Origin of the sequence: Streptomyces sp. NPDC088766 (assembly GCF_044750845.1) — a bacterium.
Classification (GTDB): domain Bacteria; phylum Actinomycetota; class Actinomycetes; order Streptomycetales; family Streptomycetaceae; genus Streptomyces.
The window spans coordinates 57672-113795 of the sequence record NZ_JBIVKQ010000025.1; the positions used below are offsets into that span (position 1 = coordinate 57672).

Consider the following 56124-nt stretch of genomic DNA (forward strand, 5'->3'; position numbering starts at 1 on the left):
CACGGCCGGGGCCTGGCCCTCGTCGATGCCCTCGCGCCCTGCTGGGGAACAGACCTGCTGCCGTGGGGCAAGCGCGTGTGGGCCGAACTAGAGGACGCCCAAACACAGTCGGCGCCGCCTGCCAGCAACATCCCCATATACACGACCGGTTGGGCGCAGGCCTTCTACGTCCTGGCAGTCGCCGCGGTCGGCCTCGCCATCGTCGCGGCCACCGTCGCGCAGCACTGACGCAGAAGACGCCGCTCGACTCGCCCCCCAGGACACCCGTTGACGTGCGGAGGTGGCACGCCGACGGTCCTACGTCTCCAGCCGTCTGCCACCCCGACGGGCGGCCGGTGCCCGCTCCCACGAATCGAACTGCCCATGAGGAGAAGTTCGTGACCACTGGCGTCTATGCCATCTCTGCTCAGCGAAGTCGCCCCCGCCCCACCGTGGCCGAGGTGTTCGTCCACTCCGCGGCCCAGATTCACGAAGCCGCGGCCGGTATCTGGCCGGGTGAGCCGGTCGTGCTGGAGGAGCACGTTCCCAGCGTCACCGGATATGTGCACCGCGCCCGCGTCGGCGACCGGACCCTGTACGCGAAGACGTCGCTCCTGGGTGTCTCTCTCGTCTCGCTGCTGCGCGGTACGTGCGGCTCTTGGCGCGCTGTGCGCCAGGCGCAACAGGACTACGTGCAGCGGTCGGAGGGCCTCCTCGTGCGGGAGGCCGCGCAACTGCGGATCCTGGCTGACCTGGACGGCCCCCGAGTGTGCACGGTCGCAGGCATGCGGGCCGGCGTCATCTTCACCGAGGCCGTACCCGGCGCGACCCTGGCGGAACTTCTCCTGAAACGGCCCGGTGACGCTGGCGCGCTGCTGGGACGGACCCTTGCCGAGCTGCGGCCGCTGCACCGGCCGGGCGCTGCACGCCGCCTGGACCGGGCCGGGGTCATCGACGAGCGCAGCATCGACGGCACGTTCTGCCGCAAGTTCGAAGGGCTGGCCGGCTTCGTGTACGTCGACCAGCTCGGCGCGGAGCGATGCCCTGCCCGGTGCGGTGAAGTCGCGGACCTGGTGCAGGGCAGCGTGCGGCGGTTGCTCGCGCTCCGGACGAAGTTGCCCTCGGCCGTGGGCGCGAGCCTGGTGTACGGCGATCTCAAGCCTGAGCACGTCCTGTTCCCCGATGGCCCCGACGGGCGGCCGGTGTTCCTAGACCCGGGCCTGTTGCGGGCGAGCCCGATGGTCGACATGGCGAAGTTGCTGAGCCGTACGGTCCTGCTCCTCGTCGCGCGCCGCCCGGATCCGGCGACCGTGCGGCTCGTCGTGGACGGGCTCGGCATTGTCGCCCTCTCCCGTGTGGGGCACCTGTCGGTGCGGGAGCGGCGGGAGTGGCTGCGGAACCTGCTGACGCTGTGGCTGATGGACACGCTGAACATCGTCACGACCTACCTGTCCGCCCCGGCCGCGCTGCCGCTGCCCAGTATCGGTCTGGCCCTCGTCGAGCGGGCCGCGACGGTGTGTTCCCTCGTCGACGAGGTGAGTTCCGATCTCCTCGATCCTCTCCTTCGCAAGGGCCGGGGCGAGCGCACCCTCGCCCGGATCGTCGAGGCGGTCGTATGACGGCCCGGGTGCCGGCCGTCGGCATCATCGGCGCCGGGGCCGTCGGCCAGGCCGTCGGTGGGGCACTGGTGGCCGCCGGGCTGTGTGACCGGCTCCTCGTCACGGCACGCGCCGCCGGGCAGGCCGCGGCCCTGGCCGACGACCTCGATGACATGCGCACCGCGCTGGGGTCCCCGGTACGGCCGTGCCCGGCCGAGGCGGCCGAGCTGCGGGAGACCGCCGCCGTGGTGATCGCGGTCCGGGCCCGGTTCGCGAACACCCTCAGCGCGGACGTGCGGATGGGCGGGGCACAGGCGAACGCCCCCGTGATCCGAGCCCTTGCCGCTGATCTGGCGGGCTACCGGGGGACGGTGCTGATGGTGACCAACCCGGTCGACGTGATGACGCGCCTGTTCGCAGAGAAATCCGGCTGCCCAAGGGTGTTCGGCATCGGGTCGGGCCTGGACAGCGCCCGCTACCGGCTCGCCCTGGCCCGGCTGCTGGACGTGCCGACGTCGGCGGTGTCCGGGCACGTCATCGGCGAGCACGGGGACGCGGCCGTCGTCTGCGCCTCGTCGACCACCGTCCACGGGCATCCCGTCCCCGTCCCTCTCCAGCAGGTCCGCGACGAGCTGACCGCGCGGCCCGGCCGGATCAACGCCGGCATCGGCCGTACGCGGTGCGGCCCCGCCGGCGTGGTCGCGTCCACGCTGCGTCTGGCCTGCGGCGTCGAGGACGGGACGACCGAGCTGTCCGTCCGCCACAAAGACGTCTGGCTCGGGATCCCGGTCCACTTCACGCAGGGTCGGTTCCTGCCGTTCGTGCCTGCGCTGGATGCTGCCGAAGCCCGGCAGCTGAAGGCCGCCCGTTCCAAGCTCCGCGCCGCCTACGCGGCCGTGCGCGGTGTCCCACCGCAACCGCTTCTGTCTGGGAGGACTCACTCATGACCGCTCACGCCGTACGCCTGGAGAGTGCCGGCGCGGCCGTTACCGTCGTCTCCGCCGATCAGGCCGTCACCGACTGGTCTGCCCGCTACTTCGGACCGTGGTGGAAGGCGGCCGAGGCACCTGCACAGGACGTCTGCGCGGGGCCCCTGGTCCTGGCTGAGGTCGATGCGGACCGGTACGCCGAGGAGGCGCTGGCGGTGACGCAGGCGCCGCACACGAGCGTGGTGTACGCCAAGGCGCAGACGCTCCGCGCGGAGGACAGCGCGGCGGGCGTGATCCGCGCGGTGTCCCCGGAGCAGGCGCTCGCCTACCGGTCCGAGCCCGGGACCGGAAGTTTGATGATCTTCGGGTGCGAAACCGAGCCGGTCGCCACGGCGACGGCGCGCCTGGCCCGCGAGGTGATGCGGGGGATCCTGCTGCGTGACGGCTGGGCGGTGCTGCACGCCTCCGCGGTCGTCAAGGAAGGCCGCACGATCCTGACGTTCGGCCAGAAGGGCGCGGGCAAGACGACGACCGTCCTGGCCCTCGCTGCCCGGCACGGGTGCGGCCTGCTGGCCAACGACCGCGTGTTCGTCCGCCCCAACGGGCGCGGCGGCGTCGACGTCTTGCCCTGGCCGTCGGCTGCCGCGCTCGGTCTCGGCCTCCTCGACGGGCTCGGCTGGTTCGACCTCGTCCGCGAGCGCCTGCACGCCGGGGAGACGCTCCACCCGACGCAGGACATCCGGGTTACGGAGGCGATCCTCGCCAACCGCCACGAGCCGCTGTGGGAGGGCGGCAAGGAGCTGAAGGCGCAGGTGTTCCCGGACCAGTTCCCCGCCTGGTTCGGGCTGCCCCTGGCAACCGAGGGAGAGGCCGCGGCGCTGGTGTTCCCGCGCATCGAGGCGGGCGCCGTCCCGGCCGAGGAGGACGCGAGCCGGGCCTTGAGCGACGGCGACTTCATGAGCGGACAGACCGAGGACCGTTACCCGGACATTTTCGGCCTCGCCGGGATTGACGGGGGCGGCAGCGAGGAGGCCCGCCGCGAGGTGGCTCACCGGCTGGCGGAGCTGCCGCACCACTCGGTGGTCCTCGCCCACGACGTCACCGCGAACGCGGACTTCCTCGCGAAGCTCACCGGCTGCGCGTGACCGGCTGAACCGGCGTCGCCCAGGGCCGCGGCCTGGCGCCATCGTCGTAGGCGCGAGCCGCGCCGCCCCACAGTCCGCTCCGGCCTGATGCCCAGGTCTGCCTCGGCCGGAGCGTCCGACGCCCGCCCGCTTCCTGCATGGCTGCTCATCACACGGCGCCGGGGAGCGGGCGGGTCCATCCGAGGGCCCCAGACGCCCGATCTGGGGCCCTCGTCCATTCCGTCCCACCCCGGAGGTTGCTGTGTCCCCTCGTCCACTCGTCAAGCCCGACCATGCCACCTCGTGCTACTTCCGCACGTCCGTCGACCACCCGTACCGCAAGGCCCTGATCCAGATCTGCGAGCCGTGCAACGAATCGTGCAAGCACTGCTTCGTGTCGGCGACGAAACGTGGCGAGAACATGGACTGGGGCGCCGTCCGGGACCGCCTGATCCCGCAGCTCCTCGAGGCCCGCGTCAACCGCGTGACGCTCACCGGCGGTGAGCCGTTCATGCACCCCGACCTCCTTCCGATCGCCGACGACTTCTGCGAGGCCGGCATGACCGTCGGGATCTGCACGAACGCCACGATGGTGACGGACGAGCAGATCGCCACCCTCGCCGAACTCGGCGTGCACATGAACGTCAGCCTGGACGGGTTCTCGGCCGACAGCCACGGGGTGTTCCGTGGCCGCCCCGAGGGGTTCGCCGAGACCGTCGAGACGGTGAAGCGGTTCGCGACGGCCGGCATTCTGCAGGGCCTGCTGTGCACCCCGAACAACCTCGCCCAGGACGAGGAGTACGCGCAGCTCTGCGCCTTCGCCAAGGAGCAGGGCGCGAAGTACGTGCTCCTCAACCCGCTCGGCGAGATGGGGCGTGGTGCGGCCCGGAGCGCGCAGAAGCTGCGGCGGCCGGACGAGCACATGCGGCACATCCACGGCTTGACGATGCCGTTCGCCGACGACGACCTGGACATCGTTCACATCCGTTTCCCGAACGAGGACAAGCCGCTGGCGAACTGTGAGGCGGGGACGATCATCTACGTGTTCACCAAGGGCGAGGTCACCGTCTGCCCCTATCTGGTGTTCGCCGCCCGGACGAAGATCAGCCAGCACCCCGACACCGACTTCATCGTCGGCAACGTGTGGGAGCACGACGACATCGCGGCACGTCTCGACGCGTACCGGTTCCACGCGCGGTGGACTGTCGGCGACAACCCGACGTGCGGCGGCTGTTCCATGAACGAGGGGTGCGGCAAGGGCTGTCCGGCCGCGGTCGTCGCGGCGGGGCAGCGGATCGGTGCCGTCGACACCGAGATGTGCCCGGTCGTTCCCCGGCAGTCCTGGGTGCTGAACGTGGTGGATGCGTCGTGAGCGGCCGGTTCATCACCCTCGACGGGCCCGGAGGGGTGGGGAAGTCGACCGTCGTCGCGGCCGTCGTCGAGCAGCTGCGCGCTGAGGGCCTGGCGGTGCACGCGACCCGTGAGCCGAGTGACAGCACGCTGGGGCAGCTCGCCCGGAACGGGACGGACGAGTACCGGGGGATGAGCATGGCGTGCCTGATCGCCGCCGACCGGTACCGGCACGTCGAGGAGGAGATCCGGCCGGCGCTCGCCCGGGGCGAGGTCGTGGTCTGCGACCGCTACATCGCCTCCTCGCTGGTGCTTCAGGTCATGGACGGCGTCCCGCGCGATGTGGTGTGGGAGCTGAACCGGCACGCCGACATGCCGGACCTCGCGGTGATCGTCAACGCGCGCGCGGACGTCATCACCCAGCGCCTGGAGGCGCGCGGCACGCACTCCCGGTACGAGCGGGAACCCGGCGGCACCCAGCGAGAATGCGCGTCCTACTACGAGGCCGCTAGGTTCCTCATGACCACCGGCGTCCGCGTGCTGCAGCTGGACGCGTCGACCGCCGACGCCGAGGACGTCGCCCGCGCGGTCGTGGCGGCGGTCACCGAACCGTGGACGAGGGGCGCCTGATGACCACCCTGGACGTGCTGACGTTCAACCTGAACAATCCGGGGCGCCCGCGTGCGGCACGGCAGCTCGAGTATCTGGCTGCCCGGCCCGAGTCTGTGTTCGTCCTCACCGAGACCGCCGACAGCGTCGGGTGTGATTTCCTGGCGCGCCGCTTCGAGGCGGCCGGCTACAGCGTGACGTTTCCCCTGCCCGGCCGGGGCGAGCGCGGCGTCATGGTCGTCTCCCGCCTGGCCACGCGACCTGGGCCGGCCTCCACCGGCTACCTGCCGCACCGGTGCGTGTCCGTGACCGTCGACACCGGTGAAGGGCCGCTCGACGTCATCGGGCTCTACGTGCCCTCGCGCGACGCCACGGAGGCGAAGAAGACCCGCAAGCGGCGGTTCCTGGAGGACTGTCGGCAGACCATCCCCGCGGGCGATGCCGTCCGGCGGCTGGTGATCGGGGACTTCAACATCCTGGAGCCCAACCACGTCCCGCGGTACCGGGTCTTCGAGCCTTTCGAGTACGCCTTCTACACGTGGCTCGGCCAGGTCGGCTACCACGACGCGTTCCGGGGCGTGCACCGCCAGGCGCTGGAGTACTCGTGGGTGGGGCGGACCGGTGACGGCTACCGCTACGACCACGCCCACGTGTCCACCGGCCTGGCGGCCGCGCTGCGCGGCTGCTCGTACGTCCACGACGTGCGCACCGCCGAGGACCGGCTGACCGACCACTCAGCGCTCACCGTGTCCCTCTCGCTGGGCCCGGCCGCCCCACTGGACATCACCCCCGCGGAGCTGGCCGATGACGCGGCGCCAGCTCTCCTGTTCTGACCGAAGACGAGACAGAGGAACGACGATGACCGACATGTGGGCGCAGGTGCAGCGGCTGCGGGGCTGGCTGGACGCGGAGGCGCCCCCGGCGGCGGCCGGCGACGTTCGCCTGCTGCGCATCCTGAAGATCAGCGAGGAACTGGGGGAGGTCGCCGAGGCGTTCCACGGCGCGACCGGCGCCAACCCCAGGAAGGGGGCCTCGCATACGTGGCAGGACGTGAACAAGGAACTCGCCGACGTGATCGTGACCGCGATGGTGGCGCTGGCCACGACTGCGGACAATCCCGGCAAGGTCTTGGACGAGCGACTCGATCACCTCGTCGACCGGGTCCTCGGGGACTGACAAGCGGGAGTTTTATAACAGAAAAGGCTATCTGTCTTGCCGGGACTAGCTAGTCTCGGCAGTCGACAATCCACCTCGATTGGTCATGGCACCGATCGGCGCATGGGAACGTGCGCCCGCGATCGGTTGCTCTGGGCATCTACGGGCGGAACCGGCCACGCTCGGGATGTCCGGGTCGTAAGGCTCCACCGTTCCCGTCCGTGAGGGAGCGGTGGAGCGGCTCCTCGGTCCTTACTCCGCAAAGTCAGGCGAGGAGCCGCAGGTGGGCCCGACAGGGTTGCTGTCGGGCCCACTGCTGATTCGGAACTGACAGGGTGTGAGGATTGGTGTTCCCAGGGGTGTTCCCACGGGAACACAACCCCGGGGCCAGGCGAACTGAGACGGGCGGAGCCGGGCTGAGGTGGGACCGAAAGTGCAGGCCGGGGAAACGCCGCAGGTCAGCGGGGGTCCCCGCAACGGTTCAAGTCCGGTTCCGGGCACCACCCCAGCCACCTTGAGTGACCGGTGGGAACGCTGAGTTCTCGGGTGCCGTCGTCCGCGGACGAGGTCAAGGGCTGCCGACGGGGGCCTGGTTGAGTGAAATCCGTCGCTTGCATCGGTACCGGGGCGGCCGGGCTTGCGGTGGCCCCACGACTCGTCGGCGCACGATCGGCGTGGACGGCGTGCGGTCATACGCCTCTCCTGGGACCTGATCGAGCCCGTGATGCCGGTGCCGTACGTGCCCACTCCCGGTCCCGTCCACCCCGATGACCCGTTGCACGATCTCTTCGAGGCCGTCGTCCGGAACGCGGGCACCGGCCGGTTCCTTCCCCATGACGAAGATCGACGATGGTTCGACGTCAAGACGGAGCGTGTCCTCGCCGAGGAGATCGGGCACGACCGGTACCTGACGCCGATGCCCACGCTCACCGAGCACGGCGCAGGCACCGCCGAGGTGCACGTGTACGGCTCTGCCCCGGACGGTCTGTCCACCGGTGCCGAACCGGCGCGGAAGCTCGCCCCCGCACGCGGCGCGCGCAAGGCCCGGGTCGTCTGGTTCCCCGGCCCCGGCAGGCCCGGGGCGTGTGTCCGTCGCGGGGACGTGTGACCTTCGCGTACAGGGAGGGTGCTGCCACCGTTGACACGCGGGGCGCACGCGCGCACACTCACGTCCGGCAATGGTGAAGAAAACTTCACCACGCGAACATGGTGTCGTGGTGTACACGAGGCGCCAGGCACAGGACCCCCGTGGCAACGACGCCCGTCCGAAGGGAACCCCCGATGCGCACCACCGTCGGCATCATCGGCGCCGGCCCCGCCGGCCTCCTCCTCGCCCGGCTGCTGCACAACGCCGGGATCGACTCCGTCGTCCTGGAGGGCCGCGACCGGGCCTACGTCGAGCAGCGCCAGCGCGCCGGGATCCTGGAACAGGGCACGGTGGACGTCCTGCGCGCGGCCGGGGCCGCGGAGCGCCTCGACCGCGAGGGGCTGCGCCACGACGGGATCGAGCTGCGGTACGACCGCAAGCGCCATCGCGTCGACTTCCCCGCCCTCACCGGCGGCCGGTCCGTCACGGTCTACGCCCAGACCGAGGTGTGCAAGGACCTCATCGCCCTCCAGCTCAGGCAGGGCGGCCCGCTGCTGTTCGAGGCGGAGGCGCTCGCCGTCGAGGGGGCCGACAGCGGCCACCCGCGCGTGCGGTTCCGGCGCGACGGGCACGAGGACGTCCTGGAGTGCGACTACGTCGTCGGATGCGACGGCTTCTGGGGGGTCTCCCGCGCGGCCGTACCCGCCGGACCGACCCGTGTCTTCGAGCGCACGTACCCCTTCGGCTGGCTCGGCGTCCTCGCCGACGTGCCGCCCTCGCACGACGAACTGGTCTACGCCCGCCACGACCGCGGCTTCGCCCTGCTGTCCATGCGCTCCCCGTCCGTGTCCCGTCTCTACCTCCAGGTGCCCGAGGGCACGGACGCCGAGGCCTGGAGCGACGAGGAGATCTGGGCCGAGCTGGAGCGCCGCTTCGAGACGGACGACGACTGGAGGCTGGAGCGCGGCCCGATCACCCAGAAGTCGGTCACCCCCATGCGGTCCTACGTCCACGAGCCCATGCGGCACGGCCGCCTCTTCCTCGCCGGCGACGCGGCCCACATCGTGCCGCCCACCGGCGCCAAGGGCCTGAACCTGGCCGTCGGCGACGTCGTCACCTTCGCCCGCGCCCTCGTCCACGAGCGGGAGACGGGGTCGGTGCAGCTGCTGGAGGCCTACTCGCAGACCTGCCTGCGCCGCGTCTGGCAGGCCGAGCGGTTCTCGTACGACATGACGACCCTCCTGCACCGCACCCCCGGCGCCACCCCCTTCGAGGAGCGCCTCCAGCTCGCCCGTCTGGACCGCATCGCCTCCTCCCGGGCCGCCGAGACCGACCTGGCGGAGGCCTACACCGGGTTCCCGTTCGAGTGACGCGAGGGGCGAGAGTGACCTGCGGGGTGTGAAGGGTGCGAGTGACGTGCGGGGCGCGAGGGGCGGACACGGGAGCGCGGAGGATGTAGGGGCGGCGTCAGCGGGTTGTCACCGGTCGGTTCCGGACCGGTACCGGGTCGGTCAGGAATGAGCCCCTCCACCGCGGGGAATCAGAGATCGACATAGCGTGTTGCCCAAGACGGCAAGGGAAAGATCCTCCCCAAGCAGTAGGGTCAATCCTTTGCCTACCTATTACTCTTGAGCCCAAGGCCGCGCTGTGTGGCCATGGAGGAGTGAAATGAGGAGCAGAAACCCGGTCTTCTCGCGACGGGGGTTCAGCCGCGACAACGGCTACGCGGGCTTCAACGCCGCGCCGCAGGCCGGGGGTCCCGCTGTCGGCACGCAGCAGGGCAACCCGTACGCGCAGGGTGGCCCCGCCGCCCAGCCGGCCGGCAACCCCTACGCGCAGAACCCCTACGCCCAGCAGGACGTCCAGTACGGCGCACCGCAGGCCCCGGTCACCACCGGCGTCATGACCATGGACGACGTCGTCGCGCGCACCGCGACCACGCTCGGCACCGTGGTCGTCACCGCGGTCCTTTCCTGGCTGCTGCTGCCCGTCGACGAGGCCAACCTCGGCAAGTCCTACGCCATCGGTGTCGGGGCCGGTCTGGTCGCGATGGTGCTGGCCCTCGTCCAGTCCTTCAAGCGCCGTCCGTCGCCCGCGCTGATCCTGTCGTACGCCGCCCTCGAGGGTGTCTTCCTCGGCGTGATCTCCAGCGCGGTGTCCACGTACATCGCGGACGGAGTCGTCGCCCAGGCCGTGCTCGGCACGATGGCGGTCTTCGCCGGCGTGCTCGTGGCGTACAAGGCGGGCTGGATCCGCGTCAACCGCCGCTTCTACGGCTTCGTGATGGCGGCGGCCCTCGGCTTCGTCCTGCTGATGGCGGTGAACCTGCTGTTCAGCGTCTTCGGCGGCGGTGACGGCCTCGGCTTCCGCAGCGGCACCCTCGGCATCGTCTTCGGTGTCATCGGCATCATCCTCGGTGCCTGCTTCCTCGCCCTGGACTTCAAGCAGGTCGAGGACGGCATCGCCTACGGCGCCCCGCGCGAGGAGGCCTGGTTCGCCGCCTTCGGCCTCACGCTGACCCTGGTGTGGATCTACATGGAGTTCCTGCGACTCCTGTCGATCCTCAACAGCAGCGACTAGCGCGAGCGCCTCGGCAGCGACACGCCGACGTCACGAAGGGCCCCGGGACACCCCGGGGCCCTTCGTCGTGGGCGGTGTGTGTGATGTCGTGCGGGCGCGCTACCGGAGCTTGCGCGCGGCCCTCCTCAGGTCGTACTCGTGGACGATCGCCTTCGCGTGGCCGTACGCGAGGTTGTGCTCGTGGCGGAGCCAGCTCACCTTCTCCTCGAAACGGAAGAGGGAGGGGCCGTCCTCCACGGTGCGGAGCCAGTCGGCGACTTCACGACCGGTGCAATGGGGGATGCGGGCGAGCATGTTGCGGTGGGTCTCCTCGGAGAGGACATGGGACATCGGCGCCTCCGGACGCAAAGGGGATGTAAGCCGGTCCTTCAGGTCACCGTGCCCGAGCGTTCGCCCGTTGGCAACAGTCCCGGTACGGCGCGTACGCTCACGGCGTGGTGGATACGAAGCGTCTGACGCAGGCCGTGGATCACTTCGCCGACCGGTTGCGGGCGGCACCGCAGAGTCGGCTCCAGCGGAGCGGCGCGGCCGAAGCGCTGGGGCTGGCCAGGGAGTTCGCCCGGCGGGCCCAGCTCGCGGAGGCGCCGGGAGCGGAACCCCGGGAGATGCCCGACGCCGGGATGTTCGCCGCGGCCGACCAGATCACCGTCGCCGTGCACGATCTGGCCCTCGTCCTCACGGACGAGGGCCAGATCGACGAGGCCGTGCGGTTGGTGGAGGAGGCGCAGAAGCGGGCGGGGGTCTGAGGGGACGAGGCAGGGGGACGAGGTCCGGCCGGGGGCGCCTCAGAGGCTGGCTATGACCCGGTCCGCCAGGATGTAGACGCTCTCCCCGCCGCAGGCGAAGGTCAGGGCGTACGCGCCCGAGATGCCCGAGCCGCCCAGCAGGTACGGCCTCTCGCCGGCCGTCAGGGCCCGCGCGAGGCGGTCCGAGGTCTCCCGGTGACCCGGGGTCATGCACAAGGTGGTGCCGTCGGCGAAGACGTAGACGTCGAGGGTGCCGAGCGGACCCGGCCGCACATCGGTCAGTTCGACGCGGGCGGCGGCGAGTTCCTCCAGCGCGGTCACCGTGCGCTCGTGGTCGTTCGCGACGGGTGACTGGACCGGCACGAAGTCCGGGTGGGAGGGGTGACGGCGGCGGGCCGCGGCCAGTTCGGGGGAGTCGCCGGCGAACTCGTCGGTGTCCGCGGGCGGCTCGGTCACCGGCTCGAGCGGCTCCAGGCCCACGAAATCGGCCTGCCGGGGCAGGAACAGCTCGCTGTCGGGCAGACCCAGCAGGGAGGGCGCGTCGGAAACGTCACGGGCCTCCTGGGCGGCCCAGAAGGCGCGCGCCTCGGCCAGCTCCCGCTCCCGCTCCTCGGCGAGGGCCTCGGCCACCGCCGTGCGTATCTCCTCCGTGCCGGCCGTGGTGCGGGCGGCAGGAACGAAGCCGCGCGTCCCGGCGGCGGTGCTCTCGGCGGTCTCCGCGAGCTGCGTGTGCAGAGCCGCGACCTGACGGCGCAGCTGCAGCAGGGTGCGCAGGACGGCGACGCCCACGGCGCCCGTGGCGGCCGTGGTGACCAGCAAGGCGATCGGCATGGCGCTCACTGACGTACTCCCGGTTCAAAGTCGACCCCCGACTTCCTACATCAGCTTGAAGGGCGGACTATCCAGCTGTCAGTGCGTAACGTCACGAAACGGGCAGGAAATTGGACCCGGCCCCAGGTGGTGAAACGACTCTGAGCTGCGTAAATCCCTCCGGGGAGGGAGATAGGTCACATCCTGGGGGAGATTGGATCACAAAACGGCCCGGAATCCGGGTGCTTCCCGGACTCCGGGCCATCGGCTCACGATGGGTGCCCCGACGGCTACCGAGAGGTGACCGCCGGGGCCGCCGTGCGGCTCAGCTGAGGCGCTCGACGACCATCGCCATGCCCTGGCCGCCGCCGACGCACATCGTCTCCAGACCGAACTGCTTGTCGTGGAACTGGAGGGAGTTGATGAGCGTGCCGGTGATGCGGGCGCCGGTCATGCCGAAGGGGTGGCCCACGGCGATCGCGCCGCCGTTGACGTTCAGCTTCTCCAGCGGGATGCCGAGGTCGCGGTAGGAGGGGATCACCTGGGCGGCGAACGCCTCGTTGATCTCGACCAGGTCGATGTCGTCGATGGTGAGGCCGGCCCGGCGCAGGGCCTGCTTGCTCGCCTCCACCGGGCCGAGGCCCATGATCTCGGGAGAGAGGCCGGAGACACCGGTGGACACGATCCGGGCGAGCGGGGTCAGGCCCAGCTCGCGGGCCTTGGTGTCGCTCATGATGACGAGCGCGGCGGCGCCGTCGTTCAGGGGGCAGCAGTTGGCGGCGGTGACCATGCCGTCGGGGCGGAAGACCGGCTTCAGGCCCGCCACGCCCTCCATCGTGACGCCGGCGCGCGGGCCGTCGTCCTTGCTGACCACCGTGCCGTCGGGGGTGGTGACCGGGGTGATCTCCCGCTCCCAGAAGCCGTTCTTGAGGGCCTCCTCGGCGAGGTTCTGCGAGCGGACGCCGAACTCGTCCATGTCCTGGCGGGTGACGCCCTTGAGGCGGGCCAGGTTCTCGGCGGTCTGGCCCATCGCGATGTAGGCGTCCGGGACCAGGCCGTCCTCGCGCGGGTCGTGCCAGGTGGTGCCCTCCTGCTCGGCGACGGCCGCGGTGCGGGCCTCCGCCTCCGCGAAGAACGGATTGTGCGTGTCGGGCAGGCTGTCGGAGTTGCCCTTCACGAACCGGGAGACCGTCTCGACGCCGGCCGAGATGAAGACGTCGCCCTCGCCTGCCTTGATGGCGTGCAGGGCCATGCGGCTCGTCTGGAGGGACGAGGAGCAGTAGCGGGTGACCGTGCAGCCGGGCAGGTGGTCCATGCCCATCTGTACGGCGACGATGCGGCCGAGGTTGTTGCCCTGCTCGCCGCCGGGCAGGCCGCAGCCGAGCATCAGGTCGTCGATGTCCCTCGGGTCCAGTTCGGGGACCTTGGCGAGGGCGGCCTGGATGATGGTGGCGGTGAGGTCGTCCGGGCGCAGGTCCTTCAGGGAGCCCTTGAAAGCACGGCCGATGGGGGAGCGGGCGGTCGAGACGATGACGGCTTCGGGCATCACGGCTCCAGAGAGGAAGGGGGCGGCGCGCGGCGCCTCGTCGAGGGGCGGCGGGCGGGCGTACGGGGTGGTTCTCCCGGACGGGACGTGACTGGAAGTTACCCGTACGTATGGGCCAGGTCACGGGTGTGGCGGTGTGACCCTGGCCGCAGTTTTCTAAGCGCTTGCTTTTCCGGCGCCCCTTTCCCTCGTCCCTCCGCGCCCTCCGCTTCTTCCGCGCCCTCCGCGCCTTCCGGTCACGGCGACACCCGGGACGGCTCCGGCTCCGGGACGCGGCGGCGGCGCCGCCGCTTGAGCAGGGCCCACGGGCCCCGCGGGCCCGTCGGCATGGCCGCCGCGACCTCGGTGCCCGCCTCCTCCACCGCCTCGGCCGCCGCCCGGGCCACCGGGAGGAAGCCTTCGCGGCGGGAGACGTCGGGACGCTCCTCCTCCGCCGGCCACAGCCCCAGCACCGCGCAGACCGTCGGCAGGACCGCCATCGCCGCCGTGGCGTAGCCCTCCGCCGAGGGGTGGTAGTGGTCGGGGCCGAACAGCTCGCCCGGATTCGCCTCGAACTCGGGACCCAGCAGGTCGCCCAGCGACACCGTGCGGCCGCCCTGCTCGACCACGCCGATCGTCTGGGCGGCCGCCAGCTGGCGGGAGGCCCGTCTGGCGAGCCACCGCAGGGGCTGCCCGACCGGCTCGATCGTGCCCAGGTCGGGACAGGTGCCGACGACCACCTCCGCGCCGGCCGTGCGCAGCCGCCGTACCGCCGCCGAGAGGTGGCGTACCGAGCGGGTCGGGGGCATGCGCGCGGTGACGTCGTTCGCGCCGATCATGATGACGCAGACGTCGGGCACCGGGCCGCTGTCGCCCACGACGAGCGCCACCTGACGGTCGAGGTCGTCGGACCGGGCGCCGGGCAGCGCCACGTTCCGCAGTTCCACGGGCCGCTCGGCGACCGCCGCGAGCCCCGAGGCCAGCAACGCCCCCGGCGTCTGCCCGGCCCGGTGCACCCCCTGCCCCGCCGCCGTGGAGTCGCCCAGCAGCGTCAGGTACAGGGGCTCCACACCGGGCCCGGGGGTGTCGTAGGCGCGGCCGTAGCGGCCGTCCGCCTGGGGGACGTGCGGGTGTGTGCCGTTGCCGACCTGGCGCCGGGCCAGCCGCACCTCGGCCAGCACCAGGCCGACGGCCGCCGCACCGGCCAGCCCGATCCCGCCGCCGCCGTAGGCCGCTCCGGCCGCGATGCGCCGGGCCACTCTTGCCCTGGACGTGCTCGTCATGCCTCGCCGCCACCTCCTCGTGTCCGTACACCCACTCCTTGCCCCGTACGCCCCGTCGGCCAATCTCCACAGGGAGTGGACGTCGCGGGCGGGGTCGTAGGCTGGCGTGACCACTTACGACCACTGTTTTGCAAGCAACCGGAGACAACGGTGCAATTCCACGACTCGATGATCAGCCTCGTCGGCAACACCCCGCTGGTGAAGCTCAACAGCGTGACCAAGGGCATCCGGGCGACCGTCCTGGCCAAGGTGGAGTACTTCAACCCGGGCGGTTCCGTGAAGGACCGCATCGCCCTGCGCATGATCGAGGCGGCGGAGAAGAGCGGCGCGCTCGAGCCCGGCGGCACGATCGTCGAGCCGACCAGCGGAAACACCGGCGTCGGCCTGGCCATCGTGGCGCAGCAGAAGGGGTACAAGTGCATCTTCGTGTGCCCCGACAAGGTGAGCACCGACAAGATCAACGTGCTGCGGGCGTACGGCGCCGAGGTCGTCGTCTGCCCGACCGCCGTGGACCCCGAGCACCCGGACTCCTACTACAACGTCTCCGACCGCCTGGTCCGTGAGACGCCCGGCGCGTGGAAGCCCGACCAGTACTCCAACCCCGACAACCCGCTCTCCCACTACCACTCGACCGGCCCCGAGCTGTGGGAGCAGACTGAGGGGCGGATCACCCACTTCGTCGCGGGTGTGGGCACGGGCGGCACCATCTCCGGCACCGGCCGCTACCTCAAGGACGCCAGCGACGGCCGCGTCCAGGTCGTCGGCGCCGACCCCGAGGGATCCGTGTACTCGGGCGGCTCCGGACGGCCGTACCTCGTCGAGGGCGTCGGTGAGGACTTCTGGCCGACCGCCTACGACCGCGGCGTCGCCGACGAGATCGTCGCCGTGTCCGACAAGGACTCCTTCCAGATGACCCGGCGGCTGGCGAAGGAGGAGGGGCTCCTCGTCGGCGGCTCCTGCGGCATGGCCGTCGTGGCCGCCCTGCGGGTCGCCGAGCGGCTCGGGCCGGACGACGTCGTCGTCGTACTGCTGCCCGACAGCGGCCGCGGCTACCTCAGCAAGATCTTCAACGACGAGTGGATGGCCGACTACGGCTTCCTGGAGGACGAGGGCCCCAGCGCCCGCGTCGCCGACGTCCTCGAGGACAAGCAGCACGGCGCCATGCCCTCCCTCGTCCACATGCACCCGGAGGAGACCGTCGGCCAGGCCATCGAGGTGCTGCGCGAGTACGGCGTCTCGCAGATGCCGGTCGTCAAGCCGGGCGCCGGTCATCCGGACGTGATGGCCGCCGAGGTCGTCGGCTCCGTCGTCGAGCGCGAGCTGCTGGACGCCCTGTTCAGCAAGCGGGCCTCGCTGGAGGACCCGCTGGAGAAGCACATGTCCGCCCCGCTGCCGCAGGTCGGCTCCGGCGAGCCGGTCGGCGACCTGATGTCCGTCCTGGGCACTGCGGACGCGGCGATCGTGCTCGTCGAGGGCAAGCCGACCGGTGTCGTCAGCCGGCAGGACCTGCTGGCCTTCCTCGCCAGGGGCGGGAAGTAGCTTCCGGCGTGCGGGGGCGGAACACCGGGGAAACCTGCGGTGAACCGCCCCCGGCGGCGTCGGACTTCCGTTTTCCCACCGGAAAGGTGGACTTCGGAGCGGACTTCGCGGAAGTGGTACGAGGGCGTCACGTCCGCGCAGCACACGCTTAACACGCGTCCGGCATATTCGTGGGTGTCGGCAGGGCGGGAGCGGCTCCCCGCCCCACCGGCAACAGAACGGCGTCACGGACCTCCGGAGCGGCTCCCGGACCTCCACCGACGCCACGGACGCGTAGGTCTGGCCTGACCCGGCCCGCGTCCCTCGCGGGGACCGCCGTCGTCCCGCCCCCCGTAAGGGGGTGCGGCGGTCCCCGCGCACAACTCCTCCCGGCGCCCCGTGCGGCCGCTCACCGCCCTCGGACCGCCGCGCCCCCTGCTGTCCCCGGACGCCTCCGGACGCCCCGGACGTGCTCGGCCGGCGTCCGGGTGCTGGATCCGCGCCCGCGTCGCCGGCCGTCAGCCCTCCCAGTCGCCGTTCTGCGCGGACCCGCGCCGCCGGCCGAACAGGTTCGGGTTGATCCGGGCCGCCTGGACGACGTTGACGCCGACGATGCCGACCCAGGACACGATCAGGCCCGGCAGGTGGGCCACGCCCGCGCCGATCCCGGACAGCGGGATCGCCAGCACCAGCGAGACGATCCCGAAGCCGAAGCGCTCGCCCCAGGAGTCGGTCGCCCCGGACGAGCGGCCGCCCCGGGCCGACACCGTCTGCTGCTCCGCGAACTGCCGGCGCACCCGGCGCTCGACCGCGCCGTCGATGCGCTGGTCGACCTTCTCCAGGAACGAGTCCACCAGTGCGGACTCGTACTCCTCGCCCAGCTCCCTGCGGGCCTGCAGAGCGGCGTCGAGTTCCTTCTTCAGCTCGGTGTCCCGCGCGTCCATGGTGGTCTCCCGTCCCGTCATGGGATCCACGGTAGGCAGCGGACACGGCGCGGGCACTGGGGGTAGCCCCCGTGTCGGTACGGGGGCCCACCGACCGTCCGGACCGTCCGGACAAGGCCGGCCCGCCGGCATCCGGGCGACGCCCCGCCCGCCGGTCGACGGCGACGCCCCGCCCGCCTTGCCCGGCTGTATGACGTCATGCAGAGTTACTGACCGGTGAATAGCCCGGCGGGCGGGCGGCCGGAGGGGGAACCAGGCATGAGCACGGACAGGGACACGGAAGCGGACGGGCGGACGCCCGGCGCGGGTGCGGTGGAGGACACCGGAGCCAGGGCCGCCGACAGCCCCGCCAACCGGCTCCAGACCCTCTTCGAGGGGCACCGGCTGACACCCACCCAGCGGCGCATCGCGCACAGCATGGTGCGGCGCGCCGCCGACGTGCCGTTCCTGTCCAGTGTCGAGCTGGCCGAACTGGCCGGGGTCAGCCAGCCCTCCGTCACCCGCTTCGCGGTCGCCCTCGGCTTCGACGGCTACCCGGCCCTGCGCCGGCACCTGCGGGAGGTCGCACCCGCCGAACAGAGCGCGGACTCGGCGTCGTACAACGAGTACCAGCAGGCCGTCGAGGCCGAGATCGAGAACCTCCGGCACCTCGCCGAGGCGCTCGCCGACCCGCGGCCGGTGCGGGAGGCGGGACGGCTGCTCGCGGCCTCCCGACCGCTGCCGGTGCTCGGACTGCGGGCCGCCGCCTCCCAGGCGTACGGCTTCGCCTACTTCGCCGCCAAGGTCCACCCCGACGTCCGGCTGCTGCACGAGGGCGGCACGATGATCCACGACCGTCTCGACGCGGCCGTACGCGCGGGCGCCTCCGCGCTGCTGTGCTTCGCGCTGCCCCGTCATCCGCGCGAGGTCGTCGACGCCCTCGCCTACGCCAGGGAGGCCGGGCTGACCGTGGTGACGGTCGCCGACTCGGCGTTCGCGCCGGTCGCCAAGGTCTCCGACCTGCTGCTGCCGGCCCCCGTCGGCACCGGCCTCGCCTTCGACACCGCGTGCGCCCCGATGCTGCTCGGGCGCGTGCTGCTGGAAGCCATGTGCGACGACCTGCCGGACGCCCAGGCCCGGTTGGAGGAGTTCGACGCCAAGGCGGCGGTACGGGGCCTGTTCGTGGAATGAGCCCGCCGCCCGCCCCGTCGCGGGACTTCCCGCCCCTTCTCGTGCGGTTCTCATGGTCGTCTCACGTTCGCTCGCTAATCTGCTGCGTCGGAACGGGATGTGAGTCGTTCGGGCGACGAGGAGGCGGAACGTGGCACGCGGAGGTCAGGGACTGGCTCGGGTGGCCGTCGTCGTACGGGCCGGGGCAGCGCCCCTGTGGTGGTGCGGAGTGCTCGCGGCCGGTGTCGGCGTACTGCCGCCCGGGATCACGGGACGGCGGATCGGGGTGATGGCGGGGGCCGCGCTGTTCGTCGTGGCGGCGGCCGTGGTCGCACTGGCGCGGCGCGGGCGGTACACCGCGCTCGCCCGCACCGCCGTCCGGGCGGGCAAGCACGATGTGCTCCAGGACCGCGGAGTGACCGTGCGCAACTGGCGCCGCGGTCACCGCTGGTGGCTGCTCCTCGCCCTCGTCGCCGCGCTGGGCAGCGCGTTCGCCGTACCGGCCGCGGGCGGCCTGCTGCTCGCCGGGTGCGGCACGGGGCTGCGGCTCAAGGCCGCCTGGCTCGGGAGGCTGGAGCGGGCCGGGGACGCGCTGTTGTGGGTGCGCGTCGACTGGCTCGCCGCGGACGGCGGCCGGCCCGTCGGCAAGGCGGTCGGGTCCTACCGCAGCACGGGCATCGCGGCGGGCGACGCGGCCCCCGGTGGAGCGCGCCGCCGCACCGCGGCACTCGTGTAGCTCGGACGGCTCGGGCGCCTCGGGCGGTCGTGCGGCGCGTGCGGCGCGGGTTCCGCGACCGGTGGAGGACCTTGCGGGTCAGACCTCCAGGTCCTCCTCGATCCGCTTCAACTGGTGGCGGGCCATCGCCAGGTTGGCCCGCTTGCCGTCCAGGACCAGGTAGAGGAAGAGGCCGTTGCCGCCGCGCCCGCTGATCAGACGGATCAGGTGGTACTGGTCGGACAGCGTGATCAGGATGTCCTCGATCTGAGCCTTCAGCCCGAGGTGTTCCATGGTGCGCATCTTGGCGCGCACCACGTCGGTGTTGCCCGCGGCGGCGACGTTCAGGTCGAAGCTCTTGCTGCCGCCCAGCGTGCCCAGGGCCATGCCGCTGGTGTAGTCGACGAGCGCGACGCCGGTGGCGCCCTCGATGGCGGCGAGACATTCCTTGAGCGTGGTTTCGGTGTTGGCCATGACTGTTCCTCGGTTCCTCTCAACTTTCGGTGGTGGTACGGGGCTCGGTGGTCGTGGGGCGGGAGGCGCGGGCGCTCCTGGTCCGGGTGGCGGCCGGCGCGGCCGGGGCGGGGGCGCGCGCCCGCTCGGCGGCGTCGACGAGTTCGCCGACACGGGTGCCGGACCGGCGGCTCTCCAGATGCAGCCGGCCGACGTTGACGCGGTCCTGCGCGAGCACCGTCAGCACGGCGCTCTCCCCGGCCGCGTACGTCGCCACGTAGCCGTACACGCCGCGCACGAGCAGCTCGCGGAAGTCGCCCTGGCCGGTGGTGTCCGCCAGCCGCACGGCGACGGCCAGGGCCGTCGCGGTGAGCGCGGCCACCCCCTCCGCCTCCACGCCGGGTGTGTCGTGGGCGAGGACGAGGCCGTCCGTACCGGCCACGAGCGCCCCGGTCAGCTGGGGCACCCGCGCCCGCAGCCGCCGCAGCTCGGCGAGCATCTCGGGTCCCGCCGCCATCAGCTCGCTCCTCTCGGCACGCGGTCGCTGCCGTTCAAAGGGCCTCCAGCGCATCCCTGAGCCTCTTCAGCAAGGTGATGTCGGGGTCGTTGACCGGGGGCAGGGAGAGGGGCGGCGGCGGTTGCGGGACGGGGGGAGGGAACCGGGCGGTCACCAGCCCCGCCGCCGCCAGCCGCCGGACGTCCACGAGTGTGGGGAACGCCTGCCGGCCCAGCTCCCTGGCGATGTCCGACGCCGTGCGCGCACCGTCCACCAGCGCCAGCACCGCACGCTGCCGGGCGGCCGGCGGCGGGACGGCTGCCGGCTCGGCCCGCAGCAGCGGCGCGCTGTCCGACAGCGGATCGGGCCACAGACGGTGCAGCAGCTCGCGGCGGCGCAGCGTCTCCCGCTCCACCGCGTCGACCGGGACCGGCCGCAGCGCGCCGAACCAGTGAGCGGCTCCGTACCGGAAGCGGCCCGGGGAACTGCTCGGCGCGAGAGCGAAGTACGCGGCGTCGTACAGCGCCCCCAGGTGGCACAGCTCCAGTGCGCCCCGCCCGATCCGGCCGGCGTCCAGCAGCAGCCGGGCGGCGCCGCGCTCCTCGCCGGCCCGTTCCACCGCCTCCCACCAGACGCCGGGCTCCAGCGTGCCGTGGGTCAGGAGGAGCACGTCGAGGCCCGGGGCGAAGGGGCTCTCGGCGTGCACCACCCGGCCCTCGGCCAGGTAGAGCGCTCCGCGCTCGCGCTCCAGGACGCCGGTGGCGCGCTCGGCGGCCAGCCGGGTCAGCATCGGCGAGACCGCGCCGCTCGCGTACTGCCGGCCGGCCACTCTGTCCCGCATGGGCAGCCGGGGCGGCGGGGTGGTTTCCACGACGGTCATCCCAGCACCAGCCGTCCGGCCATCTCGCCCAGCCGGATCCGGGCCAGCGCGAGATTGCCGTCCGACCGGGCCAGCCACACGTGCAGGAACACGCTGCTGTCGAAGGACGTGGGTACGAACCGCAGCACGTGGTAGCTGTCCCGGTTGCTGATGATCAGATCCTCGACCGGTGGGTCGGCGCGCTCCCCGGCGTCGTCGGGCGTGAACGCCCGCTGCTCCGCCGTGAGCCGCGCGACCTCGGCGGCCTCGGCGGCCGCGGCCTCGTGGTCACCGCCCGGGAACTCCCCGACCGTGCCGAGGGCCAGGCCGCTGGTCCAGTCGACCAGAGCGGCTCCCCGGGCTCCGGGCAGCCGCATGGCCTCCAGTAGACACTCGTCGATTCCGGGCACCGTTGGCTCCCCTCCTGCCTGCGGTTCGGCTGAGTGAGGAAGAAGCTACGCAACGTGTGCGACATGAGTGAGTCTTCTGGCATTTTCCAGCGGAACATGCTCGGAGGTGACTAGGGTGGGTCGACTGACCTCGTTTTCCGCACAGTTCAACACCGTGCCCCCGGGCGCGCGTCAAGGGCGCGCGGGCGGAGGGCGGGTGGTGCGGGGTCGGTTCGCGCGCCTCGGCCGCTGTCGGGGGTGCCCGGTCCCTGGCCGCCGGTCCACGGCCCCGGGGCTTCGTCGCCGTGCCGCCGCGCCGCCCGTGGGTGATTCACCCGCGGTCTTTGCCGGTGTCCGCCGTGCCGACTCCTCCTGCGCGCCCGGTCCGGTCCGAGGTGCCCTCCGTCCGGAGGTGCCCCCTCCGCTCCGAGGTCCCCCGCGTCTCCGCCGCGCCTGCTCCCTGTCCCTGTTCCTGTCCCTGCCTCGCCCGCCGGCCGCGCCGCGCCCCCGGTGTATTGACTAGCCTTATTCATCAAGTCAGGATGTGAATAGCAACTGCAACAATCCGTCGGGACCGCCCACCCTCCAGGAGGCAGACCATGTCAGGACCCCGCCCAGTCCGAGCGCCGCGCGGTACGGAACTGAGTGCCCTGGGATGGCAGCAGGAGGCCGCGCTGCGGATGCTCCAGAACAACCTCGACCCCGAGGTCGCCGAGCACCCCGACAAGCTCGTCGTCTACGGCGGCACCGGCAAGGCGGCCCGCGACTGGCGCTCCTTCGACGCGATGGTGCGCACCCTGCGCACGCTGAAGCAGGACGAGACCATGCTCGTCCAGTCCGGCCGCCCGGTCGGCGTCATGCAGACCCACGAGTGGGCCCCGCGTGTCCTGATCGCCAACTCCAACCTCGTCGGCGACTGGGCCAACTGGGAGGAGTTCCGACGGCTCGAGCAGCTCGGGCTGACCATGTACGGCCAGATGACGGCCGGTTCCTGGATCTACATCGGCACCCAGGGCATCCTCCAGGGCACCTACGAGACCTTCGCCGCCGTCGCCGCGAAGAAGTTCGGCGGCACCCTCGCCGGGACCATCACCCTCACCGCCGGCCTCGGCGGCATGGGCGGCGCCCAGCCGCTCGCCGTCACCATGAACGACGGCGTCGCCATCTGCATCGACTGCGACCCGCGCGCCATCGAACGCCGCATCGAGCACCGCTACCTGGACGTCAGGGCCGACAGCCTCGAGCACGCCCTCCAGCTGGCCGTCGAGGCCCGCGACCAGCGCAGGCCCCTCTCCATCGGCGTCCTCGGCAACGCCGCCGACCTGGTGCCGCGGCTCCTCGCGATGGGCGCCCCCGTCGACATCGTCACCGACCAGACCTCGGCCCACGACCCGCTCGCCTACCTGCCCACCGGCGTCGCCTTCGAGGACATGGCCGACGCCGCCGCTAAGGACCCGGCCGGCTTCACCACCCGGGCCCGCGAGTCGATGGCCCGGCACGTCGAGGCGATGGTCGGCTTCCTGGACGCCGGCGCCGAGGTCTTCGACTACGGCAACTCCATCCGCGGCGAGGCCCGACTGGCCGGATACGACAGGGCGTTCGCCTTCCCCGGCTTCGTGCCCGCCTACATCCGCCCGCTGTTCTGCGAGGGCAAGGGCCCCTTCCGCTGGGCCGCCCTGTCCGGCGACCCCGCCGACATCGCCAAGACCGACAAGGCGATGCTGGACCTCTTCCCCGAGAACGACTCCCTCGCCCGCTGGATCAAGCTGGCCGGCGAACGCGTCCACTTCCAGGGCCTGCCCGCCCGCATCTGCTGGCTCGGCTACGGCGAGCGCGACAAGGCCGGTGAGCGGTTCAACGACATGGTCGCGAGCGGTGAGCTGGCCGCGCCGCTGGCCATCGGGCGGGACCACCTCGACTGCGGTTCCGTCGCCTCGCCCTACCGCGAGACGGAGGCCATGCTCGACGGCTCCGACGCGATCGCCGACTGGCCGCTGCTCAACGCGATGGTCAACGTGGCCTCGGGCGCCTCCTGGGTGTCGATCCACCACGGCGGCGGTGTCGGCATGGGCCGCTCCCTGCACGCCGGCCAGGTGACGGTGGCCGACGGCACGAAGCTGGGCGGCGAGAAGATCCGGCGCGTGCTGACCAACGACCCCGGCATGGGCGTCATCCGGCACGTCGACGCCGGGTACGACATCGCCGAGTCGGTCGCCGACGAACGGGGCGTACGGGTGCCCATGCGCGAGGGTGACGACGCGTGACCCTTCCGGGAGACGAAACGGGCGGCAACCGTCCGGCCGGTGTCGGGGCCGAGGCCTCGTCGCCGGGCGCGGGCGGAGGCGCGGGCGCGGGCGGAGGTACGGGCGCGGGCGGAGGTACGGGCTCCGGCGCGGGTCCGGGGCCGGGTCCGAGGCCGGTGGACGGGGCGCCGCTCGGGCGCCCCGGCGTGTCACCGCACGGGCCGGCAGGCGACTCCTTCCACCGGATGTGGCGTGACCTGCGCCCGATCGGACGGCACCCGGAGTCCGGCGGCTACCGCCGCTACGCCTGGACGGCCGCCGACGCCGACTGCCGGGCCTGGTTCGAGGAGCAGGCCGAGGCACGGGGGCTGGCCCACGAGGTCGACCGCAACGGCAACCAGTGGGCCTGGCTCGGCGACCCGGCCGCCGGGGACGCCGTCGTCACCGGGTCCCATCTCGACTCGGTGCCCGACGGCGGTGCCTTCGACGGCCCCCTCGGCGTCGTCTCGGCCTTCGCCGCCCTCGACGAACTGCGCCGCAGGGGAGCGCGCTTCGCCAAGCCCCTCGCCCTCGTCAACTTCGGCGACGAGGAGGGCGCCCGCTTCGGGCTCGCCTGTGTCGGCTCCCGGCTCACCGCCGGACACCTCACGGTCGAGCAGGCCCACCGGCTGACCGACGGCGACGGCATCACCCTCCCGCGCGCCATGGAGGCCGCCGGGTACGACCCCGACGCCATCGGACCTGATCCCGAGCGGCTCGCCCGGATCGGCGCCTTCGTCGAACTCCACGTCGAGCAGGGCCGCGCCCTCGACCTCAGCGGCGACCGGGTCGGCGTCGCCAGCGCCATCTGGCCGCACGGCCGCTGGCGGTTCGACTTCCGGGGCGAGGCCAACCACGCCGGCACCACCCGGCTGACCGACCGCCGCGACCCGATGCTGCCGTATGCCGAGACCGTGCTCGCGGCCCGCCGCGAGGCCCGGCTCGCGGGTGCCGTCGCCACCTTCGGCAAGATCTCCGTCGAGCCGAACGGCGTCAACGCCGTCCCCTCCCTGGTGCGCGGCTGGCTCGACTCCCGCGCTGCCGACCAGGAGAGCCTCGACCGGGTGGTCGGCGGCGTCGAGAGGGCGGCCCTCGAGTACGCGCAGGCGCACGGCGTCGACCTGGACGTCGTCCGCGAGTCCTTCACGCCCGTCGTCGAGTTCGACCACGCGCTGCGTGACGAACTGGTCCGCCTCCTCGGCAAGGACACCGACCTCAAGGTCCCCGTCCTCGGCACGGGCGCCGGACACGACGCCGGAATCCTCTCCGGGAGCATCCCGACCGCCATGCTGTTCGTGCGCAACCCCACGGGCGTCTCGCACTCCCCGGCCGAGTCCGCGGCCGAGGACGACTGCGTGGCCGGGGTGCGCGCACTCGCCGACGTACTGGAAGGGCTGGCCTGCACGTGACCCCCACGCAGCGGACACGGACGTACTGGCTGGAGCACGCCTGGCTCGGCACCCACGTCGAGCCCGGCGTCGCCCTCACGGTGTCGACGGGCGGTTCCGCCGCGGGCACGGACGGCCGCATCACCGCCCTCCGCACGGGCGTCCGCACCCCGCCCCCCGGCGCCGAGATCCTGCGCGGCCTCACCCTCCCCGGGCTGGCGAACGCCCACAGCCACGCCTTCCACCGCGCCCTGCGCGGCACCGTCCAGGTCGGCTCCGGGACCTTCTGGACCTGGCGCGAGGTCATGTACTCCGTCGCCGACCGGCTGACCCCGGAGACCTACCACCGGCTGGCCCGCGCGGTGTACGCCGAGATGGCGCTGGCCGGCATCACGGCCGTCGGCGAGTTCCACTACGTGCACCACGCGCCCGGCGGCACCCCCTACGCCGACCCCAACGCGATGGGCGAGGCCCTGATCGAGGCCGCCGCCGACGCCGGCATCCGCATCACCCTCCTCGACGCCGCCTACCTCTCGGCCGGCTTCGGACAGCCCCCCACCGCTCACCAGCTCCGCTTCTCCGACGGCGACGCGGAGGCCTGGGCCGAACGCTGTTCACTTCTCAAGGAACGGGATCACGCACGGATCGGGGCCGCGATCCACTCCGTACGGGCCGTGCCCGCCGGGCAGTTGACGACCGTGGCCCGCTGGGCGCGGGAGCGCGGGGCGCCACTGCACGTCCACCTGTCCGAGCAGACCGCCGAGAACGACGCCTGCCGCGAGGCCCACGGCCGCACCCCGACGCAGCTCCTCTCCGAGCACGGCGTCCTCGGCCGGGGCACCACCGGCGTCCACAACACGCACCTCACCGACGAGGACATCGACCTCCTCGGCCGCTCCGGCACCGGCACCTGCATGTGCCCGACGACGGAACGGGACCTCGCGGACGGCATCGGCCCGGCCGTCGCCCTCCAGCGGGCGGGCTCCCCGCTCTCCCTCGGCTCCGACAGCCACGCCGTGATCGACCTGTTCGAAGAGGCCCGCGCGATGGAGCTGAACGAGCGGCTGCGCACCCGCACCCGGGGGCACTGGACGGCCGCCGCCCTCCTGCGGGCCGCCTCCGCCGACGGTCACGCGGCCCTCGGCCGGGACGACGCGGGCACCCTCCGGACCGGCGCGGCCGCCGACTTCACCACGATCGCGCTCGACTCGGTCAGGACGGCAGGGCCGCTTCCGCGGCTCGGGGCCGAGACGGCCGTATTCGCCGCGTCGGCAGCGGACGTGTCCCATACGGTCGTGGCCGGCCGGCACGTCGTACGGGACGGGGTCCACCGCCTCGTACCGGATGTGCCGAAAGCCCTTGCGGACGCCGTCGCAGCCCTGCGCGGATGACCGCGGGCCGCCCCTTCGCACGGCCCGCATCCGCCCCCGAACCCGACCCCACCGCCGACCAGGCCAGCAAGGACGCCATGAGCAACGCGACGACCGACAGCCCCGCCCACTCCGCGAGCACCGCGAGCACGCTCATCACCAACATCGCCGCCCTGGTCACCAACGACCCCTCCCTGGGTGACTTCTCCCCCCTCGGACTGATCCAGGACGCGGCCGTCGTCATCGAGGGCGACCGCGTCGTGTGGACCGGTGAACAAAGCAAAGCACCCGCCACTGACAACCGGGTCGACGCCGGCGGCCGGGCGGTCGTCCCCGGCTTCGTCGACTCCCACTCCCACCTCGTCTTCGCGGGCGACCGGACCGAGGAGTTCAACGCCCGGATGTCGGGGCGGCCGTACGGCGCGGGCGGCATCCGCACGACCGTCGCGGCCACGCGGGCGGCGGGCGACGCCGACCTCGAACGCAACCTCACCCGCTACCTCGCCGAGGCGCTGCGCCAGGGCACGACGACCTTCGAGACCAAGTCCGGCTACGGCCTCACCGTCGCCGACGAGGCCCGCGCCCTGCGCATCGCCGCCGCCCACACCGACGAGGTCACCTACCTGGGCGCCCACATCGTCCCCGCGGACTTCGCCGACGACCCCGCCGCCTACGTCGCCCTCGTCACCGGCGAGATGCTCGACGCCTGCGCCCCGCACGCCCGCTGGATCGACGTCTTCTGCGAGCAGGGCGCCTTCGACGGCGACCAGGCCCGCGCGATCCTCACCGCCGGCCGGGCCAGGGGCCTGCACCCCCGCATCCACGCCAACCAGCTCTCCCACGGCCCCGGCGTACAGCTGGCGGTCGAACTGGACGCGGCCAGCGCGGACCACTGCACCCACCTCACCGACGCCGACGTGGACGCCCTCGCGAACAGCGCGACGGTCGCCACGCTGCTGCCCGGCGCCGAGTTCTCCACCCGGGCCGAGTGGCCCGACGCCCGTCGCCTGCTGGACGCCGGCGTCACCGTGGCCCTCTCCACGGACTGCAACCCGGGCTCGTCCTTCACGTCCTCGGTCCCGTTCTGCATCGCGCTCGCCGTACGCGACATGCGGATGACCCCCGACGAGGCCCTCTGGGCGGCCACGGCGGGCGGCGCCGCGGCCCTGCGCCGCACGGACGTGGGCCGCCTGACCCCCGGCGCCCACGCCGACCTGACCCTCCTGGACGCCCCCAGCCACGTCCACCTGGCCTACCGCCCCGGTGTGCCGCTCGTCTCGCAGGTGTGGCGACGGGGCGTACGGGTGGCCTGAGGGGGCTCGCCCGGGGTTCCGCGCCCCTCGCCCGCCGCCGTGCGACCCCGGTCCGCCACCGACCGCCCCCACGCCGTACCGACGAGAACGAACACCGCGCCCGCGAACCCCGGCCACCCCGGCCGGTCCCCGGCGAGCGCGATGCCCACGGCCGCCGCCCACACCGGCTCGGTCCCCAGCAGCAGGCTGACCCGGGACGGCGACGTACGGCGGACGGCCCACATCTGCACGAGGAACGCGAACAGCGTGCAGAACACCGAGAGGTAGACCAGGCCGGCCCAGTCCCCGGCGTCGAAGCCGGCAGCGGCGGCCCACGGCGAGGCGCCCGTCCCCGGCACCGCCACCAGCACCGCGAACACGGCGACCGCACCGCCCAGCTGGACCGTGGTCAGGGACAGCGAGTCCGCTCCCCGCACGGAATCCGTCCGAGCCATCGCCAGCACGTGCACGGTACGGGCGGCCGCGGCCCCCAGCATCAGCAGATCGCCCCCGGACGGAGCGGTGAACCCGGCACCCTGCGTCAGCAGCGCCACCCCCACCACCGACACGCCCGCCGCCGCCAGGAACGCCCCCGGCAGCCGCACCCCGCGCACCCGGCTCTCCGCGAGCGGCGTGAAGACCATGGTCAGGCTGATGATCAGCCCCGCGTTGGTGGCCGAGGTGTGCACCACCCCGTACGTCTCCAGCAGGAAGATCCCCGCGAGGACCAGCCCGAGCAGCCCGGCCCCCCGCCACTGCGCGCCGCTCAGCGCCCGCAGCCGCCGCCACCCGAGGGCCACCAGCACCGGGAGCACCACGGCGAACCGCAGCACGAGCACGGCCGTCACGGTGCCGGCGGTGGTGACGCCCTTCGCGGCGAGGTAACTGGACCCCCACACCACGGCGACCAGCAGCACGGGAACGTCAGCGAGCGGGCCGAGGCGGGCCGGGACGGCGGGGGAGTCGGGCATGGGGTTCCTCACGAGCGGACGACGTGGCCGACCCAGCAGCGCCGCTGGTCATGGGGCGGGTCCAGCGTAGTCGTCGGGGGGAATCCGGCCAGTGGGTCTCCACGATCAGGACACCGGACGCGACGCCCGTGCGGTTGTACGGCTCGCCGCGGCAGGGCCGCGCCCGGGTGGCGGCGTCCGACCGCTCACCCGGGCGCGGACCGCACTGGTCTCCGGCCGGCCCCGGTCCCCACCGGGGAGGCGCGCTCACTCCTCCAGCGTCAGGCCCTTGCGCAGCCGCACCAGCGTGCGCGACAGCAGCCGCGAGACGTGCATCTGCGAGATGCCGAGTTCCTCGCCGATCTCCGACTGGGTCATCCCGGCGACGAAGCGCAGTGAGAGGATCCGCCGGTCGCGGGGCGCGAGTCCGGCGATCAGCGGCTTCAACGACTCGACGTACTCGATGCCCTCGAGTCCGTGGTCCTCGTAGCCGATGCGGTCGGCGAGGGCGCTCTCCGCGTCGTCCTCCTCCGGCTGGGCGTCCAGGGAGGCGGCGGTGTAGGCGTTCGAGGCGGCCATGCCCTCGACGACCTCCTCGCCGGCGATGCCGAGGCGCTCCGCCAGCTCCGCCACGGTGGGGGCGCGGTCGAGCTGCTGGGCGAGTTCGTCGCCGGCCTTGGCCAGGTCGATCCGCAGTTCCTGGAGCCGGCGCGGGACGCGCACGGACCAGGACGTGTCACGGAAGAACCGCTTGATCTCGCCCACGATGGTTGGCATCGCGAAGGTGGGGAACTCCACACCACGGCTCAGCTCGAAGCGGTCGATCGCCTTGATCAGGCCGATCGTGCCGACCTGGATGATGTCCTCCATGGGCTCGCTGCGGGAGCGGAAGCGGGAGGCCGCGAACTTGACCAGCGCGAGGTTCAGTTCGACGAGGGTGTTGCGCACGTACGAGTATTCGTAGGTGCCTTCCTCCAGCGACTCCAGCCGCTCGAAGAGGGTCTTGGACAGGGCCCGCGCGTCGACCGGTCCGACCTGGTCGTACGGCGGGATCTCCGGGAGTCCGGCGAGGGCGTCACGGGGATCGCCGCTCCGCTCGATGGGATTCAGCTGTTCCGGAGGGGGTGTCGACGTCGCCCTGTGGGTATGCGGAGCGTCGAGCCGGGATGACATGATGTCCTCCATCGTTCTCGGCATATGGCTGCCGAAGCCAGTGCGTGCACTACGGTGTGCGGCGCCTCCAAAGCCGGCCGTGTCGGGTGTGTTCCTCTAGCCCTACCCGCTTTGCTCAACCGATCGCAACTGCGGTTTGTTGGTTTATGTCCGTTTGTGGGTGATTGTTCGGCTGTTGGAGTGCGGATCGAAGGCGTAGTGTTCGAGGGCGTCAGCAGCAGTCACGACCTCGGGAGAGACACGGCATGGACCGCGGGACGGTCGGCAGCGCACAGTCTGGCCGGCTCATGGTGGAAGTGCGGGAAGAGGGCACCAGTGCCGTCGTGACCCCCGCCGGTGAGCTGGATCACCACACGGCCGATCTGTTGCGCGAGCCACTCGACGAGTGCCTCGCCAAGGGGCTGAGCCGGCTGGTCGTGGACTGCTCCCGGCTGGAGTTCTGCGACTCCACGGGGCTCAACGTCCTGCTCGGCGCCCGCCTGAAGGCGGAGGCCGCGGGTGGCGCGGTGCACCTGGCGGGCATGCTGCCCGTGGTGGCCCGGGTGTTCGAGATCACCGGAGCGGACGCCGTCTTCACCGTGCACGAAACGGTCGAGGCGGCTCTCGCGAACGGGGACGGCTGACCCCGGGACCCGCCCGTGGGCCCTCACGCGGCCGGGCGCGACCGGGACTCCCGCGCGCCACGGACCACCAGGGGCGGACGGGCCCGTCACCTGTGGGCGAACGAGGGGTGTTCCGCCGGTTGTGTCGGGCAGGAGACACCTGAACATGTCGGCGGCACAGCACGAGGAGAGGGCGGGATGCGCAGACCGACCGTGCGGCGGCCGCTGGACGTGTACAGGGACTCCGGCACCGCCGGGGTGTCGTACACCCTGGGGATCCCCCATCGTGCGAACGATGAACCGAAGCATGAACTGAACGCTGAATTGAACCCTGAACTGGTGAATCGGTGAGGTGAAGCGCTGATGAGCACCACCCGGCCTTACTCGCCGGGCGACCGCGGCCCGGAGCCCAGCGGCGCTTCCGGAGCGTCGGCGGGTCGTCAGGTCCGCAGACTGAGCTTCGACGGCGAGAGCGGTGTCGTCCCGCTCGCCCGCGACTTCGCACGTCAGGCGTTGTACGCGTGGGGCTGGCTGCCCGCCGGAGGCGCCGACCAGCGGGCCGCCGCCGAGGACGTACTGCTCGTCGTCTCCGAACTGGTGACCAACGCCTGCCTGCACGCCGAGGGCCCCGACCAGCTCCAGATCGGCTGCGACAACAAGGTGATCCGCGTCGAGGTCTCCGACCGCGGCAGCGGCCAGCCCGCCCCCCGCAACCCCCACCGCGCCGGCCGCCCCGGTGGCCACGGCATGTTCATCGTGCAGCGTCTCTGCCTGGACTGGGGGGTCGTACGGACCCCGGGCGCCGCGGGCAAGACGGTCTGGGCGGAACTGGGCGCCCCGGCCTGAGCCGAGGCGCCCCCCGCGGCGCCTCCGCCACGGCTTTCCCTCGTGGCGCCGCCACCACGGCGCCCTTCCCGCGCAGCCGCCGCGGCCTCCCCGAGGAGGCCGTCGGGTCCGGCGTGCCCATCGAGATCCCCGACCCGACCGGTACCCGCAAGCCCGCCACCACCGGTACCCGCAAGCCCACCACCACCGGCACCCCCGAGCCCGGCACCACCGGTACCTCCACCCCGGCGCCGGGAGACCTCGCCGTCGAGACCCCCGGCACGACCCCAGGCACCGACCCCCACCCGCACCCCCGACGGGCCGACGGGCCGGCGGACCCGCTGAACGCGCGCGGGGCCGCCACGACCGGAGTCGTGGCGGCCCCGCGGGAACCGTGGGGGAGGGGACGTCAGCGGACGTCGCCCATGAGTTCCTTGACGCGCTTGCGGTACATCCACACCGCGACACCGGCGACCACCGCGAGCGTGGCCTCCATCGCGACGATGCCCGTCCTGTTCAGGTCGACGCCCGCGATGGAGAGCAGACCGGTGGTGGCGTCACCGGCGGTGACGGCCAGGAACCAGACGCCCATCATCTGCGAGGCGTACTTCGCCGGCGCCATCTTCGTGGTGACCGACAGGCCGACCGGGGAGAGCAGCAGCTCACCGACGGTCTGCACGAAGTAGATCGCCACCAGCCACATCGCGGCCGCCTTGTGACCGCCCTCGGCGATCGACAGCGGGGCGAGGAAGAGGAAGAAGGACGCGCCGACCAGGACCAGGCCCGAGGCGAACTTCACGATCGTGCTCGGCTCCTTGCCGCGCTTGTTCAGCGCGAGCCAGAACCAGGCGAAGACCGGGGCCAGGGCCATGATCAGGACCGGGTTGACCGACTGGTACCAGGAGACCGGGAACTCCCAGCCGAGGACGGTGTTGTCGGCGGAGGAGTCGGCGAAGATCGACAGGGTCGAGCCGCCCTGGTCGTAGATCATCCAGAACATGGCGGCGGCCACGAAGAACCAGATGTACGCGGACATCTTCGACTGCTCGGGGCGGTCGAGTTCCCGGTCCCGCTTGATGTTGACCAGCACCATCACCGGGATGATCACGCCGAGCAGGGTCAGCGGGACCAGGATCCAGTTCAGCGTGTAGTGGCCGGAGAAGCCGACGATCGCGTACGCCACGACGGCGATGCCGGCCCAGATCGCGGCCTTGCGCAGCGTGCCGGCCTTCTCCTCGGCGGACAGCGGCTTCGGCACGACGCCGGAGCGGTCGGCCAGGTGGCGGCTGCCGAGCAGGAACTGCGCCAGGCCCAGCGCCATGCCGAGCGCGGCGAGCGCGAAGCCGAAGTGCCAGTTCACGTTCTCGCCGATGGTGCCGATGATCAGCGGGGCGGCGAAGGCACCGAGGTTGATGCCCATGTAGAAGACGGTGAAGCCGCCGTCACGGCGCGGGTCGTCCGGGCCGTCGTAGAGGTGGCCGACCATCGTGGAGATGTTGGCCTTCAGCAGACCGGAGCCGATCGCCACCAGGCCCAGACCGGCGTAGAAGGTCCCGGCGGACGGCAGGGCCAGGGTGAGGTGGCCGAGCATGATCACCGCACCGGCGACGGCGACGGTCCTGCGCGGACCCCAGACGCGGTCGCCGAACCAGCCGCCGGGCATGGCGAGCAGGTACACCAGCGACACGTACACGGAGTAGATCGCGGTCGCGGTGCCCGCGTTCAGGTGCAGGCCGCCCGGTGCGACCAGGTACAGCGGGAGGAGAGCCCTCATGCCGTAGTAGGAGAACCTCTCCCACATCTCGGTCATGAAGAGAGTGGCCAGTCCGCGGGGGTGGCCGAAGAAGGTCTTCCCGGTTCCGGGGGTTCCCGGGCGGACCGGGTCCTTCGTCAGGCTGGACGCCATGGTCGTTCCTTGCTGGTCGGGACGCGCGGTGGAGCGTGCGCGCCCGGTTGGGGCGGCCGGCACCGGCTCGATCGGCCCGTCCACCCACGCCCACGGGGAGGCCGCTCCGGGTCACGGAACGGCGGACGGCGACCACCGGGATCCACGCCCCGCGAGTGGGGGCCCGGCCACAGGTCATTCCTTTCGAAGGCCGGCGGAGAGCCGGCCCGCACACAAAAGAGACCCTCAGCGTCAAGTCGAGCGCCAAAGGTCCCCGTGGTGCTACAGGCGTCCTTTCACCATACGGCAGGACAGAACCGGATATGGAAGGACTTGAGGCGCAGATCACAGGCCAGGCAGGAACCAGGGCGAGGTTTCCAAGGTCCATACCAGGATGGCATCCCGCGACCTCAGGTCCGTACCAGGGACGGCGGGGCTGCTGCGGGCGGGTTGTCCGGCATGTCCCCGAGTAAGAGCCGGGGTCGGGCATCACACCCTTGGCCCAGTCCCGCGCGGACTACCATCGCCTCATGACCCGTGTACTGCTCGCCGAGGACGATGCGTCCATTTCGGAGCCGCTGGCCCGCGCCCTGCGCCGGGAAGGGTACGAGGTCGAGGTGCGTGAGGACGGACCCTCCGCGCTCGACGCCGGAATGCAGGGCGGTGTCGACCTGGTCGTGCTGGACCTCGGGCTCCCCGGCATGGACGGCCTGGAGGTGGCGCGCCGACTGCGCGCCGACGGCCACGCCATCCCCATCCTGATCCTCACCGCGCGCGCCGACGAGGTCGACACCGTCGTCGGACTGGACGCGGGCGCCGACGACTACGTCACCAAGCCGTTCCGGCTCGCCGAACTCCTCGCCCGCGTCCGGGCCCTGCTCCGGCGCGGCTCCGTCGAACCCCAGCAGCCGCCCGCCACGCACGGGGTCCGCATCGACGTCGAGTCGCACCGTGCCTGGATGGGCGAGGAGGAACTCCAGCTCACGGCGAAGGAGTTCGACCTCCTGCGGGTCCTCGTGCGCGACGCGGGCCGGGTGGTCACCCGCGACCAGCTGATGCGGGAGGTCTGGGACACCACCTGGTGGTCCTCGACCAAGACCCTCGACATGCACATCTCGTGGCTGCGGAAGAAGCTGGGGGACGACGCGGCGAACCCCCGCTACATCGCCACGGTGCGCGGCGTGGGCTTCCGCTTCGAGAAGAGCTAGCAGCTTCGAGGAGAGCCGGCCGACGACCGCCCGGCCGACGACCGCCCGGCCGACGACCGCCCGGCCGGGGATCCGGCCGGTGAAGGGCGTGACCGGCGGCGGCCCGGTCGGCGAGGGGCCCGTTCGATGAGGGCCACGGTCGCCGAAGGCCGGCCGGCGGCAGCCGCGGGTCACCGCCGCCGGGGCCGGCCGCGTCCCGCGACGGAGCCGGGTGCGGACGTGGCCCCGCCCCGGGCGAGCCGCCCCCACCCGTCCCGTGAAGCCACCGTCCGGAGGGCCCTGTGCGTCGCCGTCTGATCCAGTCCACACTGGCCGTCGTGCTCGTCGTGATCGCCGTGTTCGGGGTCTCCCTCGTCATCGTCGAGACGCGCACGATCAGCAACAGCGCACAGGAGCGCGTCGAGCTGGAGGCGGCCCGCCTGGCCAGCATCGTCGACAGCCGGCTCGCCGGCGCCGGGACCGTCGACGCCGAGGTGCTGCGCAGCCAGCTCACCCACGAGCGGTACGCGGTGATCCGGATGCCCGGCAAACCGGTCATCGCGGTCGGCAGCCGCCCCGAGGGCGACGTCATCCGGGGTGAGGCCCGGGGCGAGGAGGGGGAGACCGTCGTCGTCGAGGAGCCCCGCTCCTCCGTGACCCGCGAGGTCGGCCGCACCCTGCTCATCATCGGCCTGGTGGCGCTGCTCGCGGTGGTCGCCGCTGTCCTCCTGGCCATCCGCCAGGCCAACCGGCTCGCCTCCCCGCTCACCGACCTCGCCGAGACCGCCGAACGCCTCGGCTCCGGCGACCCCCGCCCCCGCCACAAGCGGTACGGCGTCCCCGAGCTGGACCGGGTCGCCGATGTGCTCGACTCCTCCGCCGAGCGCATCGCCCGCATGCTGACGGCGGAACGCCGGCTCGCCGCCGACGCCTCCCACCAGCTGCGCACCCCGCTCACCGCCCTGTCCATGCGCCTGGAGGAGATCACCCTCACCGACGACCCGGACACGGTGAAGGAGGAGGCCACGATCGCGCTGACCCAGGTGGAACGCCTCACCGACGTCGTGCAGCGCCTGCTGACGAACTCCCGCGACCCCCGCACCGGCTCCGCCGTCACCTTCGACCTCGACGAGGTCATCCAGCAGCAGCTCGCCGAGTGGCGCCCGGCCTACCGCGGTGTGGGCCGCGCGATCGTCAGCTCCGGCAAGCGGCACCTGCAGGCGGTGGGCACCCCGGGCGCGGTGGCCCAGGTGCTGGCGGCGCTCATCGAGAACTCGCTCATGCACGGCGGCGGCACGGTCGCCCTGCGCACGCGGGTCACCGGCAACCAGGCGGTCATCGAGGTCACCGACGAGGGCCCCGGCGTCCCCCCGGACCTCGGCGCCCGCATCTTCGAGCGCACGATCAGCGGCCGCAACTCCACCGGAATCGGCCTCGCGGTGGCCCGGGACCTCGCCGAGGCCGACGGCGGCCGCCTGGAGATGCTCCAGACCAAGCCCCCGGTCTTCGGCCTGTTCCTGTCACGAACGGCCCCGGAGAAGAAGCCGCACCAGGACACGGAACCCACGGTGAGGTGACCGGCCGGCGGGCCCGGGGCGCGGCCTTCGGGGTGCTCTCAGCCCACCCGCTGGTCCGCCGCGGACCCGGCCGCGGTCGGCCGGGACTCCCCCACCACGGTCCCGTGCCGCGGAAGCGCCTTGAACACCCACGCCCGGTACGACCAGAACCGGAACAGCGTGGCGATGCCGATCCCGAGGAACTTGAACACGTTGCTCTGCAACGGGCTGTCCCACCCGAACCCGTACGTCGCCAGGTACAGCAGCCCGTTCTCGATGACCAGACCCGCCGCGCTGAACAGCAGGAACAGCGTCATCTCCTTCGTACGCCCGCTCTTGTCCCGGTCCCGGTAGGTGAAGTACCGGAACCCGACGTAGTTGAAGGCGATGGCGACCACCGTGGCGATGACGCTCGCGCGCACCACCTGGAGGTCGGTGACGTGCCGCACGAAGTTGAACACACCGAGGTTGACCAGCAGGCCCGCCCCGCCCACCGCGCCGAACTTGGCCAGCTCACGGGCGAGTCCTCGCAGCCGTCCTTCCCCCGAGGAACCAGAGGAACCATGTGCCATGGTCGTACAGGCCCCCGTCCGGGTGTCGGTTTCGTCAACCCAGCCATGCTAACCACCCCCCTCGCGGGTTGCCCGTGCCGCCGCCCCACCGGTGCGGAACGGCCCGGCGGGAAGCCGGGAAACCGCCGGTACCGGGCCGGAACGGGCCCGGTGGGAGGCGCGGAATCAGCCGGTGCGGCGTGGCCGATACCCTAGGGGCGTGACGTTCCCGGTAGTCGGCATGGTCGGCGGTGGTCAGCTCGCTCGTATGACACACGAGGCGGGCATCCCGTTGGGCATCAGGTTCAAGCTCCTCAGTGACACTCCTCAGGATTCCGCGGCCCAGGTGGTGAGCGACGTCGTCGTCGGCGACTATCGCGACCTGGACACGCTGCGCGAGTTCGCGCGGGGCTGTGACGTGATCACCTTCGATCACGAGCACGTCCCCACCGAGCACCTCCGGGCCCTGGAGGCGGACGGCATCCCCGTCCGTCCGGGCCCCGAGGCGCTCGTGCACGCCCAGGACAAGGGCGTGATGCGCGCGAAGCTCGACGCCATCGGCATCCCCTGCCCGCGGCACCGCATCGTGGCCGACCCGACGGACGTCGCCGCGTTCGCGGCGGAGGGCGAAGGCTTCCCGGTCGTCCTCAAGACGGTCCGCGGCGGCTACGACGGCAAGGGCGTGTGGGTCGTGAACTCCGCCGAGGAGGCCGAGGACCCCTTCCGCGCGGGCGTCCCCGTCCTCGCCGAGGAGAAGGTCGACTACGTCCGCGAGCTGGCCGCGAACGTCGTGCGCTCCCCGCACGGCCAGGCGGTCGCCTACCCGGTCGTCGAGTCCCAGCAGGTCGACGGCGTCTGCGACACGGTGATCGCCCCCGCCCCCGGCCTCGACGAGACCCTGGCGCTCGAGGCCGAGGAGATGGCCCTGACCATCGCCAAGGAACTCGGCGTCGTCGGCCATCTCGCCGTCGAGCTGTTCCAGACCCGCGACGGCCGCATCCTCGTCAACGAGCTGGCGATGCGCCCGCACAACTCGGGCCACTGGACCATGGACGGCGCGATCACCTCCCAGTTCGCCAACCACGTCCGCGCGGTCCTCGACCTCCCGCTCGGCGACCCGCGCCCGCGCGCCAGGTGGACGGTCATGGCCAACGTCCTCGGCGGCGACTACCCGGACATGTACTCCGCGTACCTGCACTGCATGGCCCGCGACCCCCGGCTGAAGATCCACATGTACGGCAAGGACGTGAAGCCCGGCCGCAAGGTCGGCCACGTCAACACCTACGGCGACGACCTCGACGACGTGCTGGAACGCGCCCGTCACGCTGCCGGCTACCTGAGAGGCACGATCACCGAATGAGCCCAGTCGCAGGCATCGTCATGGGGTCGGACTCCGACTGGCCCGTCATGGAGGCCGCCGCCCAGGCCCTCGACGAGTTCGAGATCGCGTACGAGGTCGACGTCGTCTCCGCGCACCGCATGCCGCGCGAGATGGTCGCCTACGGGGAGCAGGCCGCCGACCGCGGACTCAAGGTGATCATCGCCGGCGCGGGCGGCGCCGCCCACCTGCCCGGCATGCTCGCCTCCGTCACCCCGCTGCCGGTCATCGGCGTGCCCGTGCCGCTGAAGTACCTCGACGGCATGGACAGCCTCCTGTCGATCGTGCAGATGCCGGCCGGTGTCCCCGTCGCGACCGTCTCCGTCGGCGGCGCCCGCAACGCCGGTCTGCTCGCGGCCCGCATCCTCGCCGCGCACGACGAGGACCTCCTCGCGCGGATGCGCGACTTCCAGCAGGACCTCAACGACCAGGCCACCGAGAAGGGCAGGCGCCTGCGCGCCAAGGTCGAGGGCGGCGCAAACGGCGGCGGCTTCGGCTTCGGGAAGTGACGGCGATGACCTTCCTGGAGCAGGCCCGGGAGCTGCTGCGCGAACACCCCGTCGTCGACGGCCACAACGACCTCCCGTGGGCGCTGCGCGAACAGGTCCGCTACGACCTCGACGCCCGTGACATCGCCACCGACCAGCACACCCACCTGCACACCGACATTCCCCGCCTGCGCGCGGGCGGCGTCGGCGCGCAGTACTGGTCGGTGTACGTCCGCTCGGACCTGCCGGGCGCGGTCCCGGCGACGCTGGAGCAGATCGACTGCGTACGGCAGCTCATCGACCGTCACCCCGAGGCGCTCATGGCCGCCCTGACCGCGGCCGACATGGAGGCGGCGCGCGCTCAGGGCCGTATCGCCTCGCTCATGGGCGCGGAGGGCGGCCACTCCATAGCCAACTCGCTGGGCACCCTGCGCGGGCTGTACGCGCTCGGCGTGCGGTACATGACGCTCACCCACAACGACAACGTGGACTGGGCGGACTCCGCGACCGACGCGCCGAAGGCCGGCGGGCTGACGGCGTTCGGCCGCGAGGTCGTCCGGGAGATGAACCGCGAGGGCATGCTGGTCGACCTCTCGCACGTGGCGGCGACGACGATGCGGGACGCGCTCGACGTCTCCACCGCGCCGGTGATCTTCTCGCACTCCTCCTCGCGGGCGGTGTGCGACCACCCGCGCAACATCCCCGACGACGTGCTCGAGCGGCTGCCCGCCAACGGCGGCGTCGCCATGGTGACGTTCGTGCCGAAGTTCGTGCTCCAGGCGGCCGTGGACTGGACGGCCGCCGCGGACGAGAACATGCGCGCGCACGGCTTCCACCACCTCGACACCACCGCCGGGGCGATGAGGGTCCACCGCGCCTTCGAGGAGGCGAACCCCCGCCCGGTCGCCACCGTGGCGACGGTCGCCGACCACCTGGACCACATGCGCGAGGTCGCGGGCGTCGACCACCTCGGCATCGGCGGCGACTACGACGGCACCGCCTTCACCCCCGAGGGCCTCGGCGACGTCTCCGGCTACCCGAGGCTCCTCGCCGAACTGCTGGAACGCGGCTGGTCGAAGTCCGACCTCGCCAAGCTGACCTGGCAGAACGCGGTCCGGGTACTGGCCGCCGCGGAGGACGTGGCCCGCGACCTGCGGGCCACCCGCCCGCCGTCCAACGCGACGATCGAGTCGCTCGACGGCTGAGGCCGGCCGGAGCGGTACCGGAATGTCGTACCAGTGCGGTACGGTGCCCCGGTACCGCATTCGGAAGGGGTGGTCGTCCATGACCATAAGCGCCAGCGAAGCCCGCCGGGACCTGTTCCCCCTCATCAAGCGGGTCAACGACGACCACACGCCGGTCCGGATCAGCTCGAAGAACGGCGACGCGGTGATCATGTCGGCGGACGACTACGAGGCGTGGCAGGAGACGATCTATCTTCTCCGGTCACCGGCGAACGCGCGACGCCTGATGGAAGCCGTGGCCCGGGACAAGGCGGGGGCATCCACCGTCGCCAAGACCGTCGAGGAACTGCAGGACCTGGCGGGGGACGGGTGAGGAGCGTCCACTTCGACCCGGACGCCTGGGAGGATTTCCTCTTCTGGCTCGGTGCGGACCGCAAGGCCGCCCGCCGGATCACCCGCCTGATCGGGGAGATCCAGCGGGACCCCTTCACCGGCATCGGCAAGCCCGAGCCCCTGAAGGGCGACCTCTGCGGCTACTGGTCCCGCCGGATCGACGACGAGCACCGCCTCGTGTACCGAGCCGACGAGAAGGAAGTGAAGATCCTCAAGGCACGCTACCACTACCACGACTGAGCCCGGCGGCCTCGTGCGACCGCCGCCCGGCCGGTCCCGCGGGACCGCTGGCGGGATGCTCCCGGCGGCGTGCCGGGGCGTACCCCGAACGCGCCTTCCACCAGGAAGCGGCCCGCCCGCCGTGCGACGGTGACCGTACTGCCGACCGACGTACGGAGACCGTCATGGCCGACCTCCAGCACGACCTGCACACCACGCCGGAGGTCGGCGAAGTGCCGCGCCCGTTCCCCCCGACCGCGGACGTCCCCGCCGCCGGTGGCACCGCCCCGCCCGACCCGGACGCCGAGCTCCTCGACCGTGCCCACGCGCTCCTCGCCGTCCATCCCGTCGTCGACGGCCACAACGCCCTGCCCCGCGCCCTGCGCCGACTGCCGTTCCACGACCTCCAGCTCGGGGAGAGCGCCCTCGGCACCGACCTGCCCCGGCTGCGCGAGGGCCACGTCGGCGCCCTGTTCTGGTCACTGCACCCGCCGACGGGACTCGCCGCCACCCTGGAACAGATCGACCTCGTCCGGTCGGTGATCCGCGCCCACCCCGAGGGCCTGCGTCCCGCGCTCGGCGCCGGCGAGATCATCGACGCCCGCAACTGGGGCCGCGTCGCCGTCGTCCTCGGCCCGGCCCCGGCCGCCGCCCTCGACGACTCGCTCGGCGTCCTGCGCGTCCTGCACTCCCTCGGCCTGCGCGTCCTCACCCTCGCGGACACCTCCTGGGCGAGCGAGGCGGGCCTCACCCGGTTCGGCGAGGAGATCGTGCGCGAGATGAACCGGCTCGGGGTGCTCGCCGACCTCTCCGGCGCCTCCGACGCCACCATCGCCCGGACCCTCACCCTCTCCAGGGCCCCGGTCCTGTGCACCCGCTCCGCCGCCCGCGCCCTGCGCCCGCACCCCGACAACCTGCCCGACGAACTCCTCGCCGCCCTCGGCGCGGCCGGCGGCCTGTGCATGGTGCCGCTGGCCGCCGAACAGACCGGCTCCGTCCTCGGGGACGTCGCCGACCACCTCGACCACGTCCGTGAGATCGCCGGACCCGGCTGCGTCGGCCTGTCCGGCACCCACGACTCCGGCGCCGCCCACCCCCAGGACCTCGCCGACGTCGCCGGTTACCCGCACCTGATCGCCGAACTCCTCCACCGCGGCTGGCCGGAGTCCGACATCGCCCGGCTGACCTGGGGGAACATCCAGCGCGTCCTGCGCACCGCGGACGTCACCGCCCAGACGGCACAGCAACGCAGGGAGCCGTCCACGGCGACGATCACGAGCCTGGACGGCGGCGCCTGACCGGACCGGTCACCGTCACCGTCATCGTCGTCGTCAAGAGGCGTGCTCGATCCGGCACAGGCAGAACGGGTGCCCCGCCGGGTCGGCGTACACCTGGAAGTCCTTCTTCTCCCGGTCCTCCAGATCCAGCGGCCGTGCGCCCAGCTCCAGCACGCGGGCGTGGGCCGCGTCGACCTCCTCCCAGGTGGCACCGGCGTCGAGGTCGAGGTGGAACTGCTGCGCGTTGCGGTCGGCGCGCGGCCACTCGGGCGGGGTCAGTCCCTCCGCCCGCTGGAAGGCCAGCCGGGGCCCGCCGGGGACCTGGAGGACGTACCAGTCGTCGTCCCCCTCCTCGGCGTCCGGGGTACCGCCGAGAAGGGCGGCGTAGAACTCGGCGAGAGCGCGCGGATCGGGGCAGTCGAGCACGACGGAACGCATACGGACGGCGGGTGCCATGAGAGTCTCCTCGGTCGGAATGCGACGGACACCGAGGCGGACGGGTGCCCGGACGGGCCGCCGCCCTAACGCACAGGGGGTTCACACCTCACGCGCCGCGTCCGTACGGCACAATGCAGGCGGACGCCGGTTCGGCCGACTGAGCCTCGGCCGAACCGGCGTCACCCGCCCGCCGCGCCCCCGCGTCCCGCTCGCACCCGCCTCAGGCGGTCGGGCGGCCCATCGCCCGGTACGTCCAGCCGGCCTTGCGCCACAGCACCGGGTCGAGCGCGTTGCGCCCGTCCAGGATCAGCCGCGCGGCCGTGACCTCGCCGAGCACGGCCGGGTCCAGCTCCCGGAACTCCCGCCACTCGGTCAGGTGCAGGACGACGTCGGCGCCCCGGACGGCCTCCAGGGCCGAGTCGGCGTAGCCGAGCGTCGGGAAGACGCGGCGGGCGTTGTCCATGCCCTTGGGGTCGTAGACGGTCACCTGGCCGCCCTGGAGGTGGATCTGCCCGGCGACGTTCAGCGCCGGCGAGTCCCGCACGTCGTCCGAGTCCGGCTTGAAGGTCGCGCCGAGCACGGCGACCCGCCTGCCGAGGAACGGCCCCCCGCCCAGCGACTGCCGGGCCAGCTCCACCATCTGCCCGCGCTGGCGCATGTTGATCGAGTCGATCTCGCGCAGGAAGGTCAGCGCCTGGTCGGCGCCCAGCTCGCCCGCGCGGGCCATGAACGCCCGGATGTCCTTCGGCAGACACCCGCCGCCGAAGCCGATGCCGGCCCGCAGGAACTTCTTTCCGATCCGGTCGTCGTGCCCGATGGCCTCCGCCAGCTTGGCCACGTCACCGCCGGCGGCCTCGCACACCTCCGCCATCGCGTTGATGAAGGAGATCTTGGTGGCGAGGAAGGAGTTCGCGGAGGTCTTCACCAGCTCGGCCGTCGGGAAGTCCGTGACGACGAACGGCGAACCCTCCCCGACCGGCCCCGCGTACACCTCCCGCAGCGTCCGCTCGGCCCGCTCGCTGCGCACCCCGACCACGATCCGGTCCGGGTGCAGGGTGTCCTGCACCGCGAAGCCCTCCCGCAGGAACTCCGGGTTCCACGCCAGTTCCGCGTCCTCGCCGGCCGGCGCCAGCTCCGCGATCGTGCGGGCCAGCCGGTCCGCGGAGCCCACCGGCACGGTCGACTTGCCCACCACCAGCGCGGGCCGCTCCAGATGCGGGGCGAGCGAGGCGATCGCGGACTCGACGTACGACATGTCGCAGGCGTACTCGCCGTGCTTCTGCGGGGTGTTCACGCACACGAAGTGCACGTCGCCGAACGCGCCGACCTCCGCCCAGTCCTGGGTGAAGCGCAGCCGCCCGCTGGAGCCCTCGAACCCGGCGACGTGCCGGCGCAGCAGCTCCTCCAGGCCCGGCTCGTACATCGGGGTCTCGCCCCGTTCCAGCATCTCGATCTTCTCGCGCACGACGTCGAGCGCCAGCACCTCGAATCCCAGTTCGGCCATGGCCGCGGCGTGCGTGGCACCGAGATAACCGGTGCCGATCACGGTGATCTTGAGGGCCATGCGTGCTCCTGGGCTGGGTCGGGCGGGGGCCGGATGCGCGCAACGAGCATAGTCGGGGCGTACGGGCGCCCCTCACCGGGCAGTTCACCGGTGCGGAGACCCTGTCGCCAAGCTCACGTATCACTGTCGTGGGCAGGCCTCTAAAATTTGAGTTACTTAACGGTAATTAGCGAGATCACCCCAGCGTTCTTGGAGCGTGAGAGACCTTGGCCGGATCGGCTGACTTCGACCTGTACCGCCCGTCCGAGGAGCACGACATGCTCCGGGACGCCATCCGCTCGCTGGCCGAGGCGAAGATCGCGCCGTACGCCGCGGCGGTCGACGAGGAGGCCCGCTTCCCCCAGGAGGCCCTCGACGCGCTGGTCGCCAGCGACCTGCACGCGGTGCACGTTCCCGAGGAGTACGGCGGCGCCGGCGCCGACGCGCTCGCCACGGTCATCGTCATCGAGGAGGTGGCCCGCGCCTGCGTGTCCTCCTCCCTGATCCCGGCCGTGAACAAGCTCGGCTCCCTCCCGGTGATCCTGTCCGGCTCCGAGGACCTGAAGAAGAAGTACCTGGCGCCGCTGGCCAAGGGCGACGCGATGTTCTCGTACTGCCTCTCCGAGCCCGACGCCGGCTCGGACGCGGCCGGCATGAAGACCCGCGCCGTGCGCGACGGCGACCACTGGATCCTCAACGGCGTCAAGCGCTGGATCACCAACGCGGGCGTCTCCGAGTACTACACGGTGATGGCCGTCACCGACCCGGCCAAGCGCTCCAAGGGCATCTCGGCGTTCGTCGTGGAGAAGTCCGACCCGGGCGTCTCCTTCGGCGCCCCGGAGAAGAAGCTCGGCATCAAGGGCTCCCCGACCCGCGAGGTCTACTTCGACAACGTCCGCATCCCCGCCGACCGCATGATCGGCGAGGAGGGCACCGGCTTCGCCACCGCGATGAAGACCCTCGACCACACCCGCATCACCATCGCCGCCCAGGCCCTCGGCGTCGCCCAGGGCGCCTTCGACTACGCCAAGGGCTACGTCCAGGAGCGCAAGCAGTTCGGCAAGGCGATCGCCGACTTCCAGGGCATCCAGTTCATGCTCGCCGACATGGCCATGAAGATCGAGGCCGCCCGCCAGCTCACCTACGCCGCCGCCGCGAAGTCCGAGCGTCTCGACGCCGACCTCACCTTCCAGGGCGCGGCCGCCAAGTGCTTCGCCTCCGACGTCGCCATGGAGGTCACCACGGACGCCGTCCAGCTCCTCGGCGGCTACGGCTACACCCGCGACTACCCGGTCGAGCGCATGATGCGCGACGCCAAGATCACCCAGATCTACGAGGGCACCAACCAGGTCCAGCGGATCGTCATGGCCCGCAACCTGCCGTAACGCCTTCGCGCCGTACGACTGTCGCCCCCGACCCGCGGAACGGGCTGGGGCGACAGTCGTGTGCGGACAGGTTTCAGGTGAACAGCGGCTCCAGCGCCCTCTCCAGGTCGGCCACCGTGCGGAAGTGGACGGCCGTCATGCCGAGGGCGGCGGCCGCCTCGACGTTCTCCAAGGAGTCGTCGACGAACAGGCAGCGCTCGGGGCGTACGCCCGCCCGTGCCGCGCCCAGTTCGAGGATGCGGCGGTCGGGCTTGGCGAGACCGACGCGGGCGCTGCTGACGACCTCGTCGGCCAGCTCGGTCAGGCCCATGGCCTCCAGGTCGCGCTCCAGCCCGAGCGTGGCGTTGGTGACGAGGACCAGCGGCACCCGGACCCGTGCCCGGCGCAGCAGTTCCAGCACCGTCACGTCGGCCCGGAAGGGCGACTCCAGCAGGGCGGTGCCCAGCGCCCAGCCCGTCTCCTCGTCCACCAGCCCGGCCAGGCCGGCCGCGATGGACGCCACCCACTCCTGCTCGGTGATCCGCCCCAGCAGCAGCGGTCCGACGGCCTCGGGCGAGAACGCCACCTTCTTGGTGGTGCCCTCCGCGACCCCCGCGACCCGCTCCAGCGACTCCAGGTGGGTGGAGTCGAAGGTCCGGATCACGTTGTCGACGTCGCACAGGACCGCGTCGAAGGGCCGTGCGGCGGCAGACCGGTCAGTCACCCGACACCGTGACCTTCTCGTCGTTCTTCAGCTGGCTCACCAGCTGCTTCACCTTCGCCTTGTCCCAGACGAGGTTGCCGCCCGTGGACCCCGAGATCGGCATGTTCATCGACTTGCCGTCGCCGCCGTTGACGCCCTTCATCGCGAAGAACATCGACCCCAGGTCGTACAGGCCCATGTCCTTGTCGACGATCAGGGTGTCCAGGCCGGCGCTCATGGTCGGGTACAGCTTGAACGGGTTGAGGACCGTGCCCGGCGTGGCCACCTGGTTGGCGAGGGCCGCGAGGAACTTCTGCTGGTTCTTCGTACGGTCCAGGTCGGAACCGGCGAGCGCGTACCGGGTGCGGACGAAGGCGAGGGACTCCTCGCCGTTCAGGGTCTGCTTGCCCTTCTTGAGGTCCGCGCCGGACTTGGTGTCCTTGATGTCCTGCGGGATGTCGATCTCGACGCCGCCGACCGCGTCCACGATGTTGGCGAAGCCGGCGAAGCCGATCTCCACGTAGTGGTCGATGCGCAGCCCGGTGTTGAACTCGATCGTGCGGACGAGCAGCTCCGGGCCGTCCGTCGCGTACGCCGCGTTCAGCTTGGTGTGCCGGCCCGTGCCCTCGTAGCGCTTGCCGGACTCCGAGCCCACGAACGACGGTATCTCCACGTCGGAGTCGCGGGGCAGCGAGATCAGCGTGTCGCCGTTGGACCCGGTGTGCAGGATCATCATCGAGTCCGTGCGCTTGCCCTCGGCGGAGCCGGTGTGCAGCGCCTTCTTCTCCTCGGCGGACATGCCCTCACGGCTGTCGGAGCCGACGATGAGGAAGTTGGTGCCCTCGCCGGCCTCGGGCCGGTCGATGACCTTCGACAGGTCGACCTCGCGGTTCAGCTTGGAGTCGGCCCAGAAGTACGTCCCGACGGTCGTCACGACCAGCACGGTCGCGACACTGATCGCGGTCCACTTGATCCGGCGGCGCCAGTCGGGCGCGGGGCGCGGGGCACCGGCGTCGTGGCCGCCCGGCCCGTCGGATCCGCCGCCGTAGACCTGGCCCGTGCTGTAACCGCTGTCGTATCCGGTGTTCCGAGCATTGGTGTAGTCACCGCCGCCGTCGCCGCCGTATCCGTGGCCGTCGACGTACGACGGCTGCGGCGGGACGCCGGCGCCCTGCGGCGGGGCGGCCGGACCGCGGCGGACCTGTCGCATCACGCGCGCGCTCTCGGGCTGTGCGCTCGCGCCGCCGCGTCCGTAGCCGGAGCCGCGGTTGTTGTCGGACCATCCCTCGGGCCAGTCATTCATGCGCCTTAGTGTGCCGGGAAGCGCTGTGTCCCTTACAGGGGCGTCGGAGAATCAGCGCCCCGCTGTTGCCAACCTGACACAAAGTCCCGGCTTGTCCGCCTCGGCATAAGGTGGAGGCCATGACAGACCAGGTCACCCCAGTGGACTCGGACACCTCGGATGCATCGGACATCCCGGGCAAGCCCACGTCCGCGTCGCGCACCACGCTCAGCCACATCATGAGCCACAACGACACCAACCTCCTGGGCACGGTGCACGGTGGCGTGATCATGAAGCTCGTCGACGACGCGGCGGGCGCGGTCGCCGGCCGGCACTCCGGCGGACCCGCCGTCACCGCGTCCATGGACGAGATGGCGTTCCTCGAGCCGGTCCGCGTCGGTGACCTCGTCCATGTGAAGGCCCAGGTCAACTGGACCGGCCGGACCTCCATGGAGGTCGGCGTGCGGGTGCTGGCCGAACGCTGGAACGAGTCGGCGCCGCCCACCCAGGTCGGCTCCGCCTACCTCGTCTTCGCCGCCGTCGACGCCGACGGCAAGCCCCGCCGCGTCCCCCCGGTCCTGCCCGAGACCGACCGCGACCGCCGCCGCTACCAGGAGGCCCAGATCCGCCGCACCCACCGGCTGTCCCGCCGCCGCGCCATCCTGGAACTGCGGGAGCGCCGGGTGGCGGAGGGCTTCGACGACTGAGACGGCCGAGGCGATCGAGACAACTGAGGCGGCCGAGACGGCCGAGACGGTGATCGGTCCGCCCGTCCCGGTGCCCCCTCGGCCCGGCGGAACCGGGCGGTCAGGCGCAGCCCACCTCGTCGCCGCGGACCACCGCGGACTCGCCCCGGCCCGGGGCGTCCGCCCGCACCTTGCGGACGTGGTGGGACTCCGCGCCGGTGGTGACCCTCAGGGTGGGGCCGAGGCCCGGGACCGGGCGCAGCACGCTGCCGGGGAGGGCGGCGGCCAGGGACTTCGCGGAGCGGTCCCAGCGGGGGTCGTGGGAGACGACCGTGCGGCGCACCGAGGTGTCGCGGGCCGTGGCCGGCTGTCCGGTCGTACGGAAGCCGGTGGCGCGCAGGGCCGTGTCGACCTGCTTGGCCAGGCCGGGCGTGCGGGTGCCGTTCTCCACCTGGACGCGGATCTGCTGCGGGGCCACCTCCACGCGCACGGCCCGGTCGCGGGGACGCGGCGCCGTGGCGAGGGGCTTGTCGTCGCGCAGGGCCCCGAAGAGGCGCTCGGCGCGGACCGGGTCCCACTTCACGGTCGAGCCGATGCCCTTCACGGCGTACCCCATCCGCCCGATGGGGACGGTCGCGAACTCCGAGGAGGAGGGGGAGAAGGTGCGCATCGCCCGGCCGAGGTCCAGCAGCTCGTCCGTGCCGAAGCCGCGGTCGGCCCGCACCGAGCCCAGCACCGCCCGCGTCACGTCGCGGAACTTCAGCGGGTTCAGCAGGATCCCGGAGGAGGTCGCCCGGTCCACCAGCCCCGCCAGGAAACGCTGCTGACGTTTCATCCGGCCGAGGTCGGAGGAGGCGTCGGCGTGCCGGGAGCGGACGTACCGGAGGGCCTCGCCGCCGCGCAGGGTGTGGTTGCCGGGCGCGAGGTCGAGGCCGGTGTAGGAGTCGGTCAGCCGCCGGTCCGTGCAGATCCGCACGCCGCCGAGGACGTCGACGGTCTTCATGAAGCTGGTGAAGTCGACCTCCAGATAGTGGTCGATCTTCACGTGGGTCATGTGCTCGACGGTCCGCACGGTCAGCTGCGGTCCGCCCTCCGCGTACGCCGCGTTGATCTTGATCGGGTGGCCGTGGTGTTCCTCACCGGTGGTCCGGTCGGTGTGCGGGGGCGTCTCGGCGTAGGAGTCGCGCGGCAGGCTCACCACGCTCGCCCGGTCCCGGTCCTCCGAGATGTGCACGATCATCAGCGTGTCGGTGCAGTGGCAGGGCGCGCCGCCGAGCCGGTAGCGCCGCCGTTCGGCCTCGGTGATCCGGTCGCGCCCGTCGGTGCCGACCATCAGCACGTTCATGCCGTGGCCGGCCCGCGGACGGTTCTTCATGTCCCTGAAGGGGTCGACGCGGGCGATCCCGGAGTCGAGGCCGCTGACCAGGGAGTGGCCGATCCCCGCGGAGGCCAGCACGACGACCGAGAGCGTCATGGCCGCCCGCACGGCCCAGCGGGGACGTTTCCTCGGTGCGGGGCGGGCCGGCCGGGGCGGCGGGCGGCGCGCCGGCCGGGAGGCGGGGGACCGGGGCGGGGTGGGGGACAAGCGGGTCACCTCCGGGCGACGGCCGTACGAGGCGTACGAGGGAGCCGTGAGCACCGTAGGCCGATACGATCCGCCGCCCGCAGCACGCACCGGGCGGCGCGCACCGGTGTCCCCCGTTCGCGGTAACGTGATGCTCCTATGAACGCGAAGTCCGACGTGCAGCTCCCCGCCGTGTCCGTCATCATGCCCGTCCTCAACGAGGAGCGGCATCTGCGCGGAGCGGTCCAAGCGATCCTCGCGCAGGAGTACGCAGGCGAGATGGAGGTCGTGATCGCCCTCGGTCCGTCCACGGACCGCACGGACGAGATCGCCGCCCGGCTCGTAGCCGAAGACCCGCGCGTGCACACGGTCCCCAATCCCACCGGGCGTACGCCCGCCGCCCTGAACGCCGCGATCAAGGCCTCGCGCCATCCGGTCGTCGTCCGCGTCGACGGGCACGGCATGCTCTCGCCGAACTACATCGCCACCGCCGTACGGCTCCTGGAGGAGACCGGCGCGCAGAACGTCGGCGGCATCATGCACGCCGAGGGCGAGAACGACTGGGAGCACGCGGTCGCCGCCGCGATGACCTCGAAGATCGGTGTCGGCAACGCCGCCTTCCACACCGGGGGACAGGCCGGTCCGGCCGAGACCGTCTACCTCGGCGTCTTCCGGCGCGAGGCGCTGGAGCAACAGGGCGGCTACAACGAGGAGTTCATCCGCGCCCAGGACTGGGAGCTGAACTTCCGCATCCGTGAGGCCGGCGGACTGATCTGGTTCTCGCCCGAGCTGAAGGTGTCCTACCGCCCGCGGCCCAGCGTCAAGGCGCTCGCCAAGCAGTACAAGGACTACGGCCGTTGGCGGCACGTCGTCGCCCGCTACCACGAGGGCTCCATCAACCTGCGCTATCTCGCCCCGCCGACCGCGGTGTGCGCGATCGCGGCCGGGACCGTGGTCGGCGCCGCCCTCACCCCGCTCGGCTTCCTGATCCCGGGCGGCTACCTGGCGGCGATCGCCCTCGGCTCGCTGCCGGCCGGCAAGGGACTGCCGCTCAAGGCGCGCCTGCAGATCCCGGTGGCCCTCGCCACCATGCACATGTCGTGGGGATTCGGCTTCCTGACCAGCCCGAAGTCGCTGGCGAAGAAGGTCATCGCCTCCCGCCGCCCCGCGGTCCTCAGCGCGAACTGAGCACCGCGCGGCGGCCGGTGGGCCCGGTCTACCAGGTGTAGGCCGGGTCCACGTGCATGCACTGGCTGGTGTCGGCGGCGTTCATCGTCTCCGCCGAGGCGGGCGTCCTGTCGTCCTTCACCGGCGCCTTGTACGCCGTGCCCGAACGCCAGTCCGCGCCCACGAAGAGGGTGACCCCGGAGACCTCGGTGGACCGCTTCACCTGGCCCGCCGGGATCCCGAGGACCTTCGCCACCCGCAGCGCGTCGGCCTGGAGGTCGGCGCTCGGGTAGCGGATCACCGTCGTCTTCTCGGGGGTGGCCGGCGAGGTGTCCGCCTTGGCCCCGGTGAAGCCCTTGCCGGCCAGCAGCTGCGTCACCGCGGCCGCCCGTCCGCGGGCCGCGCCCAGCGTGTCGGTGTACGTGCCGTTGTGGACCTGCACGGCGATCTCGTCGTCCGCGGCGGCCGCGTCCGTGACCGACGGGGACGGGCTCGCGGTGGCCTTCGCGGCGTCCTTGCCGTCCAGGGCGATGTCCTCGCGCACCAGCCGGAACAGCTTCTCGGCGTCCTCGGTGGGCACCACCCGGCCGGGCTGCGCGGTGTCGTACCGGTTGGGCATCGTCGTCATGGTGATGCGCTCGGTGGGCACCTTCTGCAGCTCGGTCGCCAGGTCGTACATCTTCTTGATGCTGTCCAGGCCGTCGTCGACGGTGATCGCCCGCGTGGCCGCCTCGGCGAGCTTGCGCAGTCCGTTCGGGTTGGTCAGTCTCGCCTCCGAGCGCAGCTGACGGACCATCGAGTTCATGTACATGTGCTGCGCCTTGGCCCGCGCCAGGTCGGTGTCGTCCTCGAAGCCGTAACGGGTGCGCAGCCACTGCAGGGCCTGCTCGCCCTTGATGTCGTGGGTGCCCTCCGCCAGCTTCAGGCCGGAGCCCTTGCCGGTGCTGGTGTGCGAGTGGACGTTGGCGTCCACGCACACCGGGACGCCGCCGATCGCGTCCGCCATCGACACCACGCCGGCGAAGTCGATCATCATGAAGTGGTCGATGTGGATGTCGGTGAGCTTCTCCCAGGTGGCCACCGTGCACCCCGGACCGCCGCGCCCCAGCGAGGAGTTGGTGATCTCCCGGGTGAGCGCCCGGTACACCTCGCCGGTGTCCGGGTCGGTGCACTTGGGGATGTCGAGCAGGGTGTCGCGCGGCATGCTCACCACCGACATGTTGCTGCGGTCCGCGGACACGTGCAGCAGCATCTGGACGTCGGCGAGAGGCGTGCCGTTGAAGGTGTCCCTGGCCCCGCCGAGCTTCTGGTTCTCCGCGGTGTCCCGGGCGTCGGAACCGATCAGCAGGATGTTCAGCGCCGTCTGTCCGGCCTCGTTGGCCTTGGTGTCCGCCGCCCGGTCCTTGGCGTCGCCCAGGTTCAGTTCGTCGCTCTTGATGTTGGCGTTGAGATGCTCGTAGTAGAGGTATCCGGCCCCCGCGCCGCCCAGTATCACCAGGGTGAGCACGGTCGCCGACCAGCGCAGCGCGCGCCGTCTGCGCCCTCTGCGGCCGCTGCCGCCGCCGTCCCGGGCGCCGTCACCGGCCCCGCCCGCGCCGCCGCCGTCCTGGGTGCCGCCGTCCGTGCCGCCGTCCTGGGCGTCGTCCTCCGTGCCGCCGCCCTCGGCCGTCGTCACGTCGTCCGCCGCCGTGGACGTGGTGTCCCCGGTCCCGGGAACCGTCCCCCGTACAGTGCTCCGCCCCACTGGCCCTGCCCCTCCCCGCCGTGCGCCTGACATGACACGGGCCCGTCCCGCGTCAAGTCAGACGCTTGACGGGCCCGCAGGGTTACCTACTTGGCGCACTCGACCTTGTCCGCCGTGGACTTGTCGACCGTGTCCGGCACGGTCGTCGGGGCCGTGAGCGAGACGCCCGCGCCCTTGAAGTCCTTGCCCAGTGTCAGCGTCATCGTCGGCAGACCCTGGGCGTTGGTGACGCTCTTGCCCGGCTTCAGCGCGGTCCCCGGCAGCCCCATGACGGCGGCGAGCTTGCGTGCCTGGGCGGCCTGTTCCGGCGCGTACTCGAGCGTCGTCCTGCTGAGGTTCTCGGGGGCGTTGCCCGCGTTCTCGGACTTCGTCACGCCCTGATCATTCTGCAGCCAGCTGAGAGTGGCCTGTGCGCTGCCGGCCTTGGCACCGCCGTTCATCACCTGCACCCGCACCTCGGAGGCCGCGGACTGGGTGCCCTTGAGCCGGGCCGCCGCGGCCGCGGCCGCCGCGTCCTTCGACGCCTTCGCCTGCTCCTTCACCTCGGTGAAGGACACGTCGTCCTGGATCATCCGGAAGACGGTGGGCGCGGTCGACTGGTCCAGGACGACCGTGGCCTTGACCTTCTCGGCCGGGTTGTCGACGACGGGCACGGTGGTGAAGGTCAGGTTCTTGGTGTTGAGCTTGCCCAGCTCCAGACCGAGATCCTTCAGCTTGGAGATGCTGTCCAGCTGGGAGTCGACGGTGAGCGCCTTCGTGCCCGCCTCCGCCAGCTTGATCATCTTGGTGGGGCTGGTGAGCGTGTCGTTCGACTTCAGCTTGCGCATCAGCGAGCCGAGGAACTGCTGCTGGATCGCGATCCGGCTCAGGTCGCCGCCGAAGCCCACCGAGTGCCGGGTGCGCAGGAACGCCAGCGCCTGCTCGCCCTGGATGGTGTGCGTGCCCTCCGACAGCTTCAGGTGCGAGTCCGGATCGTCGATGTCCTTGGCCAGACACACCTCGACCCCGTCGACCGCCGACGTCAGCGTCTTGACCGCGTTGAAGTCGGCCACCATGAAATTGTCCGCCTGGACGCCGGTCAGCTCGGTCACCGTGCGCACGGTGCAGCTCGGCGTACGGCCGTCCTGGCCCAGGCTGGTGTTGAAGCGGGCGCCCTCGGTGCCCTTGATGACCTTGCTGGTGCCGTCCTCCTGCTCGGTCGGGCAGTCCGGGACGTCCACGATCAGGTCGCGCGGGATGCTCAGCGCGGTCGCGTTCGTCCGGTCCTTGGAGACGTGCAGCAGGATCGTGGTGTCGGCGTGGCCCGGGCTGCCGGAGTCGCCGTAGCCCTCGTTGCCCGCGCCGGTGCGCTTGTCGGTGCCGATCAGCAGGATGTTGATCGCCTTGTCCTTGCTGAAGCCACCGGTGCTCGCGCCGTCGTCGGACACGGAGGTGATGTTGTCGTTGAGGTGCTCGAGGTAGAGGTAGGCCGCACCGGCGGTGCCCACCAGGACGAAGGCCATGACGCCGCCGGTCCACAGCAGGACCTTCTTCGTCTTCGCCTTCTTCTTCACCGGCCGGCGCCCGCGCCTGCTCGGCGACGGCTCCTCCGGCGCGCTCCGCCGGCGGCGCGGCTCCGGAACCTCCGGCGCCTCCCGTTCCGGAGCCGCCGTGCGGCTGCCGGAGACGGGCTCGGGATCCGGCCCGCCGCCCGCCGCACGGGCGGGACGTCTGCGGGGTCCGGGCACCGCCGACTGCGGTGCGGAAGGGGCCAGTCGCAGTTCGTATTCGCCGGTGTCCGGATTGAGCACCCACTGGTCTGCGGGGTCGATGTTCTCCGCCCGCCCACGGCCTTGCGCGTCCACGGTTGTCCGAATCCTCCGTCGGGGCCACGCGGCGCCTTTCCCCCCTCTAAGGCGCTCGGGTCTCGGTCACACAGTGCTCGACCCCAGAACGGTCCTCAGGCCGGGTGCACCGGATCGCTCACACTATCCGCCAAGTTCGGCGCGCAGCGACGGCGGTGACAAATTCCACTTCCCTACAACCGGGCAATACGGGTTAATTCCTTGAACTGGAGTTCGCCGTGACCGGCCGGCTTGGGAAGCGTTTTACCCGCGGCCGTGCGCGCGGCTCACGTGCAGGTGTGATCGCCTGCCGTGTTTCCCCGGAAAGTCGGTTCGACGGGACTCGGTGACGCGTACACATCGTGATCGGGCGACTCCGAAGAGGTGGAACTCCCCGGCTCTTTCCGGGTGACGGAGACGGGCGCGTCCGTCCTCAACCGCTCGAAGAGCTTCTCCGCCGCGGGCTCCACGAGCTGGTCGCGATCGGCGTCGTAGACGTACGACTCCCGCGGGACTGTCAGGAAGCGCACCTGTTCGGTGGGAATGTCGCGCAGGCCGCGCACGAGGTCGTACAGACCGCGCAGGTTCGCCAGGGCCGGGTCGGTGGTGAGCGAGGACGTGGCCGCGTCCAGCACCGGGTACAACTTCACCGGATTCAGCAGGACGTCATTGCTCTGCGCCTTGTCGACGAGCGCGCCGAGGAACCGCTGCTGCCGGTCCATCCGGTCGGTGTCGCTGCCGTCGCCGAGGGTCTTGCGGGCACGGACGTAGCCGAGGGCCTGCTCGCCGTCGAGCGTCACCCGCCCCGCGGGCAGCCGCAGCTTGGCCGCCTCGTCACGGATCGGCTCCTTCAGGCACACCTCGACGCCGTCGAGGGCGTCGACCATCTTCTTGAAGCCGTGGAAGTCGACGACGACGTGATGGTCGATCCGGATGCCCGTCAGCTTCTCCACCGTCCGGATCGTGCAGGCCGAACCGCCCGTCTGGAACGAGTGGTTGAACATCGCGAACATCGGCGCCGACCGGGAACCGTCCGGCCGTCGGCAGGCCGGCACGTCCACCATGAGATCGCGGGGTATCGACACGGCGGTCGCGCTGCGCCGCCCGGCGGACAGATGCAGCAGGATCGTCGTGTCCGACCGCTCGGTCCCCGAGTCCCGCCCGTACGCGCCGTTGCCGTCCCCCGCGCGCGAGTCCGAACCGATCAGCAGCACGTTCCGCGCGTCCTTCACCAGAGCGGTCGGCCGCTCCTCGGCGTACCGCGCCAGCTCCGCCGCGGCCGCCTCGTCCGGCGTGATGTTCGCGTCGAGCTTGGCGTACACCACCCACCCGGCCACCCCGGCCCCCACCACCAGCAGCAGCGCCGTCCCCAGCCCGGCCCCCACCCACCGCCGCCGACGCCGGCGCGCGAGCCCCGCACCGAGAGCGGACGCCCCGCTCCCCGGCCCGAGAGGCCGGGCCGCCCCGCTTGCCGGCCCGAGGGGTTCTGACGCGTCCTCACTCCCGCTCACGCCGGCCCCCCTCCCGCTCACCGTACGAAAACGCCGTGCAGTCCCTACGACGATGCCGGGAGCGGAGGCGAAGCGCGGTCGGGGGGAGGCCGAACGGGTGACGGGACGGGGAGCGGGCCGGCGGACGGCCGCCCGTGGATCCGGTGGCCCCTGAGGCCGGGTCCGGGCCTCAGGGGCCGTCCGTCGGCCGGGGCGTCGCGGCTACCGCGCCGTGGCCGTCACCCGTTCGCTGTCGATGCGCCTGGTCAGGGTCTCCTCCGACGCCTCGTCCAGGTTCCGGCACAGCACGACCGAGCCGCCGGTGGCCAGGGGGGCGTACAGGCCGGCGCTGAGGCCCTCCCAGGTGTCGTACGGCAGGCCCGACAGGAGGCGGGAGCCGGGGCCCGTGAGGCCGAGGGCCGGCGCGTCGGCGCGGGCGCGCTCCACCAGCTCCGCGCCCGTGTACTCCGCCCCGGCCACGATCAGCGCGGGCTCCTCGGGGTCGACGGGCGCGTACGGCGCGAAACGGTCGCCGTGGGCCGGGACGTCCACCGCGTAGTCGGCGTACCCCTGCGGCGGCGCCGGGACGAACCGGCGGCCCAACGGCGCGAGCGACAGCGCGTACCGCTCGCCCCGGCACGCCAGCCCCGCCTCGAACCGGCCGGGCCCGGCCACGACGAAGTCCGCGCGGGCCGGATCACCGGCCACGTCCGCGACGACCCCGACCGAGGAACAGGCCACCAGCCACACCGCCGTCTGCCAGTGCGCGGGCAGCAGCAGCGCGACGCGGTCACCGGGTTCGGCGGACAGCCCGTCCTGGAGGAGGTTGGCGGTCTTGGCCACCCAATTGGCGAAGGTGGCCACGGACAATTCCACCCGTTCGCCCGTGGTGTCGTCGTAGAAGGTCACCAGGGGGCGGGCGGGATCCGCGGCGAGCGCGGAACGCAGCAGGTCGGCGGGGGTGCGGTCAGTGGCGTTCACCCGCGTCAGGGTACGCGCAGCCCCCGGGCGAACGCCCGCCA

General features: G+C 72.1%; 54 protein-coding genes (1 of these 54 cut by a window edge). 32 read left to right on the forward strand and 22 right to left on the reverse strand.

Features of this window, described 5'->3' with window-relative positions; genetic code table 11:
* The 11 genes from ACIP5W_RS28595 to ACIP5W_RS28645 all read left to right on the forward strand — a co-directional run.
* Window positions 1-228, forward strand: partial view of an ATP-binding protein gene (locus tag ACIP5W_RS28595; protein WP_401479525.1) — the end only. The gene continues 300 nt to the left of window position 1, outside the view; only the last 228 of its 528 coding nucleotides appear in the window; its start codon lies off the left edge, out of view; it ends in the stop codon at window positions 226-228.
* Between the two features lie 149 nt (window positions 229-377).
* Window positions 378-1598, forward strand: coding sequence for a phosphotransferase (locus ACIP5W_RS28600; protein WP_401479528.1), 1221 nt, complete (start codon window positions 378-380; stop codon window positions 1596-1598).
* Window positions 1595-2524 (forward strand): NAD(P)-binding domain-containing protein, encoded by a 930-nt coding sequence (locus tag ACIP5W_RS28605; RefSeq protein WP_401479531.1) that lies wholly within the window; start codon window positions 1595-1597, stop codon window positions 2522-2524. The genes ACIP5W_RS28600 and ACIP5W_RS28605 overlap by 4 nt, the downstream gene beginning before the upstream one ends.
* Window positions 2521-3651 carry a hypothetical protein gene (locus ACIP5W_RS28610; RefSeq protein WP_401479534.1) on the forward strand — a complete coding sequence of 377 codons (1131 nt, stop codon included), beginning with the start codon at window positions 2521-2523 and terminating at the stop codon, window positions 3649-3651. Before ACIP5W_RS28605 ends, ACIP5W_RS28610 begins: the two co-directional genes overlap by 4 nt.
* A gap of 241 nt (window positions 3652-3892) precedes the next feature.
* On the forward strand, window positions 3893-5002 hold the full coding sequence (locus ACIP5W_RS28615; RefSeq protein ID WP_401479536.1) for a radical SAM protein: 1110 nt from the start codon (window positions 3893-3895) through the stop codon (window positions 5000-5002).
* Window positions 4999-5610 carry a dTMP kinase gene (gene tmk / locus ACIP5W_RS28620; RefSeq protein ID WP_401479539.1) on the forward strand — a complete coding sequence of 204 codons (612 nt, stop codon included), beginning with the start codon at window positions 4999-5001 and terminating at the stop codon, window positions 5608-5610. The genes ACIP5W_RS28615 and tmk overlap by 4 nt, the downstream gene beginning before the upstream one ends.
* The gene (locus ACIP5W_RS28625; RefSeq protein WP_401479542.1) at window positions 5610-6422 is read left to right on the forward strand and encodes an endonuclease/exonuclease/phosphatase; all 813 of its coding nucleotides are present in this window, start codon (window positions 5610-5612) and stop codon (window positions 6420-6422) included. The genes tmk and ACIP5W_RS28625 overlap by 1 nt, the downstream gene beginning before the upstream one ends.
* Before the next feature lie 25 nt (window positions 6423-6447).
* On the forward strand, window positions 6448-6765 hold the full coding sequence (locus tag ACIP5W_RS28630; protein ID WP_401479545.1) for a MazG-like family protein: 318 nt from the start codon (window positions 6448-6450) through the stop codon (window positions 6763-6765).
* Between the two features lie 703 nt (window positions 6766-7468).
* Window positions 7469-7852, forward strand: coding sequence for a hypothetical protein (locus tag ACIP5W_RS28635; protein ID WP_401479548.1), 384 nt, complete (start codon window positions 7469-7471; stop codon window positions 7850-7852).
* A gap of 173 nt (window positions 7853-8025) precedes the next feature.
* Entirely contained in the window at window positions 8026-9201 is a 1176-nt protein-coding gene (locus ACIP5W_RS28640; RefSeq protein WP_401479551.1) for a 4-hydroxybenzoate 3-monooxygenase, read from the forward strand.
* 298 nt (window positions 9202-9499) lie between these two features.
* Window positions 9500-10411 (forward strand): Bax inhibitor-1/YccA family protein, encoded by a 912-nt coding sequence (locus tag ACIP5W_RS28645; protein WP_401479554.1) that lies wholly within the window; start codon window positions 9500-9502, stop codon window positions 10409-10411.
* Window positions 10412-10510: 99 nt separating this feature from the next.
* On the opposite strand, the gene ACIP5W_RS28650 is transcribed toward ACIP5W_RS28645, so the two are convergent.
* Window positions 10511-10741, reverse strand: a complete 231-nt coding sequence (locus tag ACIP5W_RS28650; RefSeq protein ID WP_401479557.1) for a DUF4287 domain-containing protein — start codon at window positions 10739-10741, stop codon at window positions 10511-10513.
* A 104-nt stretch (window positions 10742-10845) separates the two neighbouring features.
* Between ACIP5W_RS28650 and ACIP5W_RS28655 the strand changes: the two genes are divergently transcribed.
* A complete protein-coding gene (locus tag ACIP5W_RS28655) occupies window positions 10846-11157 on the forward strand; it encodes a hypothetical protein (RefSeq protein ID WP_401479560.1) in 312 nt (103 codons plus the stop codon).
* 39 nt (window positions 11158-11196) lie between these two features.
* Here the strand turns inward: ACIP5W_RS28655 and ACIP5W_RS28660 are convergent, their stop codons facing one another.
* From ACIP5W_RS28660 to ACIP5W_RS28670, 3 genes are all read right to left on the reverse strand, one after another.
* Entirely contained in the window at window positions 11197-11997 is an 801-nt protein-coding gene (locus ACIP5W_RS28660) for a hypothetical protein (RefSeq protein WP_401479563.1), read from the reverse strand.
* A gap of 295 nt (window positions 11998-12292) precedes the next feature.
* Window positions 12293-13513 carry an acetyl-CoA C-acetyltransferase gene (locus ACIP5W_RS28665; protein WP_401479566.1) on the reverse strand — a complete coding sequence of 407 codons (1221 nt, stop codon included), beginning with the start codon at window positions 13511-13513 and terminating at the stop codon, window positions 12293-12295.
* A gap of 236 nt (window positions 13514-13749) precedes the next feature.
* Window positions 13750-14775, reverse strand: coding sequence for an SGNH/GDSL hydrolase family protein (locus ACIP5W_RS28670; protein WP_401479569.1), 1026 nt, complete (start codon window positions 14773-14775; stop codon window positions 13750-13752).
* 150 nt (window positions 14776-14925) lie between these two features.
* On the opposite strand from ACIP5W_RS28670, the gene ACIP5W_RS28675 reads away from it, so the two are divergent.
* Entirely contained in the window at window positions 14926-16314 is a 1389-nt protein-coding gene (locus tag ACIP5W_RS28675) for a cystathionine beta-synthase (protein ID WP_401479572.1), read from the forward strand.
* Window positions 16315-16811: 497 nt separating this feature from the next.
* Here the strand turns inward: ACIP5W_RS28675 and ACIP5W_RS28680 are convergent, their stop codons facing one another.
* Window positions 16812-17237, reverse strand: a complete 426-nt coding sequence (locus ACIP5W_RS28680) for a hypothetical protein (protein ID WP_401479720.1) — start codon at window positions 17235-17237, stop codon at window positions 16812-16814.
* Between the two features lie 258 nt (window positions 17238-17495).
* Between ACIP5W_RS28680 and ACIP5W_RS28685 the strand changes: the two genes are divergently transcribed.
* Both ACIP5W_RS28685 and ACIP5W_RS28690 read left to right on the forward strand, forming a co-directional pair.
* The gene (locus ACIP5W_RS28685; protein ID WP_401479575.1) at window positions 17496-18407 is read left to right on the forward strand and encodes a MurR/RpiR family transcriptional regulator; all 912 of its coding nucleotides are present in this window, start codon (window positions 17496-17498) and stop codon (window positions 18405-18407) included.
* Window positions 18408-18537: 130 nt separating this feature from the next.
* Window positions 18538-19122: a hypothetical protein gene (locus ACIP5W_RS28690; RefSeq protein WP_401479578.1), complete on the forward strand. Its 585-nt coding sequence runs from the start codon at window positions 18538-18540 to the stop codon at window positions 19120-19122.
* Window positions 19123-19200: 78 nt separating this feature from the next.
* On the opposite strand, the gene ACIP5W_RS28695 is transcribed toward ACIP5W_RS28690, so the two are convergent.
* From ACIP5W_RS28695 to ACIP5W_RS28710, 4 genes are read right to left on the reverse strand one after another with little or no spacing between them, the layout of a single operon-like run.
* A complete protein-coding gene (locus tag ACIP5W_RS28695; RefSeq protein WP_401479581.1) occupies window positions 19201-19575 on the reverse strand; it encodes a hypothetical protein in 375 nt (124 codons plus the stop codon).
* Window positions 19576-19594: 19 nt separating this feature from the next.
* Window positions 19595-20071: a roadblock/LC7 domain-containing protein gene (locus ACIP5W_RS28700; protein WP_401479584.1), complete on the reverse strand. Its 477-nt coding sequence runs from the start codon at window positions 20069-20071 to the stop codon at window positions 19595-19597.
* 34 nt (window positions 20072-20105) lie between these two features.
* Window positions 20106-20930, reverse strand: coding sequence for a transcriptional regulator (locus ACIP5W_RS28705; protein WP_401479587.1), 825 nt, complete (start codon window positions 20928-20930; stop codon window positions 20106-20108).
* Window positions 20927-21319 (reverse strand): hypothetical protein, encoded by a 393-nt coding sequence (locus tag ACIP5W_RS28710; protein ID WP_401479590.1) that lies wholly within the window; start codon window positions 21317-21319, stop codon window positions 20927-20929. Before ACIP5W_RS28710 ends, ACIP5W_RS28705 begins: the two co-directional genes overlap by 4 nt.
* 578 nt (window positions 21320-21897) lie before the next feature.
* Between ACIP5W_RS28710 and hutU the strand changes: the two genes are divergently transcribed.
* From hutU to hutI, 4 genes are all read left to right on the forward strand, one after another.
* On the forward strand, window positions 21898-23562 hold the full coding sequence (gene hutU, locus ACIP5W_RS28715) for a urocanate hydratase (protein ID WP_401479593.1): 1665 nt from the start codon (window positions 21898-21900) through the stop codon (window positions 23560-23562).
* A gap of 224 nt (window positions 23563-23786) precedes the next feature.
* Window positions 23787-24989, forward strand: a complete 1203-nt coding sequence (locus tag ACIP5W_RS28720) for an allantoate amidohydrolase (RefSeq protein WP_401479723.1) — start codon at window positions 23787-23789, stop codon at window positions 24987-24989.
* A complete protein-coding gene (locus ACIP5W_RS28725; RefSeq protein ID WP_401479596.1) occupies window positions 24986-26359 on the forward strand; it encodes a formimidoylglutamate deiminase in 1374 nt (457 codons plus the stop codon). Before ACIP5W_RS28720 ends, ACIP5W_RS28725 begins: the two co-directional genes overlap by 4 nt.
* The gene (gene hutI, locus ACIP5W_RS28730) at window positions 26356-27651 is read left to right on the forward strand and encodes an imidazolonepropionase (RefSeq protein ID WP_401479599.1); all 1296 of its coding nucleotides are present in this window, start codon (window positions 26356-26358) and stop codon (window positions 27649-27651) included. The genes ACIP5W_RS28725 and hutI overlap by 4 nt, the downstream gene beginning before the upstream one ends.
* Here hutI and ACIP5W_RS28735 read toward each other — a convergent pair.
* Entirely contained in the window at window positions 27591-28601 is a 1011-nt protein-coding gene (locus ACIP5W_RS28735; RefSeq protein ID WP_401479602.1) for a DMT family transporter, read from the reverse strand. The genes hutI and ACIP5W_RS28735 overlap by 61 nt on opposite strands.
* 246 nt (window positions 28602-28847) lie before the next feature.
* Entirely contained in the window at window positions 28848-29765 is a 918-nt protein-coding gene (locus tag ACIP5W_RS28740; protein ID WP_401479605.1) for an RNA polymerase sigma factor SigF, read from the reverse strand.
* Window positions 29766-29998: 233 nt separating this feature from the next.
* Here ACIP5W_RS28740 and ACIP5W_RS28745 point away from each other — a divergent pair, with 233 nt between their 5' ends.
* Both ACIP5W_RS28745 and ACIP5W_RS28750 read left to right on the forward strand, forming a co-directional pair.
* Entirely contained in the window at window positions 29999-30376 is a 378-nt protein-coding gene (locus ACIP5W_RS28745) for an STAS domain-containing protein (protein WP_401479608.1), read from the forward strand.
* A gap of 342 nt (window positions 30377-30718) precedes the next feature.
* On the forward strand, window positions 30719-31201 hold the full coding sequence (locus tag ACIP5W_RS28750) for an ATP-binding protein (protein ID WP_401479611.1): 483 nt from the start codon (window positions 30719-30721) through the stop codon (window positions 31199-31201).
* Between the two features lie 388 nt (window positions 31202-31589).
* On the opposite strand, the gene ACIP5W_RS28755 is transcribed toward ACIP5W_RS28750, so the two are convergent.
* The gene (locus ACIP5W_RS28755) at window positions 31590-33086 is read right to left on the reverse strand and encodes an oligopeptide:H+ symporter (RefSeq protein WP_401479614.1); all 1497 of its coding nucleotides are present in this window, start codon (window positions 33084-33086) and stop codon (window positions 31590-31592) included.
* A gap of 509 nt (window positions 33087-33595) precedes the next feature.
* Here ACIP5W_RS28755 and ACIP5W_RS28760 point away from each other — a divergent pair.
* Both ACIP5W_RS28760 and ACIP5W_RS28765 read left to right on the forward strand, forming a co-directional pair.
* Window positions 33596-34273, forward strand: coding sequence for a response regulator transcription factor (locus ACIP5W_RS28760; RefSeq protein WP_366057401.1), 678 nt, complete (start codon window positions 33596-33598; stop codon window positions 34271-34273).
* Between the two features lie 281 nt (window positions 34274-34554).
* Window positions 34555-35829 carry an ATP-binding protein gene (locus ACIP5W_RS28765; RefSeq protein WP_401479617.1) on the forward strand — a complete coding sequence of 425 codons (1275 nt, stop codon included), beginning with the start codon at window positions 34555-34557 and terminating at the stop codon, window positions 35827-35829.
* A gap of 38 nt (window positions 35830-35867) precedes the next feature.
* Here the strand turns inward: ACIP5W_RS28765 and ACIP5W_RS28770 are convergent, their stop codons facing one another.
* Entirely contained in the window at window positions 35868-36380 is a 513-nt protein-coding gene (locus ACIP5W_RS28770; RefSeq protein ID WP_401479620.1) for a GtrA family protein, read from the reverse strand.
* A 199-nt stretch (window positions 36381-36579) separates the two neighbouring features.
* Between ACIP5W_RS28770 and ACIP5W_RS28775 the strand changes: the two genes are divergently transcribed.
* From ACIP5W_RS28775 to ACIP5W_RS28800, 6 genes are all read left to right on the forward strand, one after another.
* Window positions 36580-37719 (forward strand): 5-(carboxyamino)imidazole ribonucleotide synthase, encoded by a 1140-nt coding sequence (locus tag ACIP5W_RS28775; protein ID WP_401479623.1) that lies wholly within the window; start codon window positions 36580-36582, stop codon window positions 37717-37719.
* A complete protein-coding gene (gene purE / locus ACIP5W_RS28780) occupies window positions 37716-38246 on the forward strand; it encodes a 5-(carboxyamino)imidazole ribonucleotide mutase (protein ID WP_401479626.1) in 531 nt (176 codons plus the stop codon). The genes ACIP5W_RS28775 and purE overlap by 4 nt, the downstream gene beginning before the upstream one ends.
* A gap of 5 nt (window positions 38247-38251) precedes the next feature.
* Entirely contained in the window at window positions 38252-39430 is a 1179-nt protein-coding gene (locus tag ACIP5W_RS28785) for a dipeptidase (protein ID WP_401479726.1), read from the forward strand.
* A 79-nt stretch (window positions 39431-39509) separates the two neighbouring features.
* A complete protein-coding gene (locus tag ACIP5W_RS28790; RefSeq protein ID WP_401479629.1) occupies window positions 39510-39782 on the forward strand; it encodes a type II toxin-antitoxin system Phd/YefM family antitoxin in 273 nt (90 codons plus the stop codon).
* The gene (locus tag ACIP5W_RS28795; protein WP_401479632.1) at window positions 39779-40042 is read left to right on the forward strand and encodes a Txe/YoeB family addiction module toxin; all 264 of its coding nucleotides are present in this window, start codon (window positions 39779-39781) and stop codon (window positions 40040-40042) included. Before ACIP5W_RS28790 ends, ACIP5W_RS28795 begins: the two co-directional genes overlap by 4 nt.
* A 164-nt stretch (window positions 40043-40206) precedes the next feature.
* Window positions 40207-41319: a dipeptidase gene (locus tag ACIP5W_RS28800; RefSeq protein WP_401479635.1), complete on the forward strand. Its 1113-nt coding sequence runs from the start codon at window positions 40207-40209 to the stop codon at window positions 41317-41319.
* A gap of 33 nt (window positions 41320-41352) precedes the next feature.
* Here ACIP5W_RS28800 and ACIP5W_RS28805 read toward each other — a convergent pair whose 3' ends face one another.
* Window positions 41353-41754 carry a VOC family protein gene (locus ACIP5W_RS28805; RefSeq protein WP_401479637.1) on the reverse strand — a complete coding sequence of 134 codons (402 nt, stop codon included), beginning with the start codon at window positions 41752-41754 and terminating at the stop codon, window positions 41353-41355.
* Window positions 41755-41956: 202 nt separating this feature from the next.
* The gene (locus ACIP5W_RS28810) at window positions 41957-43300 is read right to left on the reverse strand and encodes a UDP-glucose dehydrogenase family protein (protein ID WP_401479640.1); all 1344 of its coding nucleotides are present in this window, start codon (window positions 43298-43300) and stop codon (window positions 41957-41959) included.
* A 206-nt stretch (window positions 43301-43506) separates the two neighbouring features.
* Between ACIP5W_RS28810 and ACIP5W_RS28815 the strand changes: the two genes are divergently transcribed.
* Window positions 43507-44664, forward strand: coding sequence for an acyl-CoA dehydrogenase (locus ACIP5W_RS28815; RefSeq protein WP_401479643.1), 1158 nt, complete (start codon window positions 43507-43509; stop codon window positions 44662-44664).
* 73 nt (window positions 44665-44737) lie between these two features.
* On the opposite strand, the gene ACIP5W_RS28820 is transcribed toward ACIP5W_RS28815, so the two are convergent.
* Together ACIP5W_RS28820 and ACIP5W_RS28825 are read right to left on the reverse strand one after the other, a co-directional pair.
* The gene (locus ACIP5W_RS28820) at window positions 44738-45367 is read right to left on the reverse strand and encodes an HAD-IA family hydrolase (RefSeq protein ID WP_401479646.1); all 630 of its coding nucleotides are present in this window, start codon (window positions 45365-45367) and stop codon (window positions 44738-44740) included.
* Window positions 45360-46649, reverse strand: a complete 1290-nt coding sequence (locus ACIP5W_RS28825; RefSeq protein WP_401479649.1) for an LCP family protein — start codon at window positions 46647-46649, stop codon at window positions 45360-45362. The genes ACIP5W_RS28820 and ACIP5W_RS28825 overlap by 8 nt, the downstream gene beginning before the upstream one ends.
* Before the next feature lie 119 nt (window positions 46650-46768).
* Between ACIP5W_RS28825 and ACIP5W_RS28830 the strand changes: the two genes are divergently transcribed.
* A complete protein-coding gene (locus ACIP5W_RS28830; protein ID WP_401479652.1) occupies window positions 46769-47335 on the forward strand; it encodes an acyl-CoA thioesterase in 567 nt (188 codons plus the stop codon).
* A gap of 100 nt (window positions 47336-47435) precedes the next feature.
* Here ACIP5W_RS28830 and ACIP5W_RS28835 read toward each other — a convergent pair whose 3' ends face one another.
* A complete protein-coding gene (locus ACIP5W_RS28835; protein ID WP_401479655.1) occupies window positions 47436-48788 on the reverse strand; it encodes an LCP family protein in 1353 nt (450 codons plus the stop codon).
* Window positions 48789-49037: 249 nt separating this feature from the next.
* On the opposite strand from ACIP5W_RS28835, the gene ACIP5W_RS28840 reads away from it, so the two are divergent.
* Window positions 49038-50066 carry a glycosyltransferase family 2 protein gene (locus ACIP5W_RS28840; protein ID WP_401479659.1) on the forward strand — a complete coding sequence of 343 codons (1029 nt, stop codon included), beginning with the start codon at window positions 49038-49040 and terminating at the stop codon, window positions 50064-50066.
* A 28-nt stretch (window positions 50067-50094) separates the two neighbouring features.
* Here ACIP5W_RS28840 and ACIP5W_RS28845 read toward each other — a convergent pair whose 3' ends face one another.
* The 4 genes from ACIP5W_RS28845 to ACIP5W_RS28860 all read right to left on the reverse strand — a co-directional run bounded on the left by ACIP5W_RS28845 (window position 50095) and on the right by ACIP5W_RS28860 (window position 56083).
* Window positions 50095-51822, reverse strand: a complete 1728-nt coding sequence (locus ACIP5W_RS28845) for an LCP family protein (protein WP_401479661.1) — start codon at window positions 51820-51822, stop codon at window positions 50095-50097.
* A gap of 53 nt (window positions 51823-51875) precedes the next feature.
* Window positions 51876-53633, reverse strand: coding sequence for an LCP family protein (locus ACIP5W_RS28850; protein ID WP_401479664.1), 1758 nt, complete (start codon window positions 53631-53633; stop codon window positions 51876-51878).
* A gap of 266 nt (window positions 53634-53899) precedes the next feature.
* The gene (locus tag ACIP5W_RS28855) at window positions 53900-54997 is read right to left on the reverse strand and encodes an LCP family protein (RefSeq protein WP_401479667.1); all 1098 of its coding nucleotides are present in this window, start codon (window positions 54995-54997) and stop codon (window positions 53900-53902) included.
* A gap of 327 nt (window positions 54998-55324) precedes the next feature.
* Window positions 55325-56083 (reverse strand): TIGR03089 family protein, encoded by a 759-nt coding sequence (locus tag ACIP5W_RS28860; RefSeq protein WP_401479670.1) that lies wholly within the window; start codon window positions 56081-56083, stop codon window positions 55325-55327.
* Window positions 56084-56124: the final 41 nt, after the last annotated feature.

Coding starts and splice junctions, on each gene's coding strand:
- ACIP5W_RS28790 (WP_401479629.1), top strand. CDS start 39,510: ATGACCATAAGCGCCAGCGAAGCCCGCCGGGACCTGTTCCCCCTCATC.
- ACIP5W_RS28670 (WP_401479569.1), bottom strand. CDS start 14,775: ATGACGAGCACGTCCAGGGCAAGAGTGGCCCGGCGCATCGCGGCCGGA.
- ACIP5W_RS28755 (WP_401479614.1), bottom strand. CDS start 33,086: ATGGCGTCCAGCCTGACGAAGGACCCGGTCCGCCCGGGAACCCCCGGA.
- ACIP5W_RS28605 (WP_401479531.1), top strand. CDS start 1,595: ATGACGGCCCGGGTGCCGGCCGTCGGCATCATCGGCGCCGGGGCCGTC.
- ACIP5W_RS28830 (WP_401479652.1), top strand. CDS start 46,769: ATGACAGACCAGGTCACCCCAGTGGACTCGGACACCTCGGATGCATCG.
- ACIP5W_RS28740 (WP_401479605.1), bottom strand. CDS start 29,765: ATGGAGGACATCATGTCATCCCGGCTCGACGCTCCGCATACCCACAGG.
- ACIP5W_RS28680 (WP_401479720.1), bottom strand. CDS start 17,237: ATGGACGCGCGGGACACCGAGCTGAAGAAGGAACTCGACGCCGCTCTG.
- ACIP5W_RS28845 (WP_401479661.1), bottom strand. CDS start 51,822: ATGTCAGGCGCACGGCGGGGAGGGGCAGGGCCAGTGGGGCGGAGCACT.
- ACIP5W_RS28760 (WP_366057401.1), top strand. CDS start 33,596: ATGACCCGTGTACTGCTCGCCGAGGACGATGCGTCCATTTCGGAGCCG.
- ACIP5W_RS28635 (WP_401479548.1), top strand. CDS start 7,469: ATGCCGGTGCCGTACGTGCCCACTCCCGGTCCCGTCCACCCCGATGAC.
- ACIP5W_RS28665 (WP_401479566.1), bottom strand. CDS start 13,513: ATGCCCGAAGCCGTCATCGTCTCGACCGCCCGCTCCCCCATCGGCCGT.
- ACIP5W_RS28645 (WP_401479554.1), top strand. CDS start 9,500: ATGAGGAGCAGAAACCCGGTCTTCTCGCGACGGGGGTTCAGCCGCGAC.
- ACIP5W_RS28825 (WP_401479649.1), bottom strand. CDS start 46,649: ATGAATGACTGGCCCGAGGGATGGTCCGACAACAACCGCGGCTCCGGC.
- ACIP5W_RS28650 (WP_401479557.1), bottom strand. CDS start 10,741: ATGTCCCATGTCCTCTCCGAGGAGACCCACCGCAACATGCTCGCCCGC.
- ACIP5W_RS28610 (WP_401479534.1), top strand. CDS start 2,521: ATGACCGCTCACGCCGTACGCCTGGAGAGTGCCGGCGCGGCCGTTACC.
- hutI (WP_401479599.1), top strand. CDS start 26,356: ATGACCGCGGGCCGCCCCTTCGCACGGCCCGCATCCGCCCCCGAACCC.
- ACIP5W_RS28625 (WP_401479542.1), top strand. CDS start 5,610: ATGACCACCCTGGACGTGCTGACGTTCAACCTGAACAATCCGGGGCGC.
- ACIP5W_RS28630 (WP_401479545.1), top strand. CDS start 6,448: ATGACCGACATGTGGGCGCAGGTGCAGCGGCTGCGGGGCTGGCTGGAC.
- ACIP5W_RS28835 (WP_401479655.1), bottom strand. CDS start 48,788: ATGACGCTCTCGGTCGTCGTGCTGGCCTCCGCGGGGATCGGCCACTCC.
- ACIP5W_RS28735 (WP_401479602.1), bottom strand. CDS start 28,601: ATGCCCGACTCCCCCGCCGTCCCGGCCCGCCTCGGCCCGCTCGCTGAC.
- ACIP5W_RS28770 (WP_401479620.1), bottom strand. CDS start 36,380: ATGGCACATGGTTCCTCTGGTTCCTCGGGGGAAGGACGGCTGCGAGGA.
- ACIP5W_RS28640 (WP_401479551.1), top strand. CDS start 8,026: ATGCGCACCACCGTCGGCATCATCGGCGCCGGCCCCGCCGGCCTCCTC.
- ACIP5W_RS28695 (WP_401479581.1), bottom strand. CDS start 19,575: ATGGCCAACACCGAAACCACGCTCAAGGAATGTCTCGCCGCCATCGAG.
- ACIP5W_RS28750 (WP_401479611.1), top strand. CDS start 30,719: ATGAGCACCACCCGGCCTTACTCGCCGGGCGACCGCGGCCCGGAGCCC.
- hutU (WP_401479593.1), top strand. CDS start 21,898: ATGTCAGGACCCCGCCCAGTCCGAGCGCCGCGCGGTACGGAACTGAGT.
- ACIP5W_RS28685 (WP_401479575.1), top strand. CDS start 17,496: ATGAGCACGGACAGGGACACGGAAGCGGACGGGCGGACGCCCGGCGCG.
- ACIP5W_RS28705 (WP_401479587.1), bottom strand. CDS start 20,930: ATGACCGTCGTGGAAACCACCCCGCCGCCCCGGCTGCCCATGCGGGAC.
- ACIP5W_RS28720 (WP_401479723.1), top strand. CDS start 23,787: ATGTGGCGTGACCTGCGCCCGATCGGACGGCACCCGGAGTCCGGCGGC.
- ACIP5W_RS28800 (WP_401479635.1), top strand. CDS start 40,207: ATGGCCGACCTCCAGCACGACCTGCACACCACGCCGGAGGTCGGCGAA.
- ACIP5W_RS28745 (WP_401479608.1), top strand. CDS start 29,999: ATGGACCGCGGGACGGTCGGCAGCGCACAGTCTGGCCGGCTCATGGTG.
- ACIP5W_RS28840 (WP_401479659.1), top strand. CDS start 49,038: ATGAACGCGAAGTCCGACGTGCAGCTCCCCGCCGTGTCCGTCATCATG.
- ACIP5W_RS28785 (WP_401479726.1), top strand. CDS start 38,252: ATGACCTTCCTGGAGCAGGCCCGGGAGCTGCTGCGCGAACACCCCGTC.
- ACIP5W_RS28700 (WP_401479584.1), bottom strand. CDS start 20,071: ATGGCGGCGGGACCCGAGATGCTCGCCGAGCTGCGGCGGCTGCGGGCG.
- purE (WP_401479626.1), top strand. CDS start 37,716: ATGAGCCCAGTCGCAGGCATCGTCATGGGGTCGGACTCCGACTGGCCC.
- ACIP5W_RS28805 (WP_401479637.1), bottom strand. CDS start 41,754: ATGGCACCCGCCGTCCGTATGCGTTCCGTCGTGCTCGACTGCCCCGAT.
- ACIP5W_RS28810 (WP_401479640.1), bottom strand. CDS start 43,300: ATGGCCCTCAAGATCACCGTGATCGGCACCGGTTATCTCGGTGCCACG.